General features: G+C 28.8%; 49 protein-coding genes and 1 pseudogene (2 of these 50 cut by a window edge). 9 read left to right on the forward strand and 41 right to left on the reverse strand.

Translation table 11 applies throughout. From position 1 onward, the window contains the following. The 29 genes from IC219_RS06100 to yfmF all read right to left on the reverse strand — a co-directional run. Positions 1–120, reverse strand: the 5' portion of a protein-coding gene (locus IC219_RS06100) for a capping complex subunit for YIEGIA (RefSeq protein WP_227432429.1). The gene continues 81 nt to the left of window position 1, outside the view; 120 of the gene's 201 nt are visible here — the first part of the coding sequence; the start codon lies at positions 118–120; its stop codon lies off the left edge, out of view. Position 121: 1 nt separating this feature from the next. After that, entirely contained in the window at positions 122–1,054 is a 933-nt protein-coding gene (locus tag IC219_RS06105; RefSeq protein WP_227432428.1) for a YIEGIA family protein, read from the reverse strand. A 45-nt stretch (positions 1,055–1,099) separates the two neighbouring features. Further along, positions 1,100–2,032 (reverse strand): YIEGIA family protein, encoded by a 933-nt coding sequence (locus IC219_RS06110; protein ID WP_227830790.1) that lies wholly within the window; start codon positions 2,030–2,032, stop codon positions 1,100–1,102. Between the two features lie 54 nt (positions 2,033–2,086). Then, on the reverse strand, positions 2,087–3,376 hold the full coding sequence (locus tag IC219_RS06115; protein ID WP_227830791.1) for a HAMP domain-containing sensor histidine kinase: 1,290 nt from the start codon (positions 3,374–3,376) through the stop codon (positions 2,087–2,089). Between the two features lie 29 nt (positions 3,377–3,405). Beyond that, positions 3,406–4,098, reverse strand: a complete 693-nt coding sequence (locus tag IC219_RS06120) for a winged helix-turn-helix domain-containing protein (RefSeq protein ID WP_227432425.1) — start codon at positions 4,096–4,098, stop codon at positions 3,406–3,408. Positions 4,099–4,112: 14 nt separating this feature from the next. Continuing rightward, positions 4,113–4,874: a peptidoglycan editing factor PgeF gene (gene pgeF, locus IC219_RS06125; RefSeq protein ID WP_413926908.1), complete on the reverse strand. Its 762-nt coding sequence runs from the start codon at positions 4,872–4,874 to the stop codon at positions 4,113–4,115. Beyond that, positions 4,871–5,332, reverse strand: a complete 462-nt coding sequence (nrdR, locus tag IC219_RS06130) for a transcriptional regulator NrdR (RefSeq protein ID WP_227824212.1) — start codon at positions 5,330–5,332, stop codon at positions 4,871–4,873. The genes pgeF and nrdR overlap by 4 nt, the downstream gene beginning before the upstream one ends. A gap of 21 nt (positions 5,333–5,353) precedes the next feature. Further along, positions 5,354–5,617: a YlmC/YmxH family sporulation protein gene (locus IC219_RS06135; protein ID WP_227432422.1), complete on the reverse strand. Its 264-nt coding sequence runs from the start codon at positions 5,615–5,617 to the stop codon at positions 5,354–5,356. 104 nt (positions 5,618–5,721) lie between these two features. After that, positions 5,722–6,495 carry an RNA polymerase sporulation sigma factor SigG gene (gene sigG, locus IC219_RS06140; RefSeq protein ID WP_169468424.1) on the reverse strand — a complete coding sequence of 258 codons (774 nt, stop codon included), beginning with the start codon at positions 6,493–6,495 and terminating at the stop codon, positions 5,722–5,724. A gap of 91 nt (positions 6,496–6,586) precedes the next feature. Continuing rightward, a complete protein-coding gene (sigE, locus tag IC219_RS06145; protein ID WP_227432421.1) occupies positions 6,587–7,309 on the reverse strand; it encodes an RNA polymerase sporulation sigma factor SigE in 723 nt (240 codons plus the stop codon). Positions 7,310–7,333: 24 nt separating this feature from the next. Further along, positions 7,334–8,179, reverse strand: a complete 846-nt coding sequence (locus IC219_RS06150) for a sigma-E processing peptidase SpoIIGA (RefSeq protein WP_227432420.1) — start codon at positions 8,177–8,179, stop codon at positions 7,334–7,336. A 324-nt stretch (positions 8,180–8,503) separates the two neighbouring features. Next, positions 8,504–9,778: an ABC transporter substrate-binding protein gene (locus IC219_RS06155; RefSeq protein WP_227432419.1), complete on the reverse strand. Its 1,275-nt coding sequence runs from the start codon at positions 9,776–9,778 to the stop codon at positions 8,504–8,506. Positions 9,779–10,039: 261 nt separating this feature from the next. After that, positions 10,040–11,200 carry a cell division protein FtsZ gene (ftsZ, locus tag IC219_RS06160; RefSeq protein WP_227432418.1) on the reverse strand — a complete coding sequence of 387 codons (1,161 nt, stop codon included), beginning with the start codon at positions 11,198–11,200 and terminating at the stop codon, positions 10,040–10,042. Between the two features lie 189 nt (positions 11,201–11,389). After that, positions 11,390–11,743, reverse strand: coding sequence for a small basic family protein (locus IC219_RS06165; RefSeq protein ID WP_227432417.1), 354 nt, complete (start codon positions 11,741–11,743; stop codon positions 11,390–11,392). Positions 11,744–11,841: 98 nt separating this feature from the next. Then, entirely contained in the window at positions 11,842–12,516 is a 675-nt protein-coding gene (locus IC219_RS06170; RefSeq protein ID WP_227432416.1) for a DUF881 domain-containing protein, read from the reverse strand. Between the two features lie 4 nt (positions 12,517–12,520). Further along, positions 12,521–13,219: a DUF881 domain-containing protein gene (locus IC219_RS06175; RefSeq protein ID WP_227432415.1), complete on the reverse strand. Its 699-nt coding sequence runs from the start codon at positions 13,217–13,219 to the stop codon at positions 12,521–12,523. A gap of 22 nt (positions 13,220–13,241) precedes the next feature. Then, positions 13,242–13,982 carry a cell division protein FtsQ/DivIB gene (locus IC219_RS06180; protein ID WP_227432414.1) on the reverse strand — a complete coding sequence of 247 codons (741 nt, stop codon included), beginning with the start codon at positions 13,980–13,982 and terminating at the stop codon, positions 13,242–13,244. 269 nt (positions 13,983–14,251) lie between these two features. Further along, complete coding sequence (murG, locus tag IC219_RS06185) at positions 14,252–15,469, reverse strand: undecaprenyldiphospho-muramoylpentapeptide beta-N-acetylglucosaminyltransferase (RefSeq protein ID WP_227830792.1); 1,218 nt, start codon at positions 15,467–15,469, stop codon at positions 14,252–14,254. Positions 15,470–15,486: 17 nt separating this feature from the next. Continuing rightward, positions 15,487–16,617 carry a stage V sporulation protein E gene (gene spoVE, locus IC219_RS06190; RefSeq protein WP_227432412.1) on the reverse strand — a complete coding sequence of 377 codons (1,131 nt, stop codon included), beginning with the start codon at positions 16,615–16,617 and terminating at the stop codon, positions 15,487–15,489. Positions 16,618–16,668: 51 nt separating this feature from the next. Continuing rightward, entirely contained in the window at positions 16,669–18,024 is a 1,356-nt protein-coding gene (gene murD / locus IC219_RS06195; RefSeq protein ID WP_227824216.1) for a UDP-N-acetylmuramoyl-L-alanine--D-glutamate ligase, read from the reverse strand. Between the two features lie 18 nt (positions 18,025–18,042). After that, positions 18,043–19,011, reverse strand: coding sequence for a phospho-N-acetylmuramoyl-pentapeptide-transferase (mraY, locus tag IC219_RS06200; RefSeq protein WP_227432410.1), 969 nt, complete (start codon positions 19,009–19,011; stop codon positions 18,043–18,045). Between the two features lie 40 nt (positions 19,012–19,051). Further along, positions 19,052–20,425 (reverse strand): UDP-N-acetylmuramoyl-tripeptide--D-alanyl-D-alanine ligase, encoded by a 1,374-nt coding sequence (locus IC219_RS06205; RefSeq protein ID WP_227432409.1) that lies wholly within the window; start codon positions 20,423–20,425, stop codon positions 19,052–19,054. Positions 20,426–20,592: 167 nt separating this feature from the next. After that, positions 20,593–22,572, reverse strand: a complete 1,980-nt coding sequence (locus IC219_RS06210) for a stage V sporulation protein D (RefSeq protein WP_227432408.1) — start codon at positions 22,570–22,572, stop codon at positions 20,593–20,595. An 11-nt stretch (positions 22,573–22,583) separates the two neighbouring features. Beyond that, positions 22,584–22,931 carry a hypothetical protein gene (locus IC219_RS06215; protein WP_227432407.1) on the reverse strand — a complete coding sequence of 116 codons (348 nt, stop codon included), beginning with the start codon at positions 22,929–22,931 and terminating at the stop codon, positions 22,584–22,586. Between the two features lie 196 nt (positions 22,932–23,127). Next, positions 23,128–23,709, reverse strand: a complete 582-nt coding sequence (locus IC219_RS06220) for a TVP38/TMEM64 family protein (RefSeq protein ID WP_413926907.1) — start codon at positions 23,707–23,709, stop codon at positions 23,128–23,130. A 277-nt stretch (positions 23,710–23,986) separates the two neighbouring features. After that, positions 23,987–24,922 (reverse strand): 16S rRNA (cytosine(1402)-N(4))-methyltransferase RsmH, encoded by a 936-nt coding sequence (gene rsmH / locus IC219_RS06225; protein ID WP_227432406.1) that lies wholly within the window; start codon positions 24,920–24,922, stop codon positions 23,987–23,989. A gap of 29 nt (positions 24,923–24,951) precedes the next feature. Beyond that, positions 24,952–25,698 (reverse strand): prolipoprotein diacylglyceryl transferase, encoded by a 747-nt coding sequence (gene lgt / locus IC219_RS06230; RefSeq protein WP_227432405.1) that lies wholly within the window; start codon positions 25,696–25,698, stop codon positions 24,952–24,954. A 369-nt stretch (positions 25,699–26,067) separates the two neighbouring features. Further along, positions 26,068–27,354, reverse strand: coding sequence for an EF-P 5-aminopentanol modification-associated protein YfmH (gene yfmH, locus IC219_RS06235; protein ID WP_227432404.1), 1,287 nt, complete (start codon positions 27,352–27,354; stop codon positions 26,068–26,070). 14 nt (positions 27,355–27,368) lie between these two features. After that, entirely contained in the window at positions 27,369–28,634 is a 1,266-nt protein-coding gene (gene yfmF, locus IC219_RS06240; RefSeq protein ID WP_227830793.1) for an EF-P 5-aminopentanol modification-associated protein YfmF, read from the reverse strand. A 315-nt stretch (positions 28,635–28,949) separates the two neighbouring features. On the opposite strand from yfmF, the gene ychF reads away from it, so the two are divergent. Continuing rightward, positions 28,950–30,047 (forward strand): redox-regulated ATPase YchF, encoded by a 1,098-nt coding sequence (ychF, locus tag IC219_RS06245; protein WP_227432402.1) that lies wholly within the window; start codon positions 28,950–28,952, stop codon positions 30,045–30,047. Between the two features lie 568 nt (positions 30,048–30,615). On the opposite strand, the gene IC219_RS06250 is transcribed toward ychF, so the two are convergent. Together IC219_RS06250 and IC219_RS06255 are read right to left on the reverse strand one after the other, a co-directional pair. Then, positions 30,616–32,883, reverse strand: coding sequence for an EAL domain-containing protein (locus IC219_RS06250; RefSeq protein ID WP_227830794.1), 2,268 nt, complete (start codon positions 32,881–32,883; stop codon positions 30,616–30,618). Positions 32,884–33,178: 295 nt separating this feature from the next. Next, positions 33,179–34,633, reverse strand: coding sequence for a UDP-N-acetylmuramoyl-L-alanyl-D-glutamate--2,6-diaminopimelate ligase (locus tag IC219_RS06255; protein WP_227482909.1), 1,455 nt, complete (start codon positions 34,631–34,633; stop codon positions 33,179–33,181). 144 nt (positions 34,634–34,777) lie between these two features. Between IC219_RS06255 and IC219_RS06260 the strand changes: the two genes are divergently transcribed. After that, positions 34,778–35,656, forward strand: coding sequence for an AraC family transcriptional regulator (locus tag IC219_RS06260; protein WP_227482910.1), 879 nt, complete (start codon positions 34,778–34,780; stop codon positions 35,654–35,656). 185 nt (positions 35,657–35,841) lie between these two features. Here IC219_RS06260 and ptsG read toward each other — a convergent pair whose 3' ends face one another. The 4 genes and pseudogenes from ptsG to IC219_RS06280 form a co-directional block, all read right to left on the reverse strand. Continuing rightward, positions 35,842–37,923: a glucose-specific PTS transporter subunit IIBC gene (ptsG, locus tag IC219_RS06265; RefSeq protein WP_227830795.1), complete on the reverse strand. Its 2,082-nt coding sequence runs from the start codon at positions 37,921–37,923 to the stop codon at positions 35,842–35,844. A 289-nt stretch (positions 37,924–38,212) separates the two neighbouring features. Continuing rightward, positions 38,213–39,055, reverse strand: coding sequence for a BglG family transcription antiterminator LicT (gene licT, locus IC219_RS06270; RefSeq protein WP_227830796.1), 843 nt, complete (start codon positions 39,053–39,055; stop codon positions 38,213–38,215). 256 nt (positions 39,056–39,311) lie between these two features. Beyond that, the gene (locus IC219_RS06275; RefSeq protein ID WP_227830797.1) at positions 39,312–41,342 is read right to left on the reverse strand and encodes a cation:proton antiporter; all 2,031 of its coding nucleotides are present in this window, start codon (positions 41,340–41,342) and stop codon (positions 39,312–39,314) included. Positions 41,343–41,493: 151 nt separating this feature from the next. Beyond that, a pseudogene (locus tag IC219_RS06280) lies at positions 41,494–41,634 on the reverse strand (oligopeptide/dipeptide ABC transporter ATP-binding protein); the annotation flags it as partial. 211 nt (positions 41,635–41,845) lie between these two features. Between IC219_RS06280 and IC219_RS21965 the strand changes: the two are divergent. Further along, positions 41,846–41,962 carry a hypothetical protein gene (locus tag IC219_RS21965; RefSeq protein ID WP_413927526.1) on the forward strand — a complete coding sequence of 39 codons (117 nt, stop codon included), beginning with the start codon at positions 41,846–41,848 and terminating at the stop codon, positions 41,960–41,962. 476 nt (positions 41,963–42,438) lie between these two features. On the opposite strand, the gene IC219_RS06290 is transcribed toward IC219_RS21965, so the two are convergent. Then, positions 42,439–43,341 (reverse strand): LysR family transcriptional regulator, encoded by a 903-nt coding sequence (locus tag IC219_RS06290; RefSeq protein ID WP_227432394.1) that lies wholly within the window; start codon positions 43,339–43,341, stop codon positions 42,439–42,441. Positions 43,342–43,693: 352 nt separating this feature from the next. On the opposite strand from IC219_RS06290, the gene IC219_RS06295 reads away from it, so the two are divergent. The 6 genes from IC219_RS06295 (at position 43,694) to IC219_RS06320 (ending at position 49,834) form a co-directional block, all read left to right on the forward strand. Further along, positions 43,694–44,872 carry an acetyl-CoA C-acetyltransferase gene (locus tag IC219_RS06295; RefSeq protein WP_227830798.1) on the forward strand — a complete coding sequence of 393 codons (1,179 nt, stop codon included), beginning with the start codon at positions 43,694–43,696 and terminating at the stop codon, positions 44,870–44,872. Between the two features lie 8 nt (positions 44,873–44,880). After that, positions 44,881–45,537, forward strand: coding sequence for a CoA transferase subunit A (locus IC219_RS06300; protein WP_227824224.1), 657 nt, complete (start codon positions 44,881–44,883; stop codon positions 45,535–45,537). Continuing rightward, entirely contained in the window at positions 45,537–46,202 is a 666-nt protein-coding gene (locus IC219_RS06305; protein ID WP_227824225.1) for a 3-oxoacid CoA-transferase subunit B, read from the forward strand. Before IC219_RS06300 ends, IC219_RS06305 begins: the two co-directional genes overlap by 1 nt. A gap of 97 nt (positions 46,203–46,299) precedes the next feature. After that, positions 46,300–47,076: a 3-hydroxybutyrate dehydrogenase gene (locus IC219_RS06310; RefSeq protein WP_227483788.1), complete on the forward strand. Its 777-nt coding sequence runs from the start codon at positions 46,300–46,302 to the stop codon at positions 47,074–47,076. A 63-nt stretch (positions 47,077–47,139) separates the two neighbouring features. Next, positions 47,140–48,474 carry a GntP family permease gene (locus IC219_RS06315; protein ID WP_227432389.1) on the forward strand — a complete coding sequence of 445 codons (1,335 nt, stop codon included), beginning with the start codon at positions 47,140–47,142 and terminating at the stop codon, positions 48,472–48,474. A 409-nt stretch (positions 48,475–48,883) separates the two neighbouring features. Further along, positions 48,884–49,834, forward strand: a complete 951-nt coding sequence (locus tag IC219_RS06320) for a CAP domain-containing protein (protein ID WP_227432388.1) — start codon at positions 48,884–48,886, stop codon at positions 49,832–49,834. 239 nt (positions 49,835–50,073) lie between these two features. On the opposite strand, the gene IC219_RS06325 is transcribed toward IC219_RS06320, so the two are convergent. From IC219_RS06325 to IC219_RS06345, 5 genes are all read right to left on the reverse strand, one after another. Beyond that, positions 50,074–50,430 carry a hypothetical protein gene (locus tag IC219_RS06325; protein ID WP_227432387.1) on the reverse strand — a complete coding sequence of 119 codons (357 nt, stop codon included), beginning with the start codon at positions 50,428–50,430 and terminating at the stop codon, positions 50,074–50,076. A 284-nt stretch (positions 50,431–50,714) separates the two neighbouring features. Further along, positions 50,715–54,254 carry a pyruvate:ferredoxin (flavodoxin) oxidoreductase gene (gene nifJ, locus IC219_RS06330; RefSeq protein ID WP_227432386.1) on the reverse strand — a complete coding sequence of 1,180 codons (3,540 nt, stop codon included), beginning with the start codon at positions 54,252–54,254 and terminating at the stop codon, positions 50,715–50,717. 514 nt (positions 54,255–54,768) lie between these two features. Further along, positions 54,769–55,338, reverse strand: coding sequence for a phosphate propanoyltransferase (pduL, locus tag IC219_RS06335; RefSeq protein WP_227432385.1), 570 nt, complete (start codon positions 55,336–55,338; stop codon positions 54,769–54,771). 72 nt (positions 55,339–55,410) lie between these two features. Next, positions 55,411–56,019 (reverse strand): flavodoxin family protein, encoded by a 609-nt coding sequence (locus IC219_RS06340; protein WP_227483793.1) that lies wholly within the window; start codon positions 56,017–56,019, stop codon positions 55,411–55,413. A gap of 7 nt (positions 56,020–56,026) precedes the next feature. Continuing rightward, positions 56,027–57,671: the 3' portion of a GAF domain-containing SpoIIE family protein phosphatase gene (locus IC219_RS06345; protein ID WP_227432383.1), read on the reverse strand. The gene runs 119 nt beyond the window's last position; 1,645 of the gene's 1,764 nt are visible here — the last part of the coding sequence; its start codon lies beyond the right edge, outside the window; the stop codon is at positions 56,027–56,029.

The following is a 57,671-nucleotide window of genomic DNA, read 5'->3' on the forward strand; positions in this document are numbered from 1 at the left end:
ATTTTGCAAGTCTTTTTCATCATTTGCATAAAATATTGGACAACCTCCACCATTTCTCATATTTTTATCTAGTGTAACTATTGCTAGGGTATATTCATTTAGACCTATATCCATTCCCATTTTATGCACTTCCTTTCTTTCCTATTTTATAGTTTTTCAGTGATAAGTTTTTACCTTTAGAACTTGAAAGTATTGGACATGATTTTACAGCTTCCATTACCTTTTCAACATTCCTATCTATTGGTAAATAAGCAATCATTATACTTTCATCATCTTTATTTCGTCTAGGTAATGGTACAAATGCAGGTTCTTCATAATCTCCATATAAACCTAATCTTGAATATATATTGTATACTATAGCTTGTCTTTGACCCGAATCAAATAATATTCCTGCATTAGCATAATCTCTATTTTTAGGAATTATTTGTATTCCTACACCTCTATTAATATATACTTCTCTATCACTTTTTAGACCTATATTTGTTATTCCTTTTAAATCTCCCACCTTCAATATAGATTCATTTACGAAGCTAATATCAGCAGGCATTACATCAGCTATATCTCCAATACTTTTTCTAGTAAGAAGTTTTTTAAGTATGAAAGCTAATAATAAACCACAAATTGAACTTATTATCAAACTCATACCTTCACTTATTTTAGTTTCTTCAATAATTACATAATATAATCCTATTGTTAAAAAAGATGTAACTATGCACATATAATTTCTTACTTCATAAGTTCTAGCTATCTCTTCTATAAATGCAGCTCCTCTTTTTACAAGTTGAACTTCTTCTAAGTTTTGTAATGTATTCCTTCTATTTGCTCTTACTTGTCTAAACTGTTCTGCTGCCAAAGATAAAAATGTTATCGATGTATAAGAACGATTTATAAGAGCTGGAACTAGTAATGCTCCTAATGCCGAAGCAACAAAGGCTAATATGAGCTGAGATAGTAAAACATTTGGTTGTGTAGGGTACTGTTTTTGGTCTAAATTCAACATTATAACTCTTGATGTTATACCAATAATAACTGCAACAAAAAATACTCTATCCATTAAATCACTCCTAAAATATCTAATATAAAATGTTCACTTATAAATCTACAAAGTCTTTCTAGAAAAATCACTCTGTTTTCCTTTTGATGTCTCTATGATAGGAGTACTTTTTACTACATCTATCATTACATCTATATCCTTGATTATTGGTATATATGGTATAACCACAGTGCTTTTTTCTAAGTTAGTTTTAGATATAGCTACAATATCAACCTCATCTACATCTTTATCTATACCCATATGAATAAATAGATTATGTATTATAGCTTGTCTTTGTCCTATATCATTTACTATCCCAAATGCACCCAAATCTCTTGGTATAATTTCTATAGCTAAACATTCATTTTTATATTTTTCTCTTGTATTCTCTAAACCTATATTAGTTATTATTACACCATTTACTTTTAAAATAGGCCCTTCAAAACTTACTTCAGCAGGAACTATATCTGCTATATCTGCTATACTATTTCGTCTTAGAAACCTTCTAAAAATTAAACCAACCAAAGCTCCTGCTATAACAGCTAGTATTGTACAATAAATAAAGCTAAGGTCATATCGTTTTGAAACAGTAATATAAACTATAGAAGATACTAATGCAGAAAAAAGACTGATATAACTTCTAGATTCATACGTAGATGATATTTCTTCTACATAAGCATCTCCCTTTGGTACTAATTCTTCATTGTCGATATTTTTTAATGTTATTCTTTCCTGCTCTGCAAGGCCTTGAAATTGTTGTATCGCTACTGCAAAAAATGTTAATGCTGCAAACTCCTTATCTATAAGTGCAGGTAATGCTATTGCACCCAATGAAGCTGAAAGCCCTGATATTATTATTTGCTCTAAATAATCTTGTGGTCTCGATGGGTATTGCTTGTCTGTAACTCTTAAAACTAATCCTCTACATAATATTCCTATAATTACTGCTACTATAAAAGAGTGTCTAAATAAATTGGCACCTAATAAGCTTTCTTCCATTTTCTCAGCTCCTTCTCTTATATAGTTTGTGCAAAAAACAAAAAAAATTTCCTTCTATTTAAGGAAATTTTTTTGTAGTATTGTAACAATAAATTCGCTACCAATACCAAGTTCACTTTTTACTTTTATACATCCATTTAATGATTTGACTATATGCTTCGTTATAGCCAATCCTAAACCCGTTCCTCCTACATCTCTACTTCTTGCTTTATCTACTCTATAGAAGCGTTCAAAGATACGTTCTACATATTCTTTTGGTATTCCAACACCATTATCTATAACTTTGATTATTATTTTTTCTTCATCTTTTAAAACTACCACTTGTACAATACCATTATCTTGAGTATATTTTATAGCATTATCAACTAAATTTAAAAATACTTGTTTGATATAATCTCTATTAGAAAGTATGTTTATTGATTTATCATCACATTTATATAAAACTTCTATGTTTTTTTCACTAGCTGAACGTTGAGTTATTTCATATACTTCTCTAAATACATCATATATTACAACATCTTCCATTAGAAGAGTGTCTTTATTTTCTACAAATGATAATAATAATATGTCGTCAATCAATCTTTTTAATCTGTCTGATTCACTTTCTATTATTTCCAAAAACCTATTTCTAGTGTTTGCATCTATATTTTCATTGGATTTTAATGTTTCAACAAATCCACTTATAGATGTAAGTGGTGTTTTAAGTTCATGACTTACATTAGCAACAAAATCACTTCTCATATTTTCAAGCTTCACTTTTTTAGTAATATCTTCTATGTTTACTATTGAGCCAATTATTACATTATTGGTATTTTGAAGATAAACTGGATCCACTTTTATTTTGTATACTATATCATCTTTAGTAGTAATCTTTGCAGTTTCATTTTCTTTAGAACCTATAAATTGAAGTATCTGCTTTAATATTTCTTCTTCTTTTATTACAGCATTGATATTATGTCCTTCAACTAGTTTGTTTGGTTCACTCTTTATCATTTCTTTAGCTTCATCATTTATCAATAATATGTTTCCATTTACATCTATAGCTAAAATTCCATGAGATATACTCTTTAATATAGACCTTAATTGTAAATGTTTATATTGTACTTCTTCCAATGTATCATCCATATTTTTTATCATATGATTAAAATTTCTGGCTAATTCGCCTAATTCGCCTTTAGCTGATATATTCAACCTAGCATGAAATTCCTTGTTACTTACTTTTTTTGAAACGTATATAAACTCTTTTAAATATTTTCTTAGTGTTACTGTATATCTTACAGACAATATTACAATGGCTATAGACAACATAACAATAAAAAAATATATGCTATTTAATTCTTCCACAAGATAACACTCCTAAAATATAACTTTTTCTAATCTATTTTGTATCCTACACCTCTTATAGTTTCTATATATTTTTCTGATTTATCTTCATCTTCTATTTTTTTTCTTAAATATCTTATATGGACATCTACTGTTCTAGTTTCTCCATAGTATTCATAGCCCCATATTTTATCTAAAAGATAGTTTCTTGAAAGTACTTTACCTTTATTCTGAATTAATAATTTTAACAGTTCAAACTCTTTAAGTGTTAACTCTATCTTTTCAGAACCTTTAGTAACTTCATGTTTTGATAAATCTAGTTTTAAATTGCCTGTGGTAAGTATATTATTTTCTTCGCCTGTACTAGTTAAGTTATATCTTCTTAAAACAGAGCTAACCCTAGCTAACAATTCTTTTATACTAAATGGCTTGGTTATATAATCATCAGCACCTACTTCAAGCCCTTCAACCTTGTCATTTTCCATATTTTTAGCAGTAAGCATTATAACAGGAATATTTTTCAAGTCTTTATCACTTCTTATTTTTCTCAATACTTCTATTCCACTTATATTTGGTAGCATCCAATCTAAAAGTATTAAATCTGGTTTAACTTCCTTAGCTTTTATAAATCCATCAAATCCATCATATGAATAACTAACTTCGTAGTTTGACACCTCCAAATTGAATTTTAATAGCTCAACTATATGCATTTCATCGTCTATAACAAGCACTTTAGTATTCATTAAAAAGCTCCTCTCTATTTTATCTGTAGTACCGTTCCTATTCGCTCTGATGCCTTATTATGTTTTCTATAAGAGTGGAATTCATCTGCTCTACAACTAGTGCATAGATTTAAATTTATTATATTTTCTTTTTTGACTCCACTACATCTCAGCATATACTCATTAATTTTCCATAAATCTAAATAGTAACTTCCCTCTTTTATTATATAGAACTTTTCATCATTATTTGTAAGAATTGTGTTAAATTTTTCTACTAACTCCTCAGAAACTTCATAACAACAAGGTCCAATTGATGGTCCAATTATACATATCAAATCTTCAGGAGCTGTTTTATAAGTCTCAGACATCAATTTTATTGTTTTGTGACCTATATTACTAAAAGTACCTTTCCAGCCAGCATGTGCCAGTCCTATGGCTTTATTTTTAGCATCTATAATTGATATAGGTACGCAATCTGCTGTAAACAATAAAAGTGGTACTTTCTCTAAGTTTGTTATAAGTGCATCTCCTTCTATTCTTTGTCCTATATTCTCTCTACTAACTATGTTAACTATGTCTGAATGTATTTGAGAATTACTAGTTAAATTTTCAAACATTAAATCGCATTCCTTGCAAACCCTTAACATGTCTTCTTTACTTTTTGCATCTATATTTTTACAAGTTATAACTAGATTTATAGAATTTAATTTTTCATCAATTTCTTTACAATTGCTACTTAAGTTAACATACTCTTTAATATCTTCTACACTTTTTAGATTTATATAATCTTTCATCATTTGTCTCCTTTTTCTATTAGTATACTTTTAAGTTCATTTACAAAAGTATTTATATCTTTAAATTGTCTATACACAGAAGCAAATCTTACATAGGCAACTTCATCTAAATCTTTCAATTTATCCATTACCATTTCACCAATTTTTTTGGTTTCGATTTCTTCTATAAAGCATTTATTTATTTCATTTTCAATATGTACAACTATATTCTCAATATCTTCAACAGATACAGGTCTTTTTTCACATGCCTTTAATAGTCCATATTTTATTTTTTCTCTATCAAAATACTCTCTACTATTATCTTTTTTAATAACCATTAAAGGAGTAGTTTCTATTTTTTCATAAGTAGTAAATCTCTTTTTACATAATTCACATTCACGTCTTCTTCTAATAGATTTTAAATCTGTATGTCTAGAATCTATTACCTTTGATTCTTTATAATTGCAATAAGGACATTGCATCTGTATTCCTCCTTTGTTTAGCTATATATCAAATTCATCTAAGCTTAATTCTGAACCTATATTTACTATTATTGTATCACAACCTATTTTAAGTATATCATTCCAAAATATAACTTCTTCATCCCCTCCTCTTGAAAAAAAACTTCTACTTCCATCTCCAAAAATGGTAAATGATACTACTTTTCCCTCATGAATATCCATATCTATGTCGATTATGAAACCCATCCTTTTTCCATTTTTTACATTTATAATTTCTTTTTCCATTATATCAGAAACTCTAATCATATTATACTCACCCTTCCTTTAAAAATAAATATGTATTTGGATAAAAAAAAATGACCTATATAGGTCATTTAAATTTAAAATTATGTTTACATTCCATGGATTACTTATACATACTTTCTCATATTTTTTAAAGCATTTTTTTCAATTCTTGATACTTGTGCTTGAGATATACCGATTTCATCAGCAACTTCTATCTGAGTTCTTCCTTTGTAAAATCTTAAATCTAATACCAACTTTTCTCTACTATTTAATTTTTTAATAGCTTCCTTAAGTGATATTTCTTGCAACCAGTTTTCATCAGTATCTTTTTTGTCTTGAACCTGATCCATTACAAATATGGCATCTCCATTATCTTGATATACTGGGTCAAATAAAGATATTGGATCTTGTATAGCATCAAGTGCCATTACAACTGACTCTACTTCTAATTCTAATTCCTTTGCTATTTCTGATACTGTTGGTTCTTTTGAATTTGTTCTAATTAATCTTTCTCTGACTTGTAGTGCCTTATATGCTATATCTTTTAATGATCTACTCACTCTGATTGGATTATTGTCTCTTAAGTATCTTCTAATTTCTCCTATAATCATAGGAACAGCATAAGTTGAAAATCTGACATTTTGACTTAAATCAAAATTATCTATAGCTTTTATAAGACCAATACAACCTATTTGAAATAAATCGTCTATATTTTCTCCTCTGTTGTTAAATTTTTTTATTACACTCAAGACTAACCTTAAATTTCCTCTTACAAATTGTTGTCTGGCTTCTTCATCACCACTTTTTATTTGTAATAAAAGTTCCTTCATTTGCTTATTTTTAAGAACTGGAAGTTCAGATGTATTAACACCACATATTTCAACCTTATTAACTTGCATACATTTCAGTCCTCTCTCAAAAAGTATTCATCTATTGAAATTATTTACATTTCCAATTTTTTTATACTTTTTAAGAAGAATTAATTTAGCATTATACAAATTTTTTCATTTCTTTTTGTAATCTTGAAATTATTTTCTTTTCAAGTCTAGATATGTAGGATTGAGATATTCCAAGCATTCCAGCAACTTCCTTTTGTGTTTTTTCAATACCTTTATCTATAAGTCCAAACCTTAATTCCATAATTTGCTTTTCTCTGTCACTTAATCTGTCAAGTGCCATAACCAATAAATCTCTATCTATTTCTTCTTCGATTATTTTATATATTTCATCATTTTCTGTACCTAAAACATCTGATAATAGAAGTTCATTTCCATCTAAGTCTATATTTAAAGGCTCATCAAATGATACCTCCGTTTTCTTTTTATTATTTTTTCTTAGATACATTAGTATTTCATTTTCTATACATCTCGAAGCATAGGTTGCTAATTTTATATTTTTATTTAATTTAAAAGTATTGACTGCCTTTATCAAACCTATAGTCCCTATAGAAATTAAATCCTCTACATCTATCCCTGTATTTTCAAATTTTCTTGATATGTAGACTACTAATCTCAAATTTCTTTCTATTAAAATTGATTTTACGGTTTCATCAGTTTCTAGCTTTTGCAAAAGTTCCATTTCTTCTGCTGGTTTTAGTGGTGGAGGAAGAATATTGGCTCCACCCATATAGTATATTCCTTTTGGCTTTATTATTTTTAATTTAATACCTAACATCGTAATAAAGCTTATGATTCTTTCTTTTAATCGTAACATCCTTTGTCCCCCTTAAATTTTTAGCTAGAATCCAGGCAATATATTTGGATTCATTATTGCCCCATATTCTCTATCATTAAAATTTGAAATACCAAGTATTATATTTCCTATCTTTTGCTCATCTACCTCTACATAATCAGCTTTTAGACCAATTATTATGCTTGTCTTATTACTTCCAGCATGTTTATAAGGTATTATTCTAACTCTCCCTGAAGTTCTGTCATCTAAACTACATATAATTTCCTGAGCTTTTTTCATATCTATATCTTCATAGTTAATATTTAATAGATTTTCTGGAATCAATCCTTCTAATACACTTGATTTGACTATTATTACATCACTTTGACTTATTGGGTCTTTTAATAAATTTCCACTATCAACTAATGCCTTACAGCAAAAGCTTTTTTCTAATAAGTTTATATTTATGGTCTTCGTAAGCTCTTTGATGTATTTAAGCATCTTCAAGTCTTTGTAAATGTACTTTAATAGTTCACAACTTACATAAGTACATGCAATTAAAAAAGATATTTTTAAATGGCTTATTCCTGTAAAATAAATTACAAAATAAGTACTTCCAGAAATAAAAATATTTACTAAATAAAAAACTAATGCTACATGAGCATAATCTTTTTTGCTCTTAGTCCTAAATGAAATTAAAGTTATAATACTCATGATTATTATTTTAAATGGCACTGTAAATAGTATATCCATTGATGGGTATAAATAAGCAACAGAGTAGGCTCCTCCTAAACTAGCCCCCAGCAACTTATTTTTTCTAGGATTATATTTTTTAGTAAGAATAGAAGTACAACTTATAATAATATAATTTATTACTAGGTTTTCTATAACATAGTACTCAATATACACCATGTATCCCCCCTTAAAACCTTTAAACATATTATAAGATAGTATGTACAAAATTTTATGTCACTTTTGACAGTCGAATCCAAAACAAATTCTATTTAAAAATAACAATGATATATGTCTTATACTTTATGTCGTCAAAAGATATTTTTTTAGCATCAAAGAAATAGACTTTTTTGTAGAATTCAATATATCTAGGTAGAAGTTATTCAACTCTACCTTTGGAATATTTCCATAAAAAAAGACTATGCGACTTAATAATATAGCAAGTAAATCGTTTACTTGTATAAAATTAAATTGCATAGTCTATAAATCAAATATAAAATTAAATTATTGTGCTAACAATTCATTTGCATATTTTGCAGATTCATTTAGTGCTTGTTCTGGAGTTTTGTCTCCAGCTATCATCATTTGAAGTTGTTTCCATAAGTGTTCATATATTTCTACTCCATGAGGTCCAACTGTTAATGGTCTGTACATATTTTTATCTTTTGTTACCATTTCTTCAAATCTTGGATCTCCTTGATATTTTTCACCTTTAGCAACTGGTGCTCTTGGTATCTCTTTATGGAAAGCTTCCATTGAGTCTTTGCTTAACATATATTCAAGAAGTTTAAATCCAAGTTCTTTGTTTTTACACGCTGACATTAAAGTTAAATCATCTACTGAGGCAAAACTACCAACTGTTTTATCTTCTAATGAAGTTACATATCCCCAGTTTAAGTCTGGGAATGATTTATCAAAAGTACTTGTAGCAGCAGAAGACAGCATTATAGTAAATGCAGCTTTTCCTGGTCCAAATACACTTTCAACCATCTCATTACTGTCTTTTGATAAAGCATTATCTGGTATATATTTTTTCATATCATTTATAAAGTTTGCAGCTTTTAATCCTTCTTTATTGTTAAATTTAACTGATTTTAAATCATCATTATATATATCTCCACCAGCTTGCCATAGATATGGATACCAGTTCCAGTTCAAACTACCAAACACTTTAGAACCCCAACCTTGTGCAAGACCCCATTGGTCTATTTTTCCATCTCCATCAGTATCTTTTGTTGCTTTTTCACATATTCTTTTAAAATCTTCCCACGTTTTAGGAGGTTTTTCTCCCAATTTTTCTAGTATATCTTTATTATAGTATAATACACCTGGATTAGCAGCTTCTATAGGTAAACCGTAAATTCCACCCATCATTTTTGCATTATCTAAGTATAAATAATTATCTGAAGTTCCTGATTTTTCTAAATAAGGAGTTAAATCTTCAACTGCTCCCATTTCTATAAATTGAGGAAACATTTCTGCATACATATACCCTATATCTGGCCCCTCACCTGCACTGATTGCAGTAGCATATTTTTCTGCATAATTATCCCATGGTACTATTTGGAATTCAATTTCACAGTTATTTTCCTTTTCAAATTTCTCAAGTATTGGTTTCCATGCATCTGCATCATGATCTGTTAACGGTGCAGACCATACAACTAATTTTTCTTTGCCATCTTTGCCTTTAGATTCTTCTTTTTTTGTACATCCAGCAAGAAGTGATGTTGACAAAATAGCAACCATGGCTAAAGAAAGAATTTTTTTTAGCTTAATCATACTTAATCCCCTTTCAGACTTTAATTTCTCTTTTTCCTCAAATTTTTACAATTCAATTCAGGTTTAATATTACCAAATAAAAATGTCATTGTCTAATTATAAAAAACTATAACCATTTATATAACTATCATTTTTTTCTATACTCAGTAGAAAAAACTTTACTTTTTTATTTTTTTTGATATTAAAATATGTTAAAAAAAATAGGAGATTAAAGTACAAAAAATAAAAAGAAGTCTATTGACTTCTTTATAAGTTTACATATTATCTTCTTCTTCTTAAAAATGTAGGTATTTCCATGCTCTCATCATCATCTTCTTCTATTATACTTGCCTTTTTAGGAGCTTCTATCTTTTCTTCAACCACAATTTCTTCTTCTTCTATTTCTTTTACAACTTGTTTTACAGTTGTATTCAGAGAAGACCTTATACTTGATTTAGGCTTAGTATCCAAATCTAAAATCCCACCTTGTAAACCTTCAAATCCTGTTGCGATTACTGTAATCATTATTTCATCGCCTAAATCTTCTTTTATAGAAGCACCAAATATAACATTTGCTTCTGGGTCACAAGATTCCATAACTAAAGTAGATGCTTCATTAACTTCAAATAATCCTAAGTTAGGACCACCTGTAACATTAAGAAGTACTCCTTTTGCTCCTTGTATTGATGTTTCTAAAAGTGGTGATTGGATAGCTTGTCTAGCAGCATCTATAGCTCTAGTTTCTCCACTAGCACTACCTATACCCATATGAGCAAGACCTTTATCTTTCATTATAGTAGTAACATCTGCAAAGTCTAAGTTTATTAATCCTTCAACTGCTATAAGGTCAGAAATTGATTGTATACCTTGTTTTAACACATCGTCTGCAACTGCAAAAGCATCCAGCATTGAAGTATTCTTTTGTACTATTTGTAAAAGTCTATCATTTGGTATTGTTATAAGAGTATCTACCTTTGACTTAAGCTCAGCTATTCCACCTTCAGCATTTTTCATTCTTATCTTACCTTCAAATGCAAAAGGTTTTGTAACTACACCTACTGTGAGGATACCCATTTCTTTAGCTAGGCCTGCAACTACTGGGGCAGCTCCTGTACCAGTACCACCACCCATTCCAGCTGTAACAAATACCATATCAGCTCCTTGAAGTAGTTTTACTATTTCATCTTTACTTTCTTCTGCAGCTCTTTTTCCTACTTCTGGATTAGCTCCTGCACCAAGTCCTCTAGTTAATTTTTCTCCTATTTGAACTTTATATTCAGCCTTTGATGTATATAAAGCTTGTTTATCTGTATTTACTGATATAAATTCAACGCCTTTAAGTTGAGCTTCTACCATTCTATTGACAGCATTGTTTCCACCGCCACCTACACCTATTACTTTAATTTGTGCACATTCTTCTAATTCTACGTCAAAGTTTAGCATCATAAACCCCCTTATCTCATGATTCAAAGTTATCGTATGTATTAATTATATCATTTTCTTCTTTTATTTTGTTAACCTTTAAGTAACATATTCCACAAAAACGTAAATTTTCCTTTTTAATTTTCTTACTTATATTGTCAAATATTACTCTTTAAGTATAAAATATTTTATGTATATCTCAAAAGTTCTTTAATTTTTATGTTTTTTATTCATAATATTGGCAATGATATAACGTCTAATTATAGATAAATTATTAAATAGTCTCATCCCAAAAACTAATACTGCCACATAGTAAAGTGAAATTCCCAACTTTTCTCCTATATAAGTCAATAATATAGCCAAGATAGCATTACCTATGAAACCAGTAACAAAAATTACATTATCATAGTTATCTTCAAAACTGGATTTTATAGCTCCAAATATAGAATCCATTATTGCAAGAATAGCTACTGACATATATATCGAATAATCCATAGAATATGTAAATGGAATGTAGTAACCTACTACCACACCAAATGCCAATCCTCCTAAAATCCATATCATAAATCCTCACCTCTTTATTTTACTTTGAAACACAACTATATTACAATCCTTTTTATTAATTTTTTTTATTTTTTCTTTATTTTTTTGTATTTTTCGTTTTATTTTGCAAATAAATTCACTCTATTTCCATTATTTTCCTCTATTTTTATATTAATCCCATATATATCCTTTAGAGATTTAGCATATGATTCTGGAGAATTTATAGCTGCACTCAATAAATCTATATCTCCTATAGCTTTTATTATAAATGGTTGTCCATATGTAGTATCATTTACTGTAATAGTTGCTCCTGAACATTTTATCTTACTTGTTGACAATACTCTTTCTCCATTTATAGATATTGCTTTTGCACCTGCTTTTTTCAAATCATTTAAAACTCTTAGAATGTCAATATCATGTATAATCAGGTCGTTTGGATTTTGTCCATCTTTTAATTCTCTTTCACTATCCTTCATAGTAATAGTTATTCCTGGACCTGTGACAGCTGAATAACCACTTAACTCTTTAACTTCTTCAAGTTCTTTTTTCATCAATGTTTGAATAGATTCATTTCCATTATTTTCTGCTTGCTTATATTCATCTAAAGTCTTTTTGTTACTTTTAAGAGCTTCTTTTAGATTTTTTATTTCCTTATTTGTATTTTCTATCTCACTTTCAATATTTTTAGTCTGGCTCAATGTTATATACACTTTATTTGGGTTCAGTGATTTTATATAAGTTGATATGAAAATGCCTAATATGAATGCTCCTAATATAATCATTTTCTTTTTCATACTATTATTTCCTCTCTACTTTATCTGTATCACCATGTCCATTTATTTTTACATTATCTTCTTTAATTACTTTTACCTTTGCATTATAATACGTTTCTATTTCCCAGACAATACCATACTTTATATTGAGCGCAGAAGCTAATGTATCAGAATCACCAATTGCCTTTATTGTAATTGGCTCCTTTATAACAGTGTCATTCATATAAAGTTTATCTTCTTTCAAATACATATATGTATTTGAAACTACTCTTTGATTATTTATAGATATGGCACTTGCTTGTGCTGAATTTAATTTATTTATCATTGACAGTAATAAATCATAATTATATAGTATACTGTCATTTTTATCAAAGCTTCCTAAAGTTTTTGTAGAATTTATTTCAACTTCAATACCTTTTCCTTCTACATCTGTATATCCAGCTAAAGTTTCATATTTTTCTATTTCTGATTTAAGTATATCTTGCTCTCCTTTTTCACTTTTACCTCTATATGTCTCTATATCTTTTTTTACACTATTAATTTCTGATTGAAGATTTTCTTTTTCTTTTTTTAGAGATTTAAGTTCTTCTGTAAGTTGCTCGCCTCTCTTAAAAGTCGTCATTCCTCTATTTTCTATATTAATAATTTTTAGTTGTAAACTAACGAGAACTCCCAATACAATACTTCCTATAATTATACTCTTATTTATAAACCTTTTTTTCAAAATATCACTTCCTTACAATTGTCTATCCTTCTGGACTATATACAGCTAGCTTTCCATAATTTAGATTTATAGTCCCACCATTGGTATTTTTATTTTGCAGGTCAATCAAAATTTTATTTACCCTAGATATATTATAATCTAAGTTATCATCATTAGAAAGTAAGATTTTTATATTGCTTCTCGTAAGCATATCTACATTCCCTTCTTTTTTAAAGTTTACATAATTTATTTTTCTATAAATACCTTCTTCTTTTAAATAATTTAAAGTCTTAAATACACTCTCTTTAGTTTTATAATTTTTAAATTTTATTGATTTTGTATCATTAATACTATAATCTACTTCCACTATCAAATCATTTTTACTTTCATTAGTGCCTTTTAATTCCTCTAATAAGTTCCCTTTTTTATCTATATAACAATAGTTATCTTCATCCTTTAATACCGCAAAAATTTCTTTTTCTTTTAAGCTTATAATTATCTTATTTGGAAGTTTCCTTTTTATTTCTACATCTTCTATATACGGATTTTTCATAAGCTTACTTTTCATGTCTTTAAAATTGTATGCAAATATATTTTCATGTGAACTTACATTTAACGATTTCATTATATTTGACTTGGTGACTCTTTTATTTCCAATCACATCTATCCTATTTACATCAAATAAATCACTCCCTACAATAATACATATCCCAAAAGATAGCATAAGTATAAAAACTAAAACTATCATAACATTATTCGTATTTAGCTTCTTTCTCCTCTTCAAATACAATCAACCCCTTTGGTTAATAAATACACCTTTCGAGTTTATATTCCCTACAAAAAAAATATAATATTTAAAGTCAAATTTTCTCATTTTCTTACAAAACAATCTAATAAAACATTAAAAAAGAGGATTAAATTGATATTTCATCAAAATAAATATAAAATACTATATGTATTTTATAACTTAAAACTTATATACACATAAATAAACCCCTAATTTAGAATAATTTAGAAAATCTAATATATTATAAATTAGGGGTAAATATTTATTTATCGTTTCTTTATTCCTATTACTTTAGCCTGACCTTCTATACTTGGAGCTGCTTCTTTCTTTACTTCCTCAATAGCTTTTTCTTTTTTTGGTTTCTTAGCTGTTGATTTTTGTGTTGAGTTATATACCTTTATTATCTCATCATATATAAGGTCTATAGCCTCAGGTCTACCTATAGTTTTACTTGCATTTGCCATATCAACTAGAAGTTCTCTATCTCCTAAAAGTTTAAATACGGCTGTATTCAGGCTTTCTGGAGTTAAGTTTTTTTCCAAGATTGCAACCCCTGCCCCTTGCTTCTCTATACTCTTAGCATTGTACTCTTGATGATTTTCAGCAGTATATGCTTTAGGTATTATTATAGAAGGTTTGCCAAGAGCTGTTATTTCAGCTAATGAAATTGCTCCTGCACTACCTATAACTAAATCACTTGCTGCAAGTGCATTTGCCATATCTTCTAAATAAGGTACTACTTTTTGGTATGGTTTAAGATTTATATTACTGATACTTTCCATAAATTCTTCATAATAGCTTTTTCCTGTTGCAAATATAAAAGCTATATCTTCATTTACCATATTTTTAATGACAAGTCTCATTGCATCATTTATTTTTCTTGAACCTCCACTACCACCGTAGCAAAGTACCATTTTTTTCTCTTCACTTATTCCTAAATTTTTTCTTGCGATATTTTTTCTTGATAACAAAATTTCTTTTCTAACTGGATTTCCTGTAAAAACTAATTTTTCTTCTGCTGCCTCAGGGAATCTTTTATGTGAATCTTCAAAACTTGTAAGTACCTTTGTAACTGTTTTAGATAAAATCTTATTAGTTACCCCAGGAAAAGAATTTTGCTCATGTATTATAGCTGGTATTTTTCCCATAGACGCATTAAATAAAACAGGTCCACTGACATATCCACCAGTTCCTATGACTACATCTGGCTTAAATTTTTTAACAATTTTTCTTGATTGTTCCAATCCTTTAAAAAGCTTAAAAACTCTTTTTACATTATCGAAGTCTATTTTTCTCTTAAATCCTTGTACTGTTACAGTTTTCAATTCAAATCCATACTTAGGAACTATTTCTGATTCTATTCCTTTTTCCGTCCCAACAAACATTATCTCGGCGTCTGGATGTTCATCTCTTATTTTGTTAGCAATAGCTATAGCTGGATATACGTGTCCTCCAGTTCCACCGCCTGATAATAAAACTTTCATCAAATCATCATCTCCTGTTAATTAATTTTGACATGCTTTGAGATGTTCAACACTATACCTACAGCCCCCATAAAGATGGTGAGTGAGGTACCTCCATAACTTATAAATGGTAGTGCTACACCTGTAGCTGGCATTGATGATGTTGCAACTGCTATATTTAAAGCTGCTTGTATTCCAATTTGTGCCCCTATACCTATGACAACCATACAAGCAAATACATTAGAAGTCTTCAAAGCTATTCTTACACATCTGTAGACTAAGGCTACAAATAGCATTATAACTATTATACAACCAATTAATCCTAACTCTTCTCCTATTATAGCAAATATAAAGTCATTTTGTGGCTCTGGTATATAAAAATACTTTTGCTTACTCTTTCCTAAGCCTAAACCAAACAGTCCTCCTGAACCTAATGCATATAAACCTTGTATTACCTGATACCCCTTACCAAGTGGGTCTTGAAATGGGTCTAAAAAAGATGTAACACGACTAAGTCTATACGGTTCAGCAATTACTAATGCAGCAAATAAAGCAGCCCCACTTCCTATCATAGCAAATACAATTTTCATATCCATTCCAGCAACAAATATCATTACAAATGTAACTAGAATTACAGTACCTGCTGTTGACAAATTTGGTTGAAGTATTATCAACGCAAAAAATATTCCTGGAACTACGAGAAGTGGTACAACACCTTTTGTCAAAGATTTTATTTTATCATAATTTTTCTCAATCAATTTTGCAGTTAATATTATTGTAGCAAACTTTGCAATTTCTGCAGGCTGAAATGTTAAAGCACCTATCCCTAACCATCTTTTTGCTCCGTTTGCTTCTATTCCCAAAGGAGTTAAAACCAACAATAATAATACTACTGCTATAGCTCCAATTGCTGTAGCATTTTTCTTCCAAAAATTATAGTCTATTCTAGATGTAATAATCATAACTATAAATCCTAGTATAGCATATATTACATTTTTCTTTAGAAAATAGTATGCATCATTGTGTTTAAATGAAGATTGTATAAAACTTGCACTAAACACCATAACTATTCCTACAAATACTAAAAGCATAGTAGTATAAAATACTACTCCATCAAATTCAGTCTTCATCCTTATGTCAATTTGTTTTTTCAAATTTTCTTTAGGCATCCAACTAATCTACCTCCATTCTTCCATCTAAGTAAGTTTAGAGGTAAGAGATTATTTTAAATTGTTTACATTATCTTTGAAGTCTTTTCCTCTTACTTCAAAACTTTCATACATATCCCAACTTGCACAAGCTGGTGAAAGAAGCACTATATCTCCATTTTTTGAAATCTCATGAGAAGTCTTAACTGCTTCCTCCATATCTTTTACTATATGTATGTCATTAAATCCTTTATTTTTAGCACAATTTTCTATCTTTGGTGCAGTTTCTCCTAATAAGATTAATGATTTAACATATGATTTTGCAATTTCAAGAAGTTCATCAAAGTTGCTTCCCTTATCCATTCCTCCTGCTATAAGCACTATTGGTCTATTATAAGACTGTACAGCTTTTATAGTAGAATCTGGATTAGTTCCCTTTGAGTCATTTACATATATTACATTATCTAAGTTTCTTACAAACTCTTGTCTGTGTTCAACTCCTTTAAATGTCATCAATACATCTTTTATTACTTCTAAATCTACTTTACAAACATATGCTATTGCTATTGCTGCCATACAATTTTCTAAATTATGGCCTCCAGGCAAACTTACATCATCTTTATTTAGAAACTTAATCTTATCCTCTATATCTATTATTATGTCATTATTTTCTAAATATACTCCTCCATTTACTCTATGAGTTCTTGAAAAGTAAATTACTTTGGCATTACATTTATCAGCTAGGCCTCTCACTATTTCATCATCATAATTTAATATACAAAAATCTTCATCATTTTGATTCATAAATATTTTTGATTTAGCTTCTATGTACTTTTCCATAGTATGATGTCTATTTAAATGATCTTCTGTAATATTTAATATTGCACTTACTTTAGGTCTAAATTCATCCACACTTTCAAGTTGGAAACTACTCAGTTCAGTTACAAGTATAGATTCTTCATTTGAAGTTTCTATAGTATCTATTACAGGATTCCCTATATTACCAACTACATATGTATCTTTTTTGGCACTTGAAAAAATTTCTCCTACTAAGCTAGTTGTAGTTGTCTTACCATTTGTACCTGTAATCCCTATAAAAGTTGGATTATTTGACAATTTAAAAGCTAATTCTACCTCACCAATTATATACTTGCCTGAATTTTTTAGCTTCAAAATAAATGGCAAGTCTAATGGTACTCCTGGAGATACTACAACCATATCTACATCGTCTACAGCCTCTGGATGGCATCCTAATATGTATTCTATGTCATTTATAGATTTTAATTCATCAAGTATGTTTTTTAATTTATTTTCATCTTTAATATCATTTACAATTATACTTGCTCCTAATTTATCTAAATGTTTAATTGTAGATATACCAGTTTTTGCAAGCCCTACTAATAAAACTTTTTTTCCATTTAAGTCCATTTTTTATTCCCCCTAGGCCTAAAATACTGCTATTATACTTATCCAAGCTAAAACAACTGTAATAATCCAAAAAACAAATACAACTCTTGTTTCTGGCCAACCACATTGTTCAAAATGATGGTGTATTGGAGCCATCTTAAAGAATCTCTTTCTAGTTACTTTAAAATATCCAACTTGAATTAAAACTGATAGAGCTTCTGCAAAATAAATGCCTCCAATTATAGGTATTATAAGCACTGAATTAGTTAAAACTGAAAATGCTACAACCGCACCACCTAATGCCATTGAACCTGTATCTCCCATAAACACTCTAGCTGGATATGAATTAAATCCTAAAAAGCCTAGACATGCTCCAACAGTTGCTGCTGCTAAAACTGCAACTTCTGTATTGCCTGCAACTGAACTTGCAAACAACATAAAAAATACAGAAACAACTAAAGTCACTCCTGATGCTAGACCATCTAGACCATCAGTTAAATTTACAGCATTTACTATTGCTACTATTATAAACATCATTATTGGTATATATAGTATTCCAACATTTATTACAAAATCTGTAAATGGTATCATAAGTTGCGAAGCACTTGATGACGATGTATACTGATAAAAAGCAACATAAAAAGATAATGCAACTTGAAGGATTATTTTTTGATATGCTTTTAGTCCAAGTGACCTTTTTAGCTTTATTTTTATAAAGTCATCTAAAAAACCAATAAAACCAAAACCAGCAATACATATAAGACCTACTGCCATGTCATGACTAACTTTTACTCTTGTAAGTCCAGTTATTAGAATTGCAACAATCATTATAATTCCACCCATAGTAGGTGTTCCATTCTTAGCTAGATGTGTTTGAGGTCCATCATCTCTAACTGTCTGACCAAATTTAAATTTCCTAAGCATTGGTATAAATATTGGTCCTATTATAATTACTATCAAAAACGCAATCAATGCGGTGTACGTAAGCTCTGTTATTCCTAACATCATAAAACTCCTCTCCCTTGTCAATCAACTCATTAGTTTAAGCTTATTTATTTAGATATTCAACTATTTTTTCTAATTTCATGCCTCTTGAGCCTTTCACTAAAATAGTGTCTCCTGTTTTTATTAATTCATCTAATCGATTAAATACATCGTCTCTATTTTTAAAGTGATATATATTGGATGAATCGAATCCTAATCGTTTTGCTTCGTCTCCAATAAACACTGAGTTTTCACCTATAGTTATTATGATATCAGTATTATTCATAGATGATTTTCCAACTAATCTATGACCATACTCTGAAATTTCACCCATCTCAAGCATATCTCCAAGTATTGCTACTTTTCTACCTTTATATCTACCAAGTATTTTCAAGGCTGCTTCCATAGAATCTGGACTGGCATTATATGAGTCATTAATTATTGTTAATCTTTCATTTTTTATTATATCTAATCTCATTTTTGTCCCTTTGAAGTTTTTTAAACCTGTTTTTATACAATCCAAAGAAATATTTAAACTCATGCCAACTAATATCGCCGACATAGCATTATATATATTATGCTCTCCTATTGTTGGTATAAATATTTCCTCTTTTTTTCCATTTATGACACACGTAAATGTCAAACTATCTTCTTCCATAGTATAATCTTCACAATAAATGTCATTATCTTTCTTAAATCCAAATGTTTTTAACTTATATACATGCTCTTTTTCTTTTAATGTAGATAAAAATTTATCATCGCCATTTACAATCAAAGTATTTGTATCATCAAAATTTGAAGCAATCTCCAGCTTTGCCTTTAAAATCCCTTCCTGTGAACCTAGGTTTTCTATGTGTGACAATCCTATATTTGATATAACTGCAATTTTAGGATTTACTATGTCCACCAAATACTTTATTTCATTAAATCCAGACATTCCCATTTCTATTACAGCACACTCATGTTCTTTATTTAAATTAAACAAAGTCAAAGGAACCCCAAAATGATTATTTAGGTTCTTTTCATTTTTCAAGATGTTTAATTTTGCAGAAATAGCTGCATATATCATATCTCTAGTAGTTGTTTTTCCTACACTACCTGTAACACCTATAAATGGAATGTCAAATTTTTCTTTATAATATCTGGAAATATTTCCTAGAGCCAAAGTTGTATCTTTTACCTCTATTAAATTTATATCCGAACTTTCTAATTTTATTCCATTACTTTCATTTTTTATAAAAGTTTTGCATCCACTATCATATGCAGACTTTATAAAGGTATGCCCATCTAAATTTTCTCCAACTATGGCTACAAATGCATTTTGTGCATTTGCTTCCCTGCTATCTATAACTATATCACTTACACAGTCATTATAATCTCCATATATTAACTTTCCATTAGTTGCAAGTACTAACTCCTTTATTGTTAAGCACTCCATTCTCAAACTCCTCCTTATAAAACATTAGCTATATTATCTTAGCAACAAAAGGCAATGTATACCGTTACATATACATTGCCTACGATAACTCTTAACTTTATAATTATATACTATATTTCTGTTTTTTTGAAGATGTTTATGGATATATGTTAATTATCTGTTACTTTTTAGTTTTCAAAATATAGTGTTATACTTGAATCTTCATTAACTTTTATTCCAGGTTTTGGAAAAACATCCTTTACTTTTGTATCCTTTGGAATTTCTATATCTGTATCTAAATTTGGTTTTAACTTCGCATCTTCTAATGCTTTCACTGCATCCCCAATTTTTAAATTTCTTACATCTGGTACTTTGACTTGTTTCTTTTCATATTCAGCTTTTTCTTCTTCTTTATATACTGGTTTGACCCCTAAATATTTTAGAGAATCATTCATTATTTCTTTTACTATAGGTCCTGCTGTAGTACTACCAAATGCACTTACTCCTGTTGGCTCATCAACAATAGCAAGAACTACAATTTGTGGGTCATCACAAGGTGCTATTCCCACGAATGAACATATATATTTTCCTTGAGCATATTTACCATCTATAACCTTTTGAGCTGTACCTGTTTTCCCACCTAGTCTATATCCTGGTATATATGCAATTTTTCCTCCACCATCAGTTACAACTGACTCTGCAATTTCTAACATTTTTTTAGATGTTTCTTTAGATATAACATTTCTTACTTTTTTTGGTTTTACTGTCTCAGTTATATTACCTTTGTTATCAGTATAAGATTTTACTACTCTTGGTTGCATTAAATCTCCACCATTTGCTATTGATGATATAGCTGTTATAAGTTGTATTGGAGTTACTGATATTGATTGACCAAATGATATTGTAGCTAACTCAACTGGACCTACATTTTTTTCATTATACAATATTCCTTTAGCTTCTCCTGGTAAATCTATACCTGTCTTATTCATAAGACCAAAAGATTCTATATAATCATACATTTTACCAACACCTAATCTACTTCCTAATTCAACAAACACAGGGTTACAAGAATTTTGTACTGCTTGTTTAAACTCTTGTGTTCCATGAGGTCTATAGTGTCTCCAACATTTAATCTTTCTTCCTCCTACAGTTACACTACCTGTACATGTGAATTTCTCACCATCTTTTATTACTCCTTCTTCAAGAGCACTGGAAGATGTAATAAGTTTAAATGTAGAACCTGGTTCATATGTATCACTTACTGCTGGATTTCTCCACATTTGATAATAACCCTTTATTTTGTCTTTATCGCTATATTTTTCAAGTTCTTCTTGATAATATGGATATATTGGTGTTCTTGAGTCGTTAGGGTCATAATCTGGTTTTGATGCTAGAGCAAGTATATCGCCAGTTTTAGGATTCATTGCTATTGCAGTGACTTTCTTTGCATTATTTATTTCATAAGCCTTTTGTACTGCTTTTTCAGTATAATGTTGGATTACTTCATCTATAGACAATACAAGACCATTCCCCTGAACAGGTTCATAATATTTTTCCATACCTTGTGGAATTTCTCTACCTGAAGCATCAGTACTTACTATTAATTTTCCAGCTTTTCCTTTTAATTTTTTATCATATTGCATCTCTATACCAGATATCCCTGTTGCATCTGAGGAAGTATGACCTATTACATATGGTGCAAAATTTCCATAAGGATAATATCTTTGATTGTCTTCTGCTACCCATATTCCACCTAATTTAGCATCTCTTATTTTACTTGCCTTATCATCATCTATCCATCTTTTGACCTTTACAAGAGCCATATTTTTTTTGCTTATTAAAGCATAAATATCTTTATAATCTTCATCCAAAATTTCAGCCACTTTTTCAGCCGCTTCTTTTTTATCTTCAACTTCTACAGGTTTGCACCAAACTGTATATTTAGTTACACTTACTGCCAATTCTTTCATGTTTCTATCATATATAGTTCCTCTTTTAGGCTCTATAGGTATATCTCTTGTTTGTTGTTCTAATGCTTTTGTACTCAACCAATTACCTTTCATAAGTTGTAGGTATCCAGTCCTAATAACAAGGCAAAAAAACAGTGCACATGCTAAAACAAGAACAAGTACCAGTCTTTTTTTGCTTATCCTTTTTACTTTTCTCAAACCTATTCCCCCTAGTTATCCACATTTATATACTTTATTTGTCCATCTTTTGGATAGTCCATATTGAGCAATTCCTTTGCTTTTAACTCAATTTCTTTTATTGATGTTTTTTCAGTTTCTTTTGCCTTTAGTTCCTCTAGTACTATCTCTTTTTTTCTTAAATCCTTTTGTAAATAATGAATATCATATTTCATTTCTGAAATTTTTGAATAACCACATAGATTCAATATTATTACTACGAAAGTTGTAATCAATAAAATACATTTAGCCCCTATTTTTTTATTAATTCTCTTTTTATAATTATTCTTTTTTTTATTTTTATATTCATTTAGATTATGTATTTTATAATTTTTTTTCAAATTATCACCCCGATAATATAGATTTTTAGATTTTCCTCTATACTATATTTGTTATTAATCATATCTCTTCCTTTAAAATTTCATCGCTAAATTAATACACTGTTACACAATCTATTTGTAATTTTTTCTATACACAACAAAAAATCTATAGATTCACTAATTCTTGAATTCGAACCTATAGATTTTACACTAATTTTTATTTATTTTTATCACTATATATTTTCTTTAACATATAAATCAATACACTTAAAGCAAATAATATTAAAAGTCCTGTCATCATGACTTTAGCTCCACCAGTCAACATACCACCAACATAAGAATATACAATGGTTGCTGGTAATTGTCCTACTCCAGTAGCTATAAAGAAAGATATAAAACTCATGGATGTTAGACCTGCTGCATAGCTCACAAGGTCAAAAGATATAAAAGGAAGCAATCTTGCAATTAAAATCGTATGTTTTCCATACTTATCAAAAAAAACATCTATACTTTCTAGTGCAAATTTGCTTGTAAGTTTTACAACTACATCTCTACCTAAAAATCTTCCAATTACAAAACAAATTGCAGCACCTGCCATTGCACTAATCCATGACAGTATAGCACCATTTACCCATCCAAATAAGGCTGCATTTGCAAAAGTAATTAAAAATGCAGGAAGAGGTGCAGCTATTGATTGTAATATCATAAGTGCAAATGATATTATCGGTGCCCAAACTCCAAATGATAATATGTACTCCTTAATTGCATCTAGATTTAACATACTCAGATAAAATATCATCTGATTTACCATTTTTTTAACAGGAGGTATAAAAAAGTAAATACCAAATACCCCCAATATAATACAAATTTTTATTAATAATTTTTTATGCTTATTCTCTATTTTTCTCCACTCCTAATATCTACTTTAGTTATATTATAACAGAAAATATTTTTCTATATTGTCGATTATATCATAGTTGTTTTCTATTCTAATAAAAACTATAATAGGTTTTAACTATAATTAAGAAGTTTATTATTTTATTACATCGCTAGTCCTTACTCTCAAACTATATAAATTATATTTTTTCCGCTACTCTCAATTTAGCACTTCTTGAACGTGGATTTACTTCTATTTCTTCAGCACTAGGTAATATTGGTTTTCTAGTTATTATTTTTACTTCAGATTCTTTATCACATTGACATATTGGTAAATGCTGTGGGCATATACAATCTGATGCGAGATATTTAAATGCATTCTTTACTATTCTATCTTCTAACGAATGAAATGTTATTATACAAATTCTACCATCTTCATTCATTATAGAAGAAGCATCATTTATCATTTTTGTAATTACTCCAAGTTCATTATTTACTTCTATTCGTATAGCTTGAAAAGTCCTTTTAGCTGGATGAGGCCCATCTATTCTAGCTTTTTTAGGAATAGCTTTTTTAATTATATCAACCAATTCACCTGTAGTTTCTATTGGTTTGTTCACTCTTTCCTCAACTATAAATTTAGCTATACGTTTAGCCCAGTTATCTTCACCATAATCTTTAATTATCTTAGCTAGCTCATCTTCTGCATAAGTGTTTACAACATCATATGCTGAAAATTCACACCTAACATCCATCCTCATATCAAGTGGTGCATCTTGCATATAAGAAAATCCTCTCTCAGCTTCATCAAGTTGATGAGAGGAAACTCCTAAATCTGCTAATACACCATCTATCTTATAAACTCCGATTTTTTCCAATTCTTCTTTTATATTTTCAAAATTGCTATGAACAAATTTTACTCTGCTTTCATATTCACTTAATCTTTCTCTTGCTGTATTTATAGCATTTTTATCTTGGTCAAACCCTATAAATAATCCTTTATCTGATAATTTTTTTACTATTTCTTTGGAATGTCCTGCACCACCCATAGTACAGTCAACATATACTCCATCTGGTTTTATCTTTAAATTTTCTATACATTCATTTAAAAGAACTGATACATGATGAAATTCCATAACTACCTCCTTCAAACTTAATATTTAAATTATTCTTCAATACTGTTGCTTTTATTTCTCTTTGATAAATAAATATGTGCTATTATACCACCAATAACACCAACTAAACTTATCACTTGAGCCATTCTAAGTGGTCCTAACATTAAACTATCTGTTCTTAGTCCTTCTATAAAAAATCTTCCTATTGAATAAAGGGTTATATAAGTCACTATAACTTGTCCTTCGTATTTTTTATTTTTTCTAAACAATAATAAAACTATAAATATTCCAAAATCCCATATAGACTCATATAGAAAAGTTGGATGAACCTTTACTCCATCAACCATTATTCCCCATGGTAAATTAGTTGTACCTCCATGAGCTTCTCCGTTAATAAAGTTCCCCCATCTTCCTATAGCTTGTGCTAAAGGCATTCCAAGTATGACAGTATCAGCCATTTTTAAGAAATTAATATTTTTAAACTTAGTGTATATATAGCCAGCTAAGATTCCACCTATTAACCCTCCATGTATAGCAAGTCCGCCACCTCTGAAATTAAGTATTTGAAATAGATTTTGAGCATAATAACTCCAATTAAATATAACATAATATATTCTTGCACATATTAATCCAACAGGAATTGCTATGATAGCTATATTTAATACATCATCTTCTTTAAGCCCAACTCTTTTCGACTCTTTTATTGCTATTAAAGTTCCCAAAATCATGCCACTAGCCATAAGTATTCCATACCACATTATGTCTATCCCAAACAGTGTAAATGCGACTCTATCCATAACTCCACCTCTTTATCTTAATTAAAATATTTCCAAAGCAATACACCATGTTTACAATTAATTGTAATTATACTAAATTATGATAACATATTAATGTTAATTCTACAAAACATATTGATGTTGATTCTACAAATACTTAAAATATATTATACATGCTGTCTCAACAAAATTATGCATAAATTATTTACAAGCAAAGAAATTGGTGTATATTATACACCAATCTCTCTACAAATTTTTATTAATAATATTTAATTTTTACTAACTTAATTTGTATAAGTATATTCAACAAAATCACTTGCTACCTAAATAAAACAAGTATCAAAATTAACTATTTGGCCTTTAGCTACTTATTTGTAATATTCAAACGTTCTACTTAGGTTCTACAATAGAAATAACACAATACTCCTCTTTAAAGTGTTCTTTTAATCTCTCTTCAACTTCCTCAAAAGCAACATCCTTAATAATATCTAAATAATCCAATATATTTATATCTTTAAAGATATAAGATATAAAACTATTTCCTATAAAGTTTATAGAATCAAAACATTTAATAAATGAACCAATTTTTTTCTTTTTAGTTCTTTCAAACTCCTCTTTAGATAATCCTTCTTTTTTAGCTCTTTCTATATATTCAAGAATTATCTCTTTTACTTTTTTAGGTTCCTTAGAATCTCCAGCAATTACGCTAAAAGCATAGTCTACTTGAGATGAAAATCCAGCTCCAAAATTTTCATTTATTAGACCTTGCATATACAAATCTTCATAAAGTTTACTGCCCTTTTTAAATAACATACCTATAAGGATATCAGTTACAATTTCTTTACGTAAAAGTTCTTTTCCTTTTACACCTACATTATTATCTTTAAAACCTATGTTAAACATAGGTATAGATATAGGAAACTTTTCTATAACTTCTTTTTCCTTTACAGTTGCTGGTTCTTCAGGATAAAATCTTTCTATATTCTTAGAAAGTTTATCCACATCATAATTGTTTGCTTTTTTAGTTACATCTATTACCTTTTCTACATCCAAATCACCTACAACAAACAAAGCCATATTTCCTGGATTATAGAAAGTATTGTAACACTTATATAGTTCTTCCTTAGTTATCTTATATATACTATCTACTGTACCAGCTATATCAATTCTAGCAGGATAATTTACATACATAGCCTTTAGACAATTAAAATACACATTCCAGTCTGGATCATCATTGTACATTTTTATCTCTTGTGCTATTATACCTTTTTCCTTTTCAACATTTTCATCTGTAAAATAAGGTGTTTGAACATAATCAATTAAGTGCTCTAAACTTTCATAAAAATTTTCCGTAGCTGAAAATAAGTATGCTGTCATTGTAAAGTTAGTAAATGCATTTGCACTTACACCTAATTTAGAAAATTTTTCAAAAGCATCTCCTCCATCAGGTTGTTCAAACATCTTATGTTCTAAAAAATGTGCAATTCCTTCATTTACTCTAATCTTTTTATCTTCTCCTATTGGAATAAATTCTAAGTCATTTGAACCATAATTAGTAGCTAAAATAGCATATTTTTTTGTAAAGCCTCTCTTTGGCATAAAATATACATCTAAGCCATTTTGTAATTTTTCATAATAAACTTCTTCTCTTAATATATCATTAACTATTTTTTCCATAGACATCTCCTCCATTAATTTCTTAAAAAGTATACAATATCAAGTTCTATATCTTTTACAGCCTCAATTATATCTTTTTTAGTAACTTTCTCTATGCTAGATATTATGTCTTCTACTTCAGAATTTGTCTTTGCCATAGACTGAGAAAAAGCAAAATCAGACATTCCACCTATATTATCTGTTATAGATTTCATAGAGTTAACTAAAGCAAGCTTACTATTTTCTAACTCTTCATCAGATATATCTCCTGCTTTTAAACTTTCTAATTGTTCTTTTATTAATTTTACAGCTTTATCATAATCTTTAGTTTCTATTCCAGATGATATAAGCATAATACTTTTATACTTCTCTATTGAAGAGAAAATATAATAGCATAAGCTTTCCTTTTCTCTTACATTCACAAATAGTTTAGAGTGTGGACCACCACCTAATACATTACTTCCGACCACAAGGGCATAATATTTATCATTATCTACATAATCTACATTTGCTCTATACCCCATAACTAATTTACCTTGAGTTATTTCCATTTTTTCGTCTATTACTTTTACTTCATCTACATGTTTTATGAAATCTTCTTTTGGTATATCTATAATATCTTCTCTTTCGAATTTTAAATTTTTACTTATTATGTCTACAACCTTATCTTCATCAAAATTACCTTCTACAACTATGTCTATTGGAGATGTTTTAAGTATATTTCTATAATGCTCATATAGCTCTTTTGAAGTTATGTTATCTATTTCATCTTCGTAACCAAACTCACTTATACTGTATCTTTCATTTCCACACATAGCTTCTATACATTTATCTTGTGCATATTCTTTTTTATCATTTATTATTGATTGTATCTTATCTCTTAAATTTTCTTTTTCAATATTTAAATATTCTTCTTTAAATCCACCATCTACAACAAGTGTATTATTTATTACTTCATTAAAAAATTCTACTACTTCTTCAAATATATTTTCATCTAAATACTTTTCACTTATATTAATTATTTTAAAACTTAGTACTTGACGCTCTCCACGTTTTACAGCATCAGCTCCCATAGACGAACCATATAAATCATCTAGTTTATTGGATATTGCTCTGGCACTAGGATATTTTTCACTTCCACTTGCTATTATTGATGGTATCAAAGCATTTTTTGTAGTTTCTTTTTTATCCAACAATCTCTGAACATACAAACTTATAAGATTTGATTTAAACTTTTCTGTTTTTATCAAAGTCAAATTAATATTATTACCTAAATTTATTATTTTCTTAGTATTAACCATATGTACCTCCTATTTTTTATTTAAACATCAATTTTAAAATTGAAATTTATTCATTTTTTGATTGTATATACTTATATATAAAAACCTTCTATTTAATTATATCCTTTTTATTATTTTCTAAAAGTAATATTTTTATTTAAATTTAAATAAAAAGTTATTTAGAGCAGTCTGCTTTAAAGTCTAGTTTACAAGCTTCATATATATGATGTATAATCAATATGTATGTCTATAATTAAAACAATTTTACAATCCCATAGATTGATTGTTTAAAGTTATATAAAGAATATAAAAAGAATAAGAGAGAGGACGATTAATATGAAATTAGGTATAGTTGGTTTACCAAATGTAGGTAAAAGCACACTATTTAACGCAATAACTCAAGCAGGCGCAGAATCTGCAAATTACCCTTTTTGTACAATAGACCCAAACGTTGGAGTTGTATCTGTTCCAGATGAAAGATTAGATAAACTAAAAGAATTGTACAACTCTGAAAAAATAGTTCCTACTGCTATAGAATTTTGTGACATAGCTGGTTTAGTTAGAGGTGCTTCTAAAGGAGAAGGCTTAGGAAATAAATTTTTATCACATATAAGAGAAGTTGATGCAATCGTACATGTTGTCAGATGTTTTGAAGATGAAAATGTTATACATGTAGATGGTTCTGTTGAACCACTTCGCGATATAGAAACTATAAATTTAGAATTAATTTTCTCTGATATAGAGATTCTTGAAAGAAGAATTCATAAAACTCAAAAAGCCGCTAAAGCTGATAAAACTTTAGTTTCTGAGCTTGATTTGTTAAATTCAATCATGGCTACTTTAGAAAATAGTAAGTGTGTAAGAACTATGCAATTTACAGAAGATGAACAAAGCTTTGTAAATTCATTAGATTTACTTACATCTAAACCTGTAATATACGCTGCAAATGTATCAGAAGATGATCTGGCAGATGATGGAGAAAGTAATAAGTATGTTCAACAAGTTAAAGTATTTGCAGAAACAGAAGATGCTGAAGTTGTTGTTGTATGTGCACAAATAGAAGCAGAAATTTCTGAACTTGATTCTGCTGAAGAAAAGAAAGAATTTTTAGAAACATTAGGGCTTGAACAATCAGGGCTTGATAAACTTATAAAATCATCTTATGCCTTACTTGGTCTAATTTCATTCTTAACAGCTGGTCCAAAAGAAGTCAGAGCATGGACTATAAAGATTGGAAGTAAAGCACCTCAAGCAGGAGGAAAGATACATTCTGACATAGAAAGAGGATTTATCAGGGCTGAAACAATTGCTTTTAATGATTTAGTTGAACATGGTACTATGGCAGCTGCAAAAGAAAAAGGATTAGTTAAATTAGAAGGTAAAGAATACATAGTTAAAGATGGAGACGTAATATTATTTAGATTTAATGTTTAAAATGCTTATTTATCTACAATCTTAACTATTGTATTACAATAAAAAAATTAGAATAATAGAAACTTCTATTATATTATAATAGCTATTTAGATTTTATAAAAAAGAGAGTTTTTCTAAATGATTTTTGAAAATCATAATAGAAGCTCTCTTTTTTAATTAAAGGTTTGTGGTTTTTAAAAACTATATAGTATTCCCACAGAAATTATGATTGTCAACAATGACAGTACTTTACTGTAATCCCAAATACGCTTTCCACCAAAACAAGCTTTCTTTCATCATTTACCATTTCCCTAATTGTTATATTACTCAAAAACTTTCCTCCCTCAAGTACTTACATAATTGCTGATATTCTTATATTCACAAACTGCTACACTCAAATTAAAAACTTCTAGTCATAGAAAAATTATATCTCTTTTAGAAAATATTATATGCTCCATATAATGTAAAGTAATACTCTAAACCTAATTCATATTTTTATACCAAAGTATTTTTACATAAATAAAGTGAACTTTGACTATACAAAGTTCACTCTTCTTACAAATCTTTATTTCATTTTGTACTAAGTTTTTTAATTTGTACTCATACCTTCAATATCATTCCTATTTAATATCAACTTTTCGTATTCTTCTATTGGCATTGGTTTTGCAAATAAAAATCCTTGAGCCATATCACATCCTATAAATCTTAAAAACTCTGCTTGCTCTAAGGTTTCAACTCCCTCTGAAACAACTTTTATATCAAGTTGCTTTGCCATCTGAACAATGCTTGAAACCACAATTTGACTCTTTTTTGTATCTTCTACTGTTATAAAAAATTGTCTATCTAATTTCAATACATCAATTGGCATATCTTTAAGCATATTTAAAGAAGAATAACCTGAACCAAAGTCATCCATAGATATTTTAAATCCTACAGATTTTAAATTCTGCATTATTTTAAATAACATTTTTGTATTATCAAATATTGCACTCTCTGTTAGTTCAATTTCAATTAAATTTGGTTCAATATCATATTCTTTTGCAATGTTTTCAAACTTTTCTATAAAGTCTGGATTTTCAAGATGTACTCTTGATAAATTTACTGATATAGGAAATCTAGGTAAGCCTTCATTTTCCCAACGTTTAAAGTTTTTACAAACTTGAATAAATACAAACATATCCAATTCTGTTATAAAACCATTCTTTTCAAAAATAGGAATAAACACACCTGGACTTATTAATCCCTTTTGGGGATGTTGCCAACGTACAAGAGCTTCAGAACCTACTATTTTACCTGTAGATAATTCAATTTTAGGTTGCAAATACACCTTAAATTGTTCATTTTTTAAAGCATCGTGCATCTCTTGCTCAATATCACGTTCTTCTATAAGAGTTTCCTTTAAATTCTCAGCATAAATCTCATACACTTTTAAGTATTTTCTTTTTACTGTAGTCTTTGCAATCATAGCCTTATCAAGACAAGTAGATATATTTGTTTCTCCCTCTTCAATAAAATACACTCCTATAGATGGTATCAGATTAAGTTCTACATCTAAGCTAGTTTTTATCATAGATAATTTTTTACGCATAATTTCACATATCTCTATAACTGATTCTTTATCCTTCTTTTTTTCAAATATTATAGCAAAATTATCATTTGAAATTCTTGAAAATACAGACTCTTCTTTAAACATATTTTCAATCATCTCTGCAATTTTTCTTAATACTCTATCTCCCTCTTCATATCCAAATCTATCATTTACTAACTTAAATTTATCTATATCAAAATAAATTAAAACTAGATTCTTTTTCTCATGAGTGGATAAAAATTTACCACCTTCCAGATTAAATTTATTTGAATTTCCAATTCCTGTAATACTGTCTTTAAACGCAAATTCTTCTAACCTTTCCTTACTCTTTTTTTGCATAATCAAGATATAAATTATTAATGATGTAAATATCACAATTAAAACTATACATGCTGATAGTGTAAGTTTTATAATAGCATATGATTTTTCAGATACAGCAGTTCTAGGAACTTCAGAAAAAAGATACCAATCATTAATTCCTATTGGAGCATAACTTAAATAATATCCTTTTCCAGACATATTATAACTTAATGAACCTGATTTAGAATTTTTTATATTTAACTTCATATCATTAAGAGTAGATTTTGATAAGGCATTACTTTTATTTATATATGAAAATAAATTTTCCATATTAGAGTTTGCGTTTTTGCTACTTGGATTTAAAACAATATCACCATTACTATTAGCTATATAAGAATATCCTTTTCCATTAAAAGTTGGTACAGAGAGTATCTTTTCATATAACTTTGTACTATGTGTAGCAAATATAACACCAATAATCTTGTTCCCCTTATAAATTGGTACAGAGTACACATTAATGTCTTTATGATCTTTTATTACATCTTTTAACTTACCTGTTATGACTACTTCTCCTTGCATTGACTTGGAAAAATAATCTCTCTTAGAAAAATCTTCTACATAACCATCTGTAGTATATGCCATACCATCTGGTAGAATAACACCCATTCTTTTAAATGAACTATTTACAGATTCTCTTTTAAGTATTGAAATAATATTGTCCAATTCAAAAGATTCTTCTCCTTCAATATATATTGAAATTGATTGTAACAATTTTATATCGCCATTAATTTGTTTTTTTAACACATTGACACTTTGATTTGCTATTTCTGAAAGATATTGATTCGTTTCCTCACCTAGTGTCTTATTCAACTTTGAACCATAAATCAAACAGGAAATTGTAACTACTAAGATACTTATGATAGCAATTATGGACAAACCCTGCCTATTATTTTTTGCATCACCCAACATCACGCTTCCTGCCTTTCTGGAATCTATATGTATACAATTATTATTTTATATCAATTATTTTAACAATTTTGCGACAATACTTATTTTTCCATATTTACTGTAATTATACAAAATTATCAACTTTATTACAATAAAAAATTAATTAATATAGATAATACAATTTTAATAAATTATATTATCTATATTAAAGGTTACTAACATAATTTGCATTAATGTACACTACATAAAAAGAATATAATATCAAAATAATTTTGATATTATATTCTTAAAATATATATTTTATTAAATTTTCACCTTACATTTTACTTAAACATTCATTAGCAATCTCTTTATCATCAAAATGATGCTTAACCTTACCTATTATTTGGTAATTTTCATGCCCTTTACCTGTTATAATTACAACATCATCTTTCTTTGCCATACTTATAGCTTCTTCTATAGCTTGCTTTCTATCAGCAACAACATGATAATTTTTCTTTTCCTTATCTATTCCTTCAAGTATATCCTTTATTATTGCTTCTGGTTCTTCAGTTCTTGGATTATCAGAAGTTACAATACATATATCAGAATATTTTTGTCCAATAGCACCCATTAAAGGTCTCTTTTCAGTATCTCTATCTCCACCACATCCAAATACAGAAATTATTTTTCCTTCTGCAAATTGTTGTGTTGTCTTTAATACATTTTCAAGTGCATCAGGAGTATGAGCATAATCAACAATTACACTTATACCTTTATCGTTTGGTACAGTTTCAAACCTTCCTGATACTCCATTAGAAAGTCTAAGACCTTCTTTATATACTGGTTTAGGTATATCAAGTACATAACAAGCAGCTATAACAGCTAAAGTATTATATACTGTAAACATTCCTGGAACTGGTATAAATATAACTTCTTCATAAGAAGGAGTTATTAATCTATAAGATACACCATCTGAATCTGATTTTATATCTCTAGCCATAAAATCAGCATTAGTTTCAACTCCATATGTGTAACAAGGGACATCTATATCTTTTATATTTTCGTATATCTTTTTACCACCATCATCATCTATATTTATTATGTTTGCCATAGTAGTCTTAAAAAACAATTTTTCTTTAGCTTTTCTATAGTCTTCTAAATCTTTGTGAAAATCTAAATGGTCTGGTGTTAAGTTTGTGAATATTCCTAGTTTAAAGTCTGTTTCATCAACTCTATTTAGTGCTAATGAGTGTGATGAAACTTCCATAGCACAGTAATCACATCCATTATTTAACATATTATTAAAATGATATTGTAAATCTATACTTTCTGGAGTTGTTGAATTAGAAATAATGTCTTTTTCACCATCAAATATTTTTATAGTACCAATAAGACCAACTTTATTTTTATTCAAAGTTAATATTTCATTTAGTATAGTAGTTATACTAGTTTTTCCGTTAGTACCTGTAACTCCTATAACATTAAATTTTTGTGATGGATGATTATAAAAATTGTCAGCTATCTTTGCCATATCTTCTCTTGTATTTTTTACTTTTATAAACGTATACCCTTTTATATCTACATCTTCTTCAACAATAAAAGCTTTTGCTCCTTTGTTTATAGCATCTTTTACATATTTATGACCATCTGACACAAATCCTTTTATACATACAAATAATGTACCTTCTGTAACCTTTCTTGAATCATATTGTACACTATTAATATCTATATTTAATTCACCTTTGACACTGATTATATCCAACCCCTGTATAATATCATTTAATTTCATAAATGCTTTCCTCCCTTTAAACTCTTTTTGCTAAAATTACACTTCATGTAATATTATATTAAGAATTTTTTACTATGTGAATGGTTAAAAATGCTTGAAATATTGTAAAAAATGCTCTATAATATAATCTAAGAGAGGTCTTTTATGAAAATTACAGACAATAAAATTGGATACTTAAATGATAATTTTAAAATATTTAGTATCCGAGATAAAAAAGACATAGAATTTGAATACCATAATCACGATTTTAATAAGATAATTATATTTATAGATGGAAATGTAACTTATTTTGTTGAAGGAATTCCATATAAACTAAAACCTTGGGACATACTTTTTATTAGTAGTAATGAAATTCACAAACCAGTTATAGATTCAAATGTATTTTATGAAAGAATTGCAATATGGATTAGCCCAGAATTTATGAAAAAAAACAGTGATAATACTAGTGATTTAGAAAAATGTTTTAAGACAGCCACAGAAAATAAATGTAATCTATTGCGTTTAAAGATACATGACATTGAATCACTCAAACTTTTTATTGAGCAAATAAATATTTCTGAATCTAGTAATGAATTTGGAAATGAAATACTGAGAAATACCTTGTTCATACAGCTTATGATATTTTTAAATAGAATTTTCTTAAAAAACGAGAACATAGAATCTGTAGAAGATGTATTTTACGATGAAACTATAAAAAAAATATTAAACTATATAAACTTAAATATAGAGAATAAACTTTCTATAGACTGCATTGCATCTGAATTTTTTATAAGCAAATATTATCTCATGAGAAGATTTAAATCTCATACTGGAACATCCATACACAATTATATAATTCAAAAAAGACTGATTTTAGCTAAATCATTAATAACCAATGGACATCTTATGAGTGAAGTTTGTAGTAAATGTGGATTTAATGATTATTCTAGCTTTGTAAGAGCATTTAAAAAGTATTATGGTGTATCTCCTAAAAACTATCTAAACAATAAAAGCCCTTTAGATAGTAATTTGTTAGATGAATAAATAATTATTATAGATTTTATTTCAAGAAAAATTAGAGGTATTAGTAAAATAGACATACTAGTACCTCTAGTTGATTGAAATATAAATCATATATTTTTATTAATTAAACTAAAATATATAAATTTAAATTATGCTTATATAATTACTAAAACTCATACAAGTTTTAAGTATACATACTGATGTATCTATCCTATTTTTTCAATACTCTCTTCTAATATACTTACACGATTACTTTCTTTTGCTGTGACTTTTCCCTTTTTAATGTTTAGTTTTTGATTTTGTTCTAAATTAGTAAATACTACTGGGCTTATTGTTGATAAACCATTTTTTTCAATATATTCTAAATCCATATTAACCAGTTTATCACCCGATTTAACTTCATCTCCTACATTTACAAATACATCAAACCCATTTCCTTCTAAGTTTACAGTCTCTATACCTAAATGTATAAGTATTTCTACTCCAGTTTTTTTAGATTTGATTATTATTGCATGTTTAGTTGGAAATACAACTCCAATAGTTCCATCTACTGGTGAATAAATTAATCCATCATCAGATTTAATTGCAAAACCATCGCCCATTAATTTACTTGAAAATACAGAGTCTGGAACTTCTTCTATACCTAAGATTTCTCCATTTGTCAATGAATAAATTTCTTCTTCCACCAAAGTATTACCTATATTAGTGTTTTCTGTGTTATTATTTTTTTCCATTTTCTTTTTATCTATATTTTTAATATCAGTATTTTCAATCTTTACTTTTCCCTCTATTATATCTTTTATATTAGATTTTATTGCATCTGATTTTGGACCAAATATAGCTTGGACATTATTTCCAATAACCATTACACCTGCTGCTCCAAGTGATTTCAACTTTTCTTTATCCACTTTATCTATATCATTTACAACTAATCTAAGTCTTGTTATACAAGCATCTAAACTTTTTAAATTTTCTTTATTTCCTAAAGCTATTAGTATTTCTGATGCTAACTCATCTTTTGAAATCTCACTAGTCTCCACATTAGACTCTGATTCATCTTCTCTTCCTGGCGTCTTTAGGTTAAACTTTCTTATCATAAATCTAAACACACTATAATATAATACTGCAAATCCAATACCTACTAAAATAGCTAGATACCATGGAGTTCTATTAGGAAGTACACCAAATAGTAAGAAATCTATTAATCCGCCTGAAAATGTGAATCCGATTTTAACTCCTAATAGTTGCATTACTGCATATGATAAACCTGAAAATAAACAATGTACTACAAATAATGCTGGTGCAACAAATAAAAATGCAAACTCTATTGGTTCAGTTATTCCTGTTAAAAAAGATGTAAGTGCTGCTGATGCCATTATTCCTGCTACAAATTTTCTCTTTTCTGGCTTTGCTTCATGTACCATAGCAAGTGCTGCTGCTGGAAGACCAAACATCATAAACGGAAACGCACCTGTCATAAAAGTACCTGCTGTGAAATTTACTCCATCTTTAAGTTGAGCAAAGAATATCTTTTGGTCACCCATTACAAGTTCACCTGCTTTGTTTACATATTCTCCAAATTGATACCAGAATGGATTATGGAAAACATGATGTAAACCAAATGGTATTAATAACCTTTCTAAAGACCCTTCCATAAATGCTGCTAATGTTTGATTTGTTTCTATAACATTTTTTGAAAAACTAAGTAATCCTTCTTGTATTGGTGGCCAAATAAATGATAATATGATTCCTATTACTATTGCTGTTAATGATGTAACAATAGGCACAAATCTTTTACCTGCAAAAAAACCTAAATATTGAGGTAGTTCAATTTTATAAAATTTTTTATAAAGATAAGCAGCCACTATGCCTATTATAATACCACCAAATACACCTGTTTGAATTGTTGGTATTCCAACAATACTTGCATACATAGAATTATCTATCATATCTTCTGTGACACCTGCCATAACACCCATGGACGTATTAAGGATTAAAAAACCTACTATAGCTGCCAATGCTGCTACACCTTCGCCTTCGGTTAGACCCACGGCTACACCAACTGCAAATATAAGTGGCAAGTTATTGAATATGATTTGCCCTGAACTTTCCATTATACTTATTATAAGTTGGAATGTAGGATTTGCTAGTGCTGGAAAATGAGCAAGTAACGCATCTCCTGCTAAAGCATTACTTACACCAAGCAATATACCTGCTGCTGGAAGTAATGCAACTGGTAACATTAAAGATTTTCCTACTTTTTGTAAAACACCAAATATTTTTTTCATTTACTTCTCTCTCCTTATTATTTTATATTTTTTAAATAAAAAAGACTTAAGTTTATAAAAAATTACACTAGTAGCTTTAATCCTAAAAATAAACCTCATGTTAATATAAATAAACCTATATTAACCTAATTTTAGAATTAAAAGTAAACTGTCATAATTTTCTTATAAACCTAAGTCTTGCCTGCATTATCAGTAACAATCTTAATGTTTTAAAATTATTATATTGCTATTAAATTTTACATAATATCTTAAACACCGATATTGAATTTATATTTATTTAGTATGTTTATTATGAATTCAACACAGATATGACTCTTTTAATATGTAGTGTCAAATATAATAATTCATCTTGACTTACATAGTAATCATAGTTTTTCTCTACATGTGTCTTTATTTTATATGCACAATTATAGTCTTTTTCATACTTTATCTTGATTATATCTACAATATCATTATTAGTATCATTGAGTTCCTCTCTTTTTACTAATCTATTTGCAAAAAATTTTAAGTGTGTAAGAAGTCTATCATAATTTATATCATCTTCTTTAAACTCAACTCTATAATAATATCTTATAATATTTAGTATGTCTTTTACAATTTTAGTAATTAACAGGGATTCCTTTGAACTGCCTTTATAATTTGAATTTACTATGTGCATAGCTATAAATCCTGCCTCATCTAAAGGAAACTCTACATTAAATTCTTTATTTATATAATCTACAGCCCATTTTCCAATCTCGTATTCTTTTTTGTGAATTCTTTTTATTTCATGCAGTAAATCATTTTTTATATTTATATTTTCATGATATCTTTTAATTGCAAATGCAATATGGTCAGTAAGTGCTACATATATGTACTCATAAAGTTCAGTATTTAAAATGCCTTCTGCATGAGCAATTACCTCTGTACTCACTTCAAAAAACTTCTCATCAACCTGGCTTGCTAATTTTCCAATTTTATCTATAAAACTTTCATCTTGTGTTACAAAGGTTCTTTCAATTTTACTTTTATCTACTTCTTGACCTTTCTTTTTTTGAAATCCTATTCCACATCCTGTTAGTATTAATTCTTTTTTTTGGTTTTCATCTAAAACTAAGACAACATTATTATTGTAAATTTGTTGAATAATCATAATCAATATCTCTCCCAAAATACAATTTCCCTTATTCATAAAAAAACACCTAAATTAAGATACAATTCACCTGTATATCTTAACTTAGGTATTGCCTGCTTCCCAGTAACAATCCAATTTGTTAACGCTCATAAATATTGTATTCAATTTATAGCTTTATTCTATTATAAATGGATATCTATGTCAAGCAATTATTGAAAACTGTTTCCTATTTTTTAGTACCAATAAAATTTAAATCCTATACAGTTTATTTTTTTCATTCTATCATCATCATTTCATCATAGAGAATATTTTCCAATAGTTCTTTAGCTACATCTCTTGATATTTGTTTGGTTTCAACTAGTTGTTGAATACTATCTCTTTCACTTTGTATTGCCATTAATCTATAGTATACTACTTTTGCTTCAAATTTCTCATCATTATGAATTTTTCTAGTCAGCCAATTTAGATAACGATTATAAAATCTAATTACTATTAATGATTCATGCCTATTATCTTCATTAATATTTTTATTTATAAATGATATAGCTGTCTTTGTAGAAAGTGCATATGCATGGTGAAACTCTTTAATTAGTTCCTTATTTTCAGATATTATTTTTGTAATCTTTTCTTTTACTTCTGTTTTTACCTTTCTATCTATAATCCACATACTTATTTTTAATTTTATAATCTTAAATATTGATTTTTGGACAGATTTTCTCGATTTTGTAATATAAAATCTATATAACTCAAATGCTCTACCAGAAATTTTTCCATCATTCAATAATTTATGAACAGCTATTAAGCCTTGATTATCTGCCTCTGCAATCATCATATTTATAATTTTGTTATCTGGAATATTTAATATACCCTTTTCTAAATCTACTAGCTGCTCATTTAAATCATGTATTACTGGCTGTACCTCTTGCGCTTTTTCATTGCTAAGTTTTAAAATAGCTTCTTTTAAAATTAATTTATATGCCTCTCTATCAGACAATAAGTCTTCTGACTTTTGTACATTCTTTTTTAATAGTACTGGCAATAAAACTGTTGCGAGTAATAAACTTATAAGTATGACTTCTGATGATATAAACAAAACAATATCTCTCATTGGAAACATATCTTTATTGTCTAGGTAAAATGGTATAGATAGAGCAGTTGCAAGTGTAAATGTACCATGAACACCACAAGTAGCAACTATTAATGAATATTTCCATCTAGAAGTATCATCTTTTTCAAATTCTTCATTCTTAAATCCTAAAAAACCTGTAAAGAAATTATTTAAAGGATTTTTCTTGATTTTTATAAAAGAACTGTGCCATAAATACACCCATACAAATCTTATAATAAATAATATAACTACAATTAAAAAAGTTAAATTTAATGCTATATCTTCGTTGTTAGTGATAATTCCTTGATATATACCTGGCAACAAAAAACCAAGTAATGTAAAGACAAACCCATTCAGTACATACTCCAAAACATACCATGTATTATCTGATATTATTCTCAATTTAGTTGTTGTATTTTGTAAATGTTCTTTTTCGATTCCATGGACTATACCTGCCATTACAACTGCTAAAATTCCAGATACCCCTAGCTCTTCTGACACAAAATACACAAAAAGTGGAGTCATTATCTGTATGACTATTACCATTGGTATTTCTTCTAAATTCCACTTGTGCAAATTAAGTCTTATTTTTATAATTATATATCCTAAAATACTTCCTACTATTATTCCTCCAAATGCAGTAATCAAAAATTGAATACTTGCTTCTTTTATTGAAAAAAAGCCTGTAACGGTAGCAAGTACTGCAACTTTAAATGCCACTACTCCTGCAGCATCATTTAATAGCGATTCCCCTTCAAGTATATTCATCATATTTTTAGGAAAATCTAAACCTTGTGTAATTGATTTTACTGCTACTAAATCAGTTGGAGATATTACTGCTGCCAAAGCGAATGAAACTGATAGTGGCATTTCAGGAATAAGAAAATGTATAAAAATCCCACCTGCAAATACTGTTGTTAAAACCAGTCCAAATGCAAGAAGTAAAATTGGTCTTCTAAGTTCTAATAATTCTCTTCTTGATACATTTTGACCTTCACTAAATAATAGTGGAGCTATGACACATATTACGAATATATCTGGACTAAACGAAAAGGAAAATTTAAATGGTAAAATAGACAATAAAACACCTAATACAATTTGATAAATTGCAAGAGGAATATTGCTCCATTTTTTACTAAGTATAGTTGAAATTATTGTACAGACCAACAAACCTAATAAAGTTACTAAAATTGACATAGCTACCTCTCTTTTCAATATATAATTTATAGATTAGACTTATATATTAACTATCTTAATATTGATAGTATTACACTTTACATGTAATTATAAAATATTTACTTTAATCTATTATTCTTATTATATACGCCAAATTTAGTTTTGAAAACCTCTATACTAAGTGACATGCAACCATATGATTTTTTGAGATTTCCTTTAAAGCTGGCACTTCTATTTTACATATTTCCTTACAATAAGGACATCTTGTATGGAACTTACATCCAGATGGTGGGTTTGTTGGAGATGGAATATCTCTCTATGATACTACTACTAAACTTCAAGAACCTAGGTTAAAACATATTTTTGGTACAGATGAACTAGGAAGAGATTACTTTGCTAGAACACTTTATGGAGGACGAATTTCACTTAGTGTTGGTATCTTATCAATGCTTATTTCTATAGTATTTGGTACTACTATAGGTGTTATTAGTGGCTATATTGGTGGGAAACTAGACCAGTTACTGATGAGATTAGTAGACATGCTTATGAGTATTCCAAGTTTTTTAGTTTTAATTGTATTAAATACTTATCTAGCTCCTAAGGCTTCTATAAAGAAACTATCACAGTTGCTGGTTCATTAAATATTGCAAATGCTATCTTAACTGAATCTGCACTTAGTTTTTTAGGACTTGGTATACAGTTACCTCTTGCATCATGGGGTAACATGCTTCAAGATGCTCAAAGACATATTTTTGATAAGTTATATTTAGCTGTATTTCCTGGCTTACTTATCTTCTTAACAGTTATGAGTTTAACTATAATAAGTAAAAAGTTCTCTAATAACACTTGATAATATCAATACTTTAAAATAAAAATACAAAATATTTTACAGTGAGTGTATAAATACACTCACTGCTTTTTATATATTTCAAAATAAAAATTTTATATATTATAGAATTTAATGAAGTTATATATTAAGTAACTTTAATAACCTCCTAAATTATTTATATATTATATAAAATTTATTTTCCCTTAATTAATATGTAGTTGAAAAACTAATAGTTTATTGTAATTGAACTTAATTATTTTATCTATGATTTGTTATTAAAATAACAAATCATAGATTCTTTTTACTAAAGAAATCTATAATAAATTTAAATACATGTTCATCTACATGACTATAACGCTCTTTTTTAGGTCTACATAACACAACCTTCCATGTGATAGGGTCATTAAATGGTTTTTCTATAATTTGACTATTTTCAAAAAAATCGTGTACTGGTGATGGTAAAATAGTTATAAAGTCAGAATTTGTAGTTGACAACAACAAGAAATCCCAAGAACCAGACATAATATACCTCTTAAGTTTAACTTTTTCATCAGTAAATTTTTGCATTAATTTATGATGTATCATAAATGTAGGATTAAATATTGCAAGCAGTTCTTCATTTAAATCATTCCAATCTATTTTATTTTTCTTTGCGAGATGATGATTTATATTTAAAAATGCTGTAAGTTCGTCTTCTTGAAGTACATGTTCTGTTACTACACTCCTATCAATTTTATGTGGATGTAAAAGAACTGCATAATCTAATTCCTGCAAAATAAGCATTCTACTTAAATCGTATGCCCCCTTCTCTACTATATCAAATTCTATGTCTGGATTGTTTGCAACTAATTGTGCAACTACATCAGAAAAAGCTATTCCAAGTATAAGTGGTGGTATTCCTATTCTAACTTTCCCTTTAAACTGAACAGAATCTTCTCGCAAATCCTCCATCATATTTTTATATTCATTTATAATATTTTCTGCATTTACATAAAATCTTTCTCCTGCTGGAGTTAAGCCATTTAACCTGCCTTTATATCTCTCAAATAAATACACATTTTCATTTTCTTCAAAGGTTTTTATAATTTGACTTAAGGCTGGTTGAGATATGTGAAGAGTTTTTGATGCAATTGATAAATTAAAACCAGATTTCACTATTTCAACAAAATATTTTAACTGTTTTATATCCATTTCAAACCACCTTTCTTACAAGTATAGTTGATATTAATATTTTTTCTTATAAGAACATTTTATAAGAAAAGCGAAATAATTTCATTAATATTTTAACAAAATATTCCTATATATATATTCTAAATTTTTATCCTATAAATTTTCCTTATATGTTGTATAAAAAATTAGACTTAGACAAAACACATTTTTAGCCGTAATCTATAGTTAGAAAGAGGAAAACCTAAGGCATTAGGAATAAAAATAATTAAACTACTTAAAAACAAGCTTGTATTATAAGTAATTTATTATAGTGTTCTTCAAAGTTTTTTATTCAGAAAATTTCAAATAATCATTCAAGGAGGAACTATTAAACATGAAAGATGTAGTAATTGTATCAGCAGTAAGAACACCTATAGGAAACTTTGGTGGCGTATTTAAAAATACTTCTGCTGTTCAACTTGGAGTTGTAGCTGCTAAGGAAGCTATATCACGTATAAAACTTGATTTATCTGAGATAGATGAAGTGATAATTGGAAATGTTCTACAAGCAGGTCTTGGACAAAATGTTGCTAGGCAAATTGCCATAAACTCAGGTATACCGAGTTCTGTACCAAGTTACACAGTAAATAAATTATGTGGTTCAGGACTTAAAAGTATTCAACTAGCAGCTCAATCAATTATAGCTGGTGAAAATGATGTAGTAATTGCAGGTGGTACTGAAAATATGAGTCAATCACCTTACATTATTCCTACTGCTCGTTTTGGTAGTAAAATGGGCAATGTTACTATGGTAGATAGTATGCTAACAGATGGTCTTATAGATGCTTTCAATCAATATCATATGGGAATTACTGCCGAAAATGTTGCTGATAAATTTGGAATTACAAGGGAAATGCAAGATAAAATAGCACTAGAAAGCCAAAATAAAGCTGAAAAAGCTATAAAAAACAATCGTTTTAAAGATGAAATTGTTCCAGTAGAAGCTGCGATAAATCATAGAGAAATTAAAACTATTGATACAGACGAATATCCTAAATTAAGCATGACATCTGAAATACTATCCAAGCTTAAACCTGCCTTTAAAAAAGATGGTACTGTAACAGCTGGAAATGCATCAGGAATCAATGATGGTGCAGCAATGATGATACTAATGAGTCAACAAAAAGCAGATGAACTTGGGCTTAAGCCGCTTGCTACAATAAAATCATATGCATCATCTGGTGTAGAACCTGAAATAATGGGAACTGGTCCAATTCCTGCAACTAAAAAAGCACTAGAAAAAGTAGGTCTTAATATTAATGATATAGATTTGATAGAGGCGAATGAAGCATTTGCAGCACAAGCACTTGCAGTTAAAAATGAACTTCAAATAGATTCGTCTAAACTAAATGTAAATGGTGGTGCAATAGCACTAGGACATCCAATAGGAGCAAGTGGAGCTAGAGTACTTGTAACCCTTATTTATGAAATGCAAAAACGTAAAGTAGAAACTGGCCTTGCAACACTTTGTATTGGTGGTGGTCAAGGAATAGCGATGATAGTTTCACGATAGGAGGAAATATGAATAAAATAGTTAGCATTGATGAGGCTCTATCTCACATCAAAGATGGAGATACAGTAATGGTTGGTGGATTCATGGCCAATGGTTCCCCAGAAAATTTAATTGATTATTTATGTGATAAAGGTATAAAAGATTTAACATTAGTTTGTAATGATACTGGTTTTATTGACAAGGGTGTTGGAAAGATGGTTGTTAATAAGCAGTTCAAAAAGATAATTGCCTCTCACATAGGATTAAACAAAGAAACAGGAAGACAGATGAATGATAATGAAACATGTGTTGAATTAGTTCCTCAAGGAACTCTTGCTGAACAAATTCGTGCAGCTGGTTATGGCTTAGGTGGAATACTAACACCAACTGGCATTGGTACTCTTATAGAAGAAGGAAAGCAAAAGATTGTTGTCGATAGTAAAGAATATCTTCTTGAAAAACCAATTCATGCTGATGTTGCTCTTTTATTTGCTTCAAAGGTAGATAAAGCAGGTAACTTAGTTTACAAAGGTTCTATGAATAACTTTAATAATTTAATGGCTTCAGCTGCTAATATTACAATAGTCGAGGCAGGCGAAATTGTTGAAATAGGTGATATCGACCCAAATGAAGTTACTACACCAGGTATTTTTGTGAATTACATCGTTGAAGGAGGTAATTTATAATGGATAAATTAGAAATACAAGAATATATTGCAAACAGAGTCTCTAAGGAATTAAAGGATGGAGCTGTTGTAAACCTTGGTATAGGCTTACCAACCAAAGTAGCCAATTATATTCCAGATGAGGTAAACGTTATTTTACAATCTGAAAATGGATTTCTAGGTCTAGGACCAGCTGAAAGTGGAAATTCAAGTGATGAAACTATTGTAAATGCTGGTGGTCAGCCAGTTACTATCCTTCCTGGAGGTTGTTTTTTCGATAGTGCCACTTCTTTTGGAATAATTAGAGGAGGTCATGTAGATATAACTGTTCTTGGAGCACTCCAAGTTGACAAATATGGTAACATAGCAAATTATATGATTCCAGGTAAAATGGTTCCTGGGATGGGTGGAGCTATGGATTTAGTAACTGGAGCAAAAAAAGTCATTGTAGCAATGGAACACACTTCAAAAGGTTCAGCAAAAATATTAAATAACTGTACTCTCCCACTTACTGCAACCAATGCTGTAGATTTAATTGTAACTGAGATGGGAGTTATAGAAGTAACTACAGATGGACTCCTTCTTATAGAAATAAATCCTATCTTCACATTAGACGAAGTTCTTTCTGCTACTGAAGCACCTTTAATATTGTCAGATTCATTAAATAAAGAGGCATCGATTATTTAAAATTAATCAAAATTACATCAGAAAATAAATTTAAAAGATGTAAAATATTAATACAAAAAATTAATATAAAAATAAAATTAAATTGGAGGAAATAAAAATGGTTAAAGACAAAGTTGTATTCGTAACAGGAGCTGCAAGTGGAATAGGTAAACAAATAGCTGAATCATTCTTGAAGAATGGTTCTAAGGTAGTATTCTCTGATATAAATCAAGAAGCGCTAGATAAAGTTACATCAGAATTACAAAAAGAAGGTTATGATTGTGCAAATGTAAAGTGTGATGTAACTAAAGAAGAAGAAATTAACCATGCAATAGATAAAACTATAGAAAAATATGGAAGATTGGACATACTAATAAATAATGCTGGTCTTCAACATGTTGCTATGATAGAAGATTTCCCAACTGATAAATTTGAATTTATGATAAAAATAATGTTAACAGCACCTTTTATAGCTACTAAAAAAGTATTCCCTATAATGAAAAAACAAGGATTTGGTCGTATAATAAACATGGCTTCAATCAATGGTGTAATTGGATTTGCTGGTAAAGCTGCTTACAATTCAGCTAAACATGGACTTATAGGTCTAACAAAAGTTGCTGCACTTGAAGCTGCTGACTCAGGTATAACAGTTAATGCTATATGCCCTGGATATGTAGATACTCCACTTGTTAGAGGTCAATTTAATGACCTATCAAAAACTCGTAATGTACCACTAGAAAATGTATTAGAAGAAGTTCTATATCCACTTGTACCTCAAAAACGTCTACTAGATGTTCAAGAAATTGCTGATTATGCAATGTTCTTAGCTAGTGATAAGGCTAAAGGAATTACAGGACAAGCTTGCCTACTAGATGGAGGATATACTGCACAATAATTATTACATATTTAGGACTTGAGGAATTTATTCTTCAGGTCCTTCTACTAAGGAGGGATATTTATGAGTATTATCGCACCAATTGGTATAATTATTGGTATTATAGCTATTATATATTTTTCAGTTAAAGAAATTCATATAACTATAGCTGCTCCAATAGCAACTTTGATAGTTGTTCTCTTAAATAAAATGGATGTTGTGACATCAATGCTGGGTGCTGACAAAAATAATTATATGGGAGCACTTGGAAACTATATAATGAGTTACTTTGCAATATTCTTGTTAGGTTCTATACTTGCCAAGTTTATGGAGGAAAGTGGAGCTACTGTATCTATAGCTGATTTTATTCTAAATAAATTTGGTTCTAATCACCCTTATAGAGTTTTAGTGGCTATATTTATAGTAAGTTTTATATTAACATATGGTGGAATAAGTTTATTTGTAGTTATGTTTGCAGTTATTCCACTTGCAAGAACTCTATTTAAAAAACTTGATATTTCTTGGAATCTTATTCAGATACCTCTTTGGCTTGGAATTGCAACAATTACTATGACTATGATTCCTGGTACACCAGCTATTCAAAATGTTATTCCTATTCAGTACTTAAACACATCTCTTACTGCAGCAGCTATACCAAGTATTGCAGGAAGTATAGGTTGTGCTGTATTTGGTCTGGTATACATGAAATATACTTTAAACAAGAGTCTTAGGAAAGGAGAAACTTATGCAACTTACACTTCAGATGTAGAAGAAGAATCTTTAGATAGAGAGTTACCAGGGTTTTTTGCAAGTATTTTTCCTCTATTGTCACTTGTAGTCATAGCAATATCTGGAAGTACTTTTGGTTCAGAGTTTATGAAAAAAAATGTAATTTACATAGCTTTAATAGTTGCAATTGTTTTATCTGCTTTTCTATTCCGTAAATTTTTATCATCAAAAATACAAACATTGAGTATTGGTGCTAGTGGTTCTATAGGACCTATTTTTGCAACATCTTCTGCTGTTGCATTTGGAGCTGTAATAATGGCTGCACCAGGCTTTGATATATTCAGTAAACTTATCATGTCAATACCAGGTAGTCCACTTATAAGTCTTACTGTTTTAACTTCAACAATGTCAGCAATAACAGGCTCCTCTTCTGGGGCTTTGGGAATAGTAATGCCGAACTTTGCAGATTATTATCTAAGTACTGGTATGAACCCAGAGTTAATCCATCGTGTTGCTACAATTGCTTCAAATATATTAACAATAGTACCTCAAAGTGGTGTGTTTCTTACATTCTTGAGTTTATCTAAATTAACACATAAAACTGGTTTTAAAGAAACTTTTATTGTGGTTGCAGTTGGTTCATTAATAGCAGAAATCATTGTAATTACATTAGGATTACTAATGTATTAAACTAAATCAAACTACAATTTATTATATAAAAAGTCATCTATTTATGATAGATGGCTTTTCTATTTTCAAGAATCTAATTAAAGATACTTTTTTTACTGATTTTCAAAGTATATATTAAATAAATATCACTAACTATAAAAAAAATTTACCACAACCAGAATTTTACATCATAGAATTATTATAAAAACACTATTTCTTCTAAAGCAGTTATTCCATACTATGCAGATTAATGATGAAAATTATCAAACATCATAAAATATACCTATTTATTCCAGGTATATTTTATTTACATATCTTTACAGTAAAAAAACACTTGATTCTATGTTAGTATAAATGCACGGGTACCCCCTACACTAAAGGTTACAATTTAGTAACATTTTTAGAATTTTTAGATTGAGAGGTGTTTATAATGAGAAAAAATATACCAACAAAATTAAAAACTATACTAGCTTTAGGAGTGTTAACCTTAGCAACAGCTTCCAGTGCTGTTACTGCAAGTGCTTCGTCACTTGAAAATAATATGAATATAAGTAATAAAAATTTAGTATATACTAATGCTAAATTTAAGTTTTCAGCAAAACCAAATTGTTCTGTAAAACCAGAACTTAAACCTGACAAAGATAATTCTTGTAAAGATAAAAATCACAATGACAAGAATTGTAATATTACTAACAAGCCTAATGGCAACAATAACTCAGGTTCTACTAATAAACCTGAGGATAATAATAACTCAGACTCTACTAAGCCTGAAGATAATGACAATTCAGGTTCTACTAATAAGCCTGAAGATAGTAATAAACCTGAGGACAACAACAATTCAGACTCTAATAATAAGCCTGAAGACAATAATAACTCAGAATCTAATAAACCTGAGGACAACAACAATTCAGACTCTAATAATAAGCCTGAAGATAATAATAACTCAGAATCTAATAAACCTGAAGATAATAACAATTCAGGCTCTACAACTGGAAATTTTTCAGCTTACCAAAAAGAAGTTGTTGATTTAGTAAATGTAGAGAGATCTAAAGCTGGATTAAATCCACTTACTCTTGATGCTGATGTATCAAATGTCGCTACAAAAAAATCTCAAGATATGATTGACAACAACTACTTTGCACATAATTCTCCAACTTATGGTTCTCCATTTGACATGTTGAAAAAGTTTGGGATAAGCTATAAAACAGCTGGTGAAAATATAGCAATGGGACAAAAAACACCAAAAGAAGTTGTAAATGCTTGGATGAATTCTGAAGGTCATAGAAAAAATATATTAAATCCAAATTACAGTAAAATAGGTGTTGGAGTAGCACAAAAAAGTGGTGGTTCAATTTACTGGACACAAATCTTTGTAGGATAAAATACTCTTTTTCTATATATACAAAAAGAGTATCTCAAGATGATTTTTAAAAATCTTAAATGGGATACTCTTTTGTATCTATACTATTATATAGTGTTTTATCTTTAATATATTTTTTATACTAAATATAGATTCTTTTAAAATGATAGATTCAAAGCTAAATCACAAAAATGAATACTTATATTTGAATATAAAATATAAATTCCTATATTATAAATATTATTTAATAATTAAATAATTTAAAAATCCCTTATAAAAAAATTAAACCTTCCTTTTGGTGCCATTAGACTTCTTTCTAAAATCAAACTTAATGCTTCTAACTTGCGTTTTTTCTCCTCTTTATTCCAATAAAAAATACCTGGGTCAAGTAAAAAAGTAAAAACAGATAAAATTATCTCTGATACTTCTAAAGTATATTCACATTTAAATATGCCTTCTTCCACTCCTTGTTGAAATAGTTCTGCAACAATAGTAGAAAGTGAAGTAAGTATTTCTGCAAGAGATTTTTCATGGATTGAAGCATTAAATTGTTGATGAAGATATTCATCAATTGAAGATTCAACTGTTGATGTTATATAACTTTGAAATAATAACATCAGTTTTGAAAAATTATGTGGTCTATACTAGTAATTGTATATTATAGATTAGCAAAAAAAGAAGAAAAAGACATGATAAATGAATTTGGAAACAATTATATTATTTATCGCAACAAAACAGGTATGTTTCTTCCTAAAATACTCCTAAAATACATAGACAATATACCGAAACAAAATCTTAATTCTCACAGTTTGATATAAATAAAAAAGGGATACTATTTTTTAATAGTATCCCTAATTATTATCAAATCATATCTTAAATAAGCATTATAATATTTTAATTATTATTCAGCTAATTTTTTATATCCTTCGTATCTTTCTTTAGCATCAGCTTCAGCTTTTGCAAATAATCCATCAGCTTCTTCTGGGAATTGTTTAGCTATAGCAGAGTATCTTACTTGTGCAAGTATGAAATCTCTGAAACTTGCAGTTGGTTCCTTAGAATCTAAAGTGAATGGGTTTTTACCTTCAGCTTTTACTTCTGGATTGAATCTGTATAAATGCCAGTATCCGCAAGCAACAGCTTGTGCTTCGTTAGCTACAGTTCTTCCCATACCTTCTTTTAATCCATGGTTTATACATGGAGCGTAAGCTATTATTAAAGATGGTCCATCATGTTTTTCAGCTTCTAGAACAGCTTTGATAAATTGGTTTTTATCAGCACCCATAGCAACTTGAGCTACATATACGTTTCCGTAAGTCATAGCCATCATACCTAGGTCTTTCTTTCTAGATTGTTTACCTGCTGCAGCAAATTTAGCCATAGCAGCAGCTGGAGTAGCTTTAGAAGCTTGACCTCCTGTATTTGAATATACTTCTGTATCAAATACAAGTACATTTACATTTTCGCCAGATGCAAGAACATGGTCTAATCCACCGTAACCGATGTCATATGCCCAACCGTCTCCACCTAGTATCCATTGAGATCTCTTAACTAGATAATCTTTTCTATCTCTTATAGCTTTTACTAATTCTTTAGCTTTTTCATCTGTGCAATCACAAGCTGGTTTTTCTAATAATTCAACAACTTTAGCACTTGCTACTTTAGATGCTTCTCCATCATTTCTAGAATCTAACCATTCTGTAAATACTGCTTTAGCATCTTCACAGATATCCATAGAAACTAATTCTGTCATAGCATCTACTATTTTTCCTCTTATTTGTTTAACAGCTGTGTACATACCAAATCCGTATTCAGCATTGTCTTCAAATAAAGAGTTTGCCCAAGATGGACCTTTGCCTTCATGGTTACAAGTATAAGGAGTTGAAGGTGCAGAAGCTCCCCATATAGAAGAACATCCAGTAGCATTAGATATCATCATTCTATCTCCATATAATTGTGTAACTAACTTGATGTATGCAGTTTCTCCACATCCAGCACATGCTCCTGAGAATTCCATTAATGGTTGTCTAAATTGACTTCCTTTAACAGTGTTTGCAGGCATAACATCAACTTTTGGAGCTACCTCTTCAGGATTTACTGCAAATGCCCAGTTATCTAACTCTGTATCAAGTTGAGTATCTATTGGTTTCATAACTAAAGCTTTTTCTTTAGCTGGACATATGTCAGCACAGTTTCCACATCCTGTACAATCTAGTGGACTAACTTGGATTCTATATTTTAATCCTTCTAATCCTTTACCTAATGCTTTTTTAGCTTCAAATCCTTTTGGAGCATTAGCTAATTCTTCTTCTGTAACTAAAACTGGTCTTATACATGCATGAGGGCATATAAAAGAACATTGGTTACATTGGATACAGTTATCCATTACCCACTCAGGAACATCAACAGCTATACCACGTTTTTCATAAGCTGAAGTACCACAAGGGAATGTTCCATCTTCTATACCATTGAATGTACTTACTGGTAAGTTATTACCTTCTTGTGCAGTCATTGGTCTTAATATATTTCTTATAAATTCTGGTTCTTTAACTTCTTCTTTATCTGCATCAACAGCATTTGCCCAAGAAGCTGGAACTTCAACTTTAACTAAAGCATTTATTCCTGCATCAACAGCAGCATAGTTCATGTTAACTATCTTTTCACCTTTTTTACCATAAGCTTTAACTATAGAATCTTTTAAGTATTTAACAGCATCTTCTTCTGGTATTATTTCAGCTAATTTAAAGAATGCAGATTGCATTATCATGTTTATTCTATTTCCAAGACCTATTTCTTGTCCTAGTTTAACAGCATTAACTGTATAGAATTTTATATCATTTTTAGCTATATATTGTTTCATATGAGCTGGTAAGTTTTCTTCAATTCCTGCTTGGTCCCATATAGTGTTAAGTACAAATGTACCACCTTTTTTAAGACCTTTTAATAAATCATATTGATAAACATATGATTGTTTATGACAGGCAATATAGTCAGCCTCATCTATTAAATAAGTAGCTCTTATTGGAGTATCACCAAATCTTAAGTGAGACATAGTTATACCACCAGATTTTTTAGAGTCATAATCAAAGTAAGCTTGAGCATATTTTTCAGTGTGGTCACCGATTATTTTTATAGCTTGTTTGTTAGCTCCAACAGTACCGTCAGAACCTAATCCCCAGAACTTACATCTTATAGTTCCTTTAGAAGCTATTTTAATTGATTCAGATGGAGCTAAAGAAGTATTAGTTACATCATCAACTATACCTACTGTAAATCCATTCTTAGGTTGTTCTGAAACTAAGTTATCAAAAACAGTTTTTATATCTGAAGGAGTAGTGTCTTTTGAACCTAATCCGTATCTTCCACCTATTATCATAGGAGCATTTTCTTTTCCATAGAATACATCACGTACATCTAAGTATAATGGTTCACCAGTTGAACCTGGCTCTTTAGTTCTATCAAGTACACATATTCTTTCAACAGTAGATGGCACAGCATCTAAGAAATGTTTCATTGAGAATGGTCTATATAAATGAACTTTAACTAAACCATATTTTTCTCCCTTAGCATTTAAGTAATCTATAGTTTCTTCTATTGTTTCTGTTACAGAACCCATAGCAATTAATATAGATTTAGCATCTTCTGCTCCATAGTAATCAAATAAACTATGTTTTCTACCTGTTAAATCGCTCATTTTTTCCATGTATTTTTCAACTATACCTACTATATTTTGATAGTATTTGTTAGAAGCTTCTCTAGTTTGGAAATATATATCTGGGTTTTGAGCAGTACCACGAGTAACTGGGTGATTTGGAGATAAAGCATTATCTCTAAATGCTTGAACTGCTTCAAAGTTTAATAAACTTGCATAATCTTCATTTTCTAATAATTCCACTTTTTGGATTTCATGTGAAGTTCTGAATCCATCAAAGAAATGTATAAATGGTAATTTACCTTCTATTGCAGCTAAATGTGCAACAGGTGCTATATCAGCTACTTCTTGAACTGAACCAGAAGCTAATAATACACATCCAGTTTGTCTAGCAGCCATAACGTCTTGATGATCCCCAAATATTGATAAAGCTTGAGATGCTAAAGCACGAGCACTTACATGGAATACTCCTGGTAATAACTCCCCTGCAACTTTATACATGTTAGGTATCATTAATAATAAACCTTGAGATGCTGTAAAAGTAGAAGTTAAAGCTCCACCTTGTAAAGAACCGTGGAATGCTCCTGCTGCTCCTGCTTCTGATTGCATTTCAACAACATTAACTTTTTGTCCAAATATATTTTTTCTTCCTTGTGACGCCCATTCATCAACTACTTCAGCCATAGTTGAAGATGGTGTGATTGGGTATATAGCTGCTACATCTGTAAATGCATAGGCAACGTGAGCTGCAGCTGTATTCCCATCAAGTGTTTTCATAAACTTAGCCATAATATGTATCCTCCTTGATAGCTACAATTGTACTTGTTTATAACAAGTCTATTTTTTTATATTTACATATAATTTACACAACAAAAATATAAACACACATAGTCGCGCAAATACTCTATCTTCTAATATAATACTACAGATTTGATAAAATTCCTTTGAAAATTGTAAATTAATTACATATTTAAGTAGATTTTTTTTTAAATTAAATATGTTAAGTTTTTTTCATAATTTTGTATACAATATATAATAAATTAAGTTAGATTTTTCAAACTTTTTTATCTATTTGCATATATTGGTATTAGGAGTAAAAGAGCCTTCTTTATCATATATAAATTTTATATATCTAATTTTACCATATTATATCATATTTTTGTAAGTTTTTATTATAATTTTCATAATACCCCTTTATATTATAAACTAATCTGATAGATTAAATTTATAATATAGAAATTTATTACATTAAAAAATATGCTAGTAAATAAAATATTCACTAGCATAAATTTCATACATAAAACTAATCAACTATTAATTCTACTAAATCTCCATTTTTAACACCTGCTGCATTTCCTTCTTCCATGTCAACATGCATTTCTAAATTAAAGCTATCACTAGCTCTTACTAATACATTTTCAAATACTAATGCTCTTGGTCCAGATGTTTTAACTTTTACTATTTGTTTATCAGTTACACCAAATTTAGCAGCATCTTCATTGCTCATATGTATATGTCTAGAAGCAACTATAACTCCTTCTTTCATTTCAACTTCTCCAGCTGGTCCTACTAATTTAACACCAGGAGTTCCAGCTATATCACCAGATTCTTTTATTGGAGCTTTTACTCCTAATGGGAATCCATCTGCTAAAGAAATCTCAACTTGAGTTTGAGGTCTAGCTGGTCCTAAAACTCTAACTCCTTTTAGAGTCCCCTTTGGACCGACTAAATCAACTTTTTCTTCACAGGCAAATTGTCCTGGTTGAGATAATGGTTTAAATTTAGTTAATTCATGACCTGCTCCAAATAATACGTCTATATCAGCTTGACTCAAATGAACATGTTTATTAGATAATGCTATTGGTAATTTCATTGAAATTCCCTCCTTTAATTATTTTTAAATTATTGCAATACAATTATACATAATATTACTTACAAAATCAAATTATATTGATTCAATATAAACTTTTAGACTCTTCGACAGAGTGTCTTTAAACTCTTGATTATCTCTGTAGGGTATATTATCTGTATTGTTTAAATATATATTGTGTAAAAGTTTAGTATTTATACTCTTAAAGAAAAAGTCCATAACTATTTGCCCACCTTTAAATTGTGAATCATAAGGTTTACTACCTCCTACTGCAATGTACATACCTATACGCTTTTTATTCCTATCAATTGAAGGCTTATTTAATATATACTTACTCGCATAGATAGCTTGAGTTCTATCAACAACAGTTTTTACTTTAGCTGATATTGAATCAAAATGTACAGGACTTATTACTATAGTTCCTTTTGATTTATCAAACATTTTATATAAAGGTTTCATATCATCATTAAATTTGCAATACCCTGTCTTATTACAAAACCCACATGCTGTACAATATTCAATATACATATCATATATATTGAATATTTTACTACTAAGTCCACTCTCTTCTAATTTAAGTTTTATTTCATTTGCTATAAAACTACAGTTTCTATTATTTCTCGGACTTCCATTTATTATTATAATTTCTGGACTTTCAAGTTCTATTTTATTATTTAAATCCATAATCAATCTACCTATCCTTTAACATAACAATTAAAATATCATCATCATAATTATCTTTTGATGAAAAGTTTCTTAAATCTAATTTTAAATTTTCTACTATCAACTGGTGATTTAATCTAAAATTTTCTTTTAAAAAGTTTTCTAATCTATCTATACCATATTCTTCTTTTGATTTATTTTTTATTTCTAAAATTCCATCAGTATACATACATACCATTGCATAATCTTCCATTGAAAGAGTATTGTTTTCATATGTTGCATCTTCCATTACCCCAATAGGTATTCCCTTTTTACAATTTAAGTTAGTTTCTATTGTTCCATCTTTTTTTACAACTACAGGGCTATAGTGTCCTGCATTAGATACTGTAATCATATTTTCTTTAATATCTATAAGTCCAATCAAACAAGTTGTAAATACTCCCATCTTGTCAAATTCATCATATAACATACTATTTAAATTTGTCATTATTTCTTGTGGTGTCTTATACTGATTACATAACACTTTAAAAGCACCTTTTATCATTGCAACAACATAATTCGAAACCATTCCATGACCCATTACATCAGCAACAATATAAACTATGTGTTCAGAATCTACCTTTGTAGCATAGTAAAAATCTCCACCTACTACTCTTGCTGGTTTATGATAAAAATAAAGTTCTTTTTCATCATTACAATCCATTTTACCTTTGTCCATAATAAGTTGTTGCTGTTTATTTAATACATTTAACTCATTCTCAAGAACCTTGTGCTTTACTTCTTTTTCATTGTGCTCATATAACTGCATACCAACCAAAACCTGTTTAGATAATATACTAAGAATATTTAAATCATCACTAGTGTAGTTTTTGCTGTTTGCACAAACAATGCATCCTATAGTCTCATTTTTATCTTGGAGTTTGTAATATATATAACTTTCCAAGTTTATCCCTTTTTGTGAACATGGTTTTAAATTATTTAAATATCCTCCTAAGGATTCTTTATTTACAAACTTGTCTAACATAGGATATAAATTTGTTTTCTTCTTATGCTCTGTATTATAACAGCTAAATATCTTATCTTTATTATCATGACCTGTTATAATTATCAAAGCTTCTTTACTATTAGTGATATTACACGCCTGTTTACTTAAGTTTTCTAAAAATCCATCTATACTTTTATTGAGATATAATTTTTTAGTAGCTTCATTTATAGCACTTATTGAACCTCTTAATTTATCAACCAAAATTTGTACATTATTATTTTTATTAGTTATTTCTATTGATAAACTTAAGAGAGATGCAACAGAAGATATAAAGTCTATATCTTGTTCTGTTAGAAAATCTTCTTCTGTCAAAAAGCAAGTCATAAATCCAACTACTTCATTATTTATGATAAAAGGAAAAACTATTCTACCAATGTAACCTTCAGATTTTGCTAAATCTCGTTCCCCTTCTGCTCTAGAATCTTCAAATACATTTTTTACATATATTATCTTTTTCTCATTTACAGCTTCATGTATATATTCTGGATATGTGTCAAAATCAATTTTTGCACCTTTAAGACTATTGATTGGAAAAATTTGAGGTACATATTCTAAAGTTTGTGAACATACTAAATAGGCATATTTAGAATCATTTTTATAAAATAGATTTACACATGCCTTTGTAGGG

The sequence above is a fragment of the Clostridioides sp. ES-W-0018-02 genome (assembly GCF_020658175.1).
Taxonomy (GTDB): domain Bacteria; phylum Bacillota; class Clostridia; order Peptostreptococcales; family Peptostreptococcaceae; genus Clostridioides.

Excerpts from the sequence above, each read along its gene's own strand:
- IC219_RS06320 (WP_227432388.1), top strand. The coding sequence starts at position 48,884 with ATGAGAAAAAATATACCAACAAAATTAAAAACTATACTAGCTTTAGGA.
- IC219_RS06315 (WP_227432389.1), top strand. The coding sequence starts at position 47,140 with ATGAGTATTATCGCACCAATTGGTATAATTATTGGTATTATAGCTATT.
- pgeF (WP_413926908.1), bottom strand. The coding sequence starts at position 4,874 with ATGATGAAAGATTATATAAATCTAAAAAGTGTAGAAGATATTAAAGAG.
- IC219_RS06260 (WP_227482910.1), top strand. The coding sequence starts at position 34,778 with ATGAAAATTACAGACAATAAAATTGGATACTTAAATGATAATTTTAAA.
- IC219_RS06290 (WP_227432394.1), bottom strand. The coding sequence starts at position 43,341 with ATGGATATAAAACAGTTAAAATATTTTGTTGAAATAGTGAAATCTGGT.
- IC219_RS06120 (WP_227432425.1), bottom strand. The coding sequence starts at position 4,098 with ATGAATACTAAAGTGCTTGTTATAGACGATGAAATGCATATAGTTGAG.
- spoVE (WP_227432412.1), bottom strand. The coding sequence starts at position 16,617 with ATGCCTAAAGAAAATTTGAAAAAACAAATTGACATAAGGATGAAGACT.
- nifJ (WP_227432386.1), bottom strand. The coding sequence starts at position 54,254 with ATGGCTAAGTTTATGAAAACACTTGATGGGAATACAGCTGCAGCTCAC.
- murD (WP_227824216.1), bottom strand. The coding sequence starts at position 18,024 with ATGGACTTAAATGGAAAAAAAGTTTTATTAGTAGGGCTTGCAAAAACT.
- IC219_RS06305 (WP_227824225.1), top strand. The coding sequence starts at position 45,537 with ATGGATAAATTAGAAATACAAGAATATATTGCAAACAGAGTCTCTAAG.
- IC219_RS06105 (WP_227432428.1), bottom strand. The coding sequence starts at position 1,054 with ATGGATAGAGTATTTTTTGTTGCAGTTATTATTGGTATAACATCAAGA.
- sigE (WP_227432421.1), bottom strand. The coding sequence starts at position 7,309 with ATGTTACGATTAAAAGAAAGAATCATAAGCTTTATTACGATGTTAGGT.
- mraY (WP_227432410.1), bottom strand. The coding sequence starts at position 19,011 with ATGATGTTAGGAATAACAGAGCTTACGTACACCGCATTGATTGCGTTT.
- ptsG (WP_227830795.1), bottom strand. The coding sequence starts at position 37,923 with ATGAAAAAAATATTTGGTGTTTTACAAAAAGTAGGAAAATCTTTAATG.
- IC219_RS06220 (WP_413926907.1), bottom strand. The coding sequence starts at position 23,709 with ATGATATTTTATCTGAGTATGTTAAATCTAGATGCAATTAAGGAGTAC.
- ychF (WP_227432402.1), top strand. The coding sequence starts at position 28,950 with ATGAAATTAGGTATAGTTGGTTTACCAAATGTAGGTAAAAGCACACTA.
- yfmF (WP_227830793.1), bottom strand. The coding sequence starts at position 28,634 with ATGGTTAATACTAAGAAAATAATAAATTTAGGTAATAATATTAATTTG.
- lgt (WP_227432405.1), bottom strand. The coding sequence starts at position 25,698 with ATGGATAGAGTCGCATTTACACTGTTTGGGATAGACATAATGTGGTAT.
- yfmH (WP_227432404.1), bottom strand. The coding sequence starts at position 27,354 with ATGGAAAAAATAGTTAATGATATATTAAGAGAAGAAGTTTATTATGAA.
- nrdR (WP_227824212.1), bottom strand. The coding sequence starts at position 5,332 with ATGCAATGTCCTTATTGCAATTATAAAGAATCAAAGGTAATAGATTCT.
- ftsZ (WP_227432418.1), bottom strand. The coding sequence starts at position 11,200 with ATGCTAAACTTTGACGTAGAATTAGAAGAATGTGCACAAATTAAAGTA.
- IC219_RS06135 (WP_227432422.1), bottom strand. The coding sequence starts at position 5,617 with ATGATTAGAGTTTCTGATATAATGGAAAAAGAAATTATAAATGTAAAA.
- IC219_RS06295 (WP_227830798.1), top strand. The coding sequence starts at position 43,694 with ATGAAAGATGTAGTAATTGTATCAGCAGTAAGAACACCTATAGGAAAC.
- IC219_RS06325 (WP_227432387.1), bottom strand. The coding sequence starts at position 50,430 with ATGTTATTATTTCAAAGTTATATAACATCAACAGTTGAATCTTCAATT.
- murG (WP_227830792.1), bottom strand. The coding sequence starts at position 15,469 with ATGAAAGTTTTATTATCAGGCGGTGGAACTGGAGGACACGTATATCCA.
- IC219_RS06155 (WP_227432419.1), bottom strand. The coding sequence starts at position 9,778 with ATGATTAAGCTAAAAAAAATTCTTTCTTTAGCCATGGTTGCTATTTTG.
- IC219_RS06340 (WP_227483793.1), bottom strand. The coding sequence starts at position 56,019 with ATGGATTTAAATAATAAAATAGAACTTGAAAGTCCAGAAATTATAATA.
- sigG (WP_169468424.1), bottom strand. The coding sequence starts at position 6,495 with ATGCAAGTTAATAAGGTTGAAATATGTGGTGTTAATACATCTGAACTT.
- licT (WP_227830796.1), bottom strand. The coding sequence starts at position 39,055 with ATGATTATTCAACAAATTTACAATAATAATGTTGTCTTAGTTTTAGAT.
- pduL (WP_227432385.1), bottom strand. The coding sequence starts at position 55,338 with ATGAAATTACCAATAGCATTATCTAATAAACATGTTCATTTGAGTCAA.
- IC219_RS06170 (WP_227432416.1), bottom strand. The coding sequence starts at position 12,516 with ATGAAAAAGAAAATGATTATATTAGGAGCATTCATATTAGGCATTTTC.
- IC219_RS06165 (WP_227432417.1), bottom strand. The coding sequence starts at position 11,743 with ATGATATGGATTTTAGGAGGATTGGCATTTGGTGTGGTAGTAGGTTAC.
- IC219_RS06110 (WP_227830790.1), bottom strand. The coding sequence starts at position 2,032 with ATGGAAGAAAGCTTATTAGGTGCCAATTTATTTAGACACTCTTTTATA.
- IC219_RS21965 (WP_413927526.1), top strand. The coding sequence starts at position 41,846 with ATGAGATTAGTAGACATGCTTATGAGTATTCCAAGTTTTTTAGTTTTA.
- rsmH (WP_227432406.1), bottom strand. The coding sequence starts at position 24,922 with ATGGAATTTCATCATGTATCAGTTCTTTTAAATGAATGTATAGAAAAT.
- IC219_RS06255 (WP_227482909.1), bottom strand. The coding sequence starts at position 34,633 with ATGAAATTAAATGATATTATACAGGGGTTGGATATAATCAGTGTCAAA.
- IC219_RS06205 (WP_227432409.1), bottom strand. The coding sequence starts at position 20,425 with ATGGAGTGCTTAACAATAAAGGAGTTAGTACTTGCAACTAATGGAAAG.
- IC219_RS06150 (WP_227432420.1), bottom strand. The coding sequence starts at position 8,179 with ATGGTGTATATTGAGTACTATGTTATAGAAAACCTAGTAATAAATTAT.
- IC219_RS06300 (WP_227824224.1), top strand. The coding sequence starts at position 44,881 with ATGAATAAAATAGTTAGCATTGATGAGGCTCTATCTCACATCAAAGAT.
- IC219_RS06310 (WP_227483788.1), top strand. The coding sequence starts at position 46,300 with ATGGTTAAAGACAAAGTTGTATTCGTAACAGGAGCTGCAAGTGGAATA.
- IC219_RS06250 (WP_227830794.1), bottom strand. The coding sequence starts at position 32,883 with ATGTTGGGTGATGCAAAAAATAATAGGCAGGGTTTGTCCATAATTGCT.
- IC219_RS06275 (WP_227830797.1), bottom strand. The coding sequence starts at position 41,342 with ATGTCAATTTTAGTAACTTTATTAGGTTTGTTGGTCTGTACAATAATT.